The sequence below is a fragment of the Actibacterium sp. XHP0104 genome, from assembly GCF_025751515.1.
GTDB lineage: Bacteria > Pseudomonadota > Alphaproteobacteria > Rhodobacterales > Rhodobacteraceae > Actibacterium_D.
In genome coordinates this window covers 1-55695 of the sequence record NZ_JAOWLE010000002.1, presented here as the reverse complement: position 1 = coordinate 55695, position 55695 = coordinate 1, and the positions used below count along the sequence as shown (strand labels likewise).

The 55695-nt window shown below is 64.4% G+C and carries 57 protein-coding genes and 1 tRNA gene (1 of these 58 only partly in view); 20 read left to right on the top strand and 38 right to left on the bottom strand.

What is annotated here, in order from left to right; genetic code table 11:
• Positions 1–883, top strand: partial view of a methionine--tRNA ligase gene (metG, locus tag OE856_RS04665; protein ID WP_263714893.1) — the 3' portion only. Its footprint begins 836 nt before the window's first position; 883 of the gene's 1719 nt are visible here — the last part of the coding sequence; the start codon falls outside the window, past its left edge; the stop codon is at positions 881–883.
• Positions 884–946: 63 nt separating this feature from the next.
• On the opposite strand, the gene OE856_RS04660 is transcribed toward metG, so the two are convergent.
• The 13 genes from OE856_RS04660 to OE856_RS04600 all read right to left on the bottom strand — a co-directional run bounded on the left by OE856_RS04660 (position 947) and on the right by OE856_RS04600 (position 13553).
• Positions 947–1543 (bottom strand): helix-turn-helix transcriptional regulator, encoded by a 597-nt coding sequence (locus OE856_RS04660; protein ID WP_263714892.1) that lies wholly within the window; start codon positions 1541–1543, stop codon positions 947–949.
• A 97-nt stretch (positions 1544–1640) separates the two neighbouring features.
• Positions 1641–2819 carry a hypothetical protein gene (locus OE856_RS04655; RefSeq protein ID WP_263714891.1) on the bottom strand — a complete coding sequence of 393 codons (1179 nt, stop codon included), beginning with the start codon at positions 2817–2819 and terminating at the stop codon, positions 1641–1643.
• The gene (locus tag OE856_RS04650; RefSeq protein ID WP_263714890.1) at positions 2816–3622 is read right to left on the bottom strand and encodes an outer membrane lipoprotein-sorting protein; all 807 of its coding nucleotides are present in this window, start codon (positions 3620–3622) and stop codon (positions 2816–2818) included. The genes OE856_RS04655 and OE856_RS04650 overlap by 4 nt, the downstream gene beginning before the upstream one ends.
• Complete coding sequence (locus tag OE856_RS04645; RefSeq protein ID WP_263714889.1) at positions 3622–5970, bottom strand: efflux RND transporter permease subunit; 2349 nt, start codon at positions 5968–5970, stop codon at positions 3622–3624. Before OE856_RS04645 ends, OE856_RS04650 begins: the two co-directional genes overlap by 1 nt.
• Positions 5963–7096 (bottom strand): flavin-containing monooxygenase, encoded by a 1134-nt coding sequence (locus OE856_RS04640; protein WP_263714888.1) that lies wholly within the window; start codon positions 7094–7096, stop codon positions 5963–5965. Before OE856_RS04640 ends, OE856_RS04645 begins: the two co-directional genes overlap by 8 nt.
• A gap of 1 nt (position 7097) precedes the next feature.
• A complete protein-coding gene (locus OE856_RS04635; protein ID WP_263714887.1) occupies positions 7098–7373 on the bottom strand; it encodes an acyl carrier protein in 276 nt (91 codons plus the stop codon).
• Entirely contained in the window at positions 7366–9036 is a 1671-nt protein-coding gene (locus OE856_RS04630; RefSeq protein WP_263714886.1) for a fatty acyl-AMP ligase, read from the bottom strand. The genes OE856_RS04635 and OE856_RS04630 overlap by 8 nt, the downstream gene beginning before the upstream one ends.
• Positions 9036–10202, bottom strand: a complete 1167-nt coding sequence (locus OE856_RS04625; protein ID WP_263714885.1) for a cysteine desulfurase family protein — start codon at positions 10200–10202, stop codon at positions 9036–9038. The genes OE856_RS04630 and OE856_RS04625 overlap by 1 nt, the downstream gene beginning before the upstream one ends.
• Positions 10199–10561: an iron-sulfur cluster assembly scaffold protein gene (locus OE856_RS04620; RefSeq protein WP_263714884.1), complete on the bottom strand. Its 363-nt coding sequence runs from the start codon at positions 10559–10561 to the stop codon at positions 10199–10201. Before OE856_RS04620 ends, OE856_RS04625 begins: the two co-directional genes overlap by 4 nt.
• 1 nt (position 10562) lies before the next feature.
• The gene (locus tag OE856_RS04615) at positions 10563–11705 is read right to left on the bottom strand and encodes a hypothetical protein (RefSeq protein ID WP_263714883.1); all 1143 of its coding nucleotides are present in this window, start codon (positions 11703–11705) and stop codon (positions 10563–10565) included.
• 230 nt (positions 11706–11935) lie between these two features.
• Positions 11936–12694, bottom strand: a complete 759-nt coding sequence (locus tag OE856_RS04610) for a transglutaminase-like domain-containing protein (protein WP_263714882.1) — start codon at positions 12692–12694, stop codon at positions 11936–11938.
• 163 nt (positions 12695–12857) lie between these two features.
• Positions 12858–12943: transfer RNA gene (locus OE856_RS04605), tRNA-Leu, on the bottom strand.
• A 49-nt stretch (positions 12944–12992) separates the two neighbouring features.
• Positions 12993–13553 (bottom strand): tetratricopeptide repeat protein, encoded by a 561-nt coding sequence (locus tag OE856_RS04600; RefSeq protein ID WP_263714881.1) that lies wholly within the window; start codon positions 13551–13553, stop codon positions 12993–12995.
• 99 nt (positions 13554–13652) lie between these two features.
• Between OE856_RS04600 and OE856_RS04595 the strand changes: the two genes are divergently transcribed.
• Positions 13653–14393, top strand: a complete 741-nt coding sequence (locus OE856_RS04595) for a rhomboid family intramembrane serine protease (protein WP_263715169.1) — start codon at positions 13653–13655, stop codon at positions 14391–14393.
• A gap of 18 nt (positions 14394–14411) precedes the next feature.
• Here the strand turns inward: OE856_RS04595 and OE856_RS04590 are convergent, their stop codons facing one another.
• Positions 14412–15200: an inositol monophosphatase family protein gene (locus OE856_RS04590; protein ID WP_263714880.1), complete on the bottom strand. Its 789-nt coding sequence runs from the start codon at positions 15198–15200 to the stop codon at positions 14412–14414.
• 142 nt (positions 15201–15342) lie between these two features.
• Here OE856_RS04590 and OE856_RS04585 point away from each other — a divergent pair, with 142 nt between their 5' ends.
• Positions 15343–16152 carry a hypothetical protein gene (locus OE856_RS04585; protein ID WP_263714879.1) on the top strand — a complete coding sequence of 270 codons (810 nt, stop codon included), beginning with the start codon at positions 15343–15345 and terminating at the stop codon, positions 16150–16152.
• A gap of 2 nt (positions 16153–16154) precedes the next feature.
• Here the strand turns inward: OE856_RS04585 and OE856_RS04580 are convergent, their stop codons facing one another.
• Positions 16155–17060 (bottom strand): LysR family transcriptional regulator, encoded by a 906-nt coding sequence (locus OE856_RS04580; RefSeq protein ID WP_263714878.1) that lies wholly within the window; start codon positions 17058–17060, stop codon positions 16155–16157.
• Positions 17061–17168: 108 nt separating this feature from the next.
• Here OE856_RS04580 and metF point away from each other — a divergent pair, with 108 nt between their 5' ends.
• On the top strand, positions 17169–18035 hold the full coding sequence (gene metF / locus OE856_RS04575; protein WP_263715168.1) for a methylenetetrahydrofolate reductase [NAD(P)H]: 867 nt from the start codon (positions 17169–17171) through the stop codon (positions 18033–18035).
• Here the strand turns inward: metF and OE856_RS04570 are convergent.
• Both OE856_RS04570 and OE856_RS04565 read right to left on the bottom strand, forming a co-directional pair.
• Positions 17987–19093 carry a DUF2235 domain-containing protein gene (locus tag OE856_RS04570; RefSeq protein ID WP_263714877.1) on the bottom strand — a complete coding sequence of 369 codons (1107 nt, stop codon included), beginning with the start codon at positions 19091–19093 and terminating at the stop codon, positions 17987–17989. The two genes, metF and OE856_RS04570, sit on opposite strands and share 49 nt — an antisense overlap.
• Before the next feature lie 106 nt (positions 19094–19199).
• Entirely contained in the window at positions 19200–20342 is a 1143-nt protein-coding gene (locus OE856_RS04565; RefSeq protein WP_263714876.1) for a type III PLP-dependent enzyme, read from the bottom strand.
• A gap of 125 nt (positions 20343–20467) precedes the next feature.
• Here OE856_RS04565 and OE856_RS04560 point away from each other — a divergent pair, with 125 nt between their 5' ends.
• From OE856_RS04560 to OE856_RS04530, 7 genes are all read left to right on the top strand, one after another.
• Complete coding sequence (locus OE856_RS04560) at positions 20468–20899, top strand: Lrp/AsnC family transcriptional regulator (RefSeq protein WP_263715167.1); 432 nt, start codon at positions 20468–20470, stop codon at positions 20897–20899.
• 110 nt (positions 20900–21009) lie between these two features.
• Positions 21010–23916, top strand: a complete 2907-nt coding sequence (locus OE856_RS04555; protein ID WP_263714875.1) for a valine--tRNA ligase — start codon at positions 21010–21012, stop codon at positions 23914–23916.
• A 382-nt stretch (positions 23917–24298) separates the two neighbouring features.
• Positions 24299–26245, top strand: coding sequence for a threonine--tRNA ligase (gene thrS / locus OE856_RS04550; protein WP_263714874.1), 1947 nt, complete (start codon positions 24299–24301; stop codon positions 26243–26245).
• 192 nt (positions 26246–26437) lie between these two features.
• Complete coding sequence (locus OE856_RS04545) at positions 26438–26734, top strand: DUF2282 domain-containing protein (protein ID WP_263714873.1); 297 nt, start codon at positions 26438–26440, stop codon at positions 26732–26734.
• Positions 26735–26784: 50 nt separating this feature from the next.
• The gene (locus OE856_RS04540; RefSeq protein WP_263714872.1) at positions 26785–27642 is read left to right on the top strand and encodes a DUF692 domain-containing protein; all 858 of its coding nucleotides are present in this window, start codon (positions 26785–26787) and stop codon (positions 27640–27642) included.
• The gene (locus OE856_RS04535; RefSeq protein ID WP_263714871.1) at positions 27639–28397 is read left to right on the top strand and encodes a DUF2063 domain-containing protein; all 759 of its coding nucleotides are present in this window, start codon (positions 27639–27641) and stop codon (positions 28395–28397) included. Before OE856_RS04540 ends, OE856_RS04535 begins: the two co-directional genes overlap by 4 nt.
• Complete coding sequence (locus OE856_RS04530; RefSeq protein ID WP_263714870.1) at positions 28394–28933, top strand: DoxX family membrane protein; 540 nt, start codon at positions 28394–28396, stop codon at positions 28931–28933. The genes OE856_RS04535 and OE856_RS04530 overlap by 4 nt, the downstream gene beginning before the upstream one ends.
• Here the strand turns inward: OE856_RS04530 and OE856_RS04525 are convergent.
• Both OE856_RS04525 and OE856_RS04520 read right to left on the bottom strand, forming a co-directional pair.
• Positions 28927–29283, bottom strand: coding sequence for a hypothetical protein (locus OE856_RS04525; protein WP_263714869.1), 357 nt, complete (start codon positions 29281–29283; stop codon positions 28927–28929). The two genes, OE856_RS04530 and OE856_RS04525, sit on opposite strands and share 7 nt — an antisense overlap.
• Positions 29284–29328: 45 nt before the next feature.
• Positions 29329–29655, bottom strand: a complete 327-nt coding sequence (locus OE856_RS04520; protein WP_263714868.1) for an arsenate reductase family protein — start codon at positions 29653–29655, stop codon at positions 29329–29331.
• Between the two features lie 218 nt (positions 29656–29873).
• Here OE856_RS04520 and OE856_RS04515 point away from each other — a divergent pair, with 218 nt between their 5' ends.
• A complete protein-coding gene (locus OE856_RS04515) occupies positions 29874–30080 on the top strand; it encodes a cold-shock protein (RefSeq protein WP_263714867.1) in 207 nt (68 codons plus the stop codon).
• Positions 30081–30122: 42 nt separating this feature from the next.
• Here the strand turns inward: OE856_RS04515 and OE856_RS04510 are convergent, their stop codons facing one another.
• The 5 genes from OE856_RS04510 to OE856_RS04490 form a co-directional block, all read right to left on the bottom strand.
• Positions 30123–30452: a hypothetical protein gene (locus tag OE856_RS04510; RefSeq protein ID WP_263714866.1), complete on the bottom strand. Its 330-nt coding sequence runs from the start codon at positions 30450–30452 to the stop codon at positions 30123–30125.
• Positions 30453–30658: 206 nt separating this feature from the next.
• The gene (gene thyX, locus OE856_RS04505; RefSeq protein ID WP_263714865.1) at positions 30659–31573 is read right to left on the bottom strand and encodes an FAD-dependent thymidylate synthase; all 915 of its coding nucleotides are present in this window, start codon (positions 31571–31573) and stop codon (positions 30659–30661) included.
• 123 nt (positions 31574–31696) lie between these two features.
• Complete coding sequence (locus OE856_RS04500; RefSeq protein WP_263714864.1) at positions 31697–32194, bottom strand: MarR family winged helix-turn-helix transcriptional regulator; 498 nt, start codon at positions 32192–32194, stop codon at positions 31697–31699.
• A gap of 89 nt (positions 32195–32283) precedes the next feature.
• Entirely contained in the window at positions 32284–32544 is a 261-nt protein-coding gene (locus OE856_RS04495) for a succinate dehydrogenase assembly factor 2 (protein WP_263714863.1), read from the bottom strand.
• Positions 32541–32951 (bottom strand): helix-turn-helix domain-containing protein, encoded by a 411-nt coding sequence (locus tag OE856_RS04490; RefSeq protein WP_263714862.1) that lies wholly within the window; start codon positions 32949–32951, stop codon positions 32541–32543. The genes OE856_RS04495 and OE856_RS04490 overlap by 4 nt, the downstream gene beginning before the upstream one ends.
• Positions 32952–33038: 87 nt before the next feature.
• Here OE856_RS04490 and OE856_RS04485 point away from each other — a divergent pair, with 87 nt between their 5' ends.
• Together OE856_RS04485 and OE856_RS04480 are read left to right on the top strand one after the other, a co-directional pair.
• Complete coding sequence (locus OE856_RS04485; RefSeq protein ID WP_263714861.1) at positions 33039–34241, top strand: pyridoxal phosphate-dependent aminotransferase; 1203 nt, start codon at positions 33039–33041, stop codon at positions 34239–34241.
• A gap of 9 nt (positions 34242–34250) precedes the next feature.
• The gene (locus tag OE856_RS04480; RefSeq protein ID WP_263714860.1) at positions 34251–34661 is read left to right on the top strand and encodes a hypothetical protein; all 411 of its coding nucleotides are present in this window, start codon (positions 34251–34253) and stop codon (positions 34659–34661) included.
• On the opposite strand, the gene OE856_RS04475 is transcribed toward OE856_RS04480, so the two are convergent.
• The 3 genes from OE856_RS04475 to ppk2 all read right to left on the bottom strand — a co-directional run bounded on the left by OE856_RS04475 (position 34658) and on the right by ppk2 (position 37798).
• The gene (locus OE856_RS04475; RefSeq protein ID WP_263714859.1) at positions 34658–36022 is read right to left on the bottom strand and encodes an MATE family efflux transporter; all 1365 of its coding nucleotides are present in this window, start codon (positions 36020–36022) and stop codon (positions 34658–34660) included. The genes OE856_RS04480 and OE856_RS04475 overlap by 4 nt on opposite strands.
• A gap of 51 nt (positions 36023–36073) precedes the next feature.
• Positions 36074–36667 carry an SAM-dependent methyltransferase gene (locus tag OE856_RS04470; protein WP_263714858.1) on the bottom strand — a complete coding sequence of 198 codons (594 nt, stop codon included), beginning with the start codon at positions 36665–36667 and terminating at the stop codon, positions 36074–36076.
• 87 nt (positions 36668–36754) lie between these two features.
• Positions 36755–37798: a polyphosphate kinase 2 gene (gene ppk2 / locus OE856_RS04465; protein ID WP_263714857.1), complete on the bottom strand. Its 1044-nt coding sequence runs from the start codon at positions 37796–37798 to the stop codon at positions 36755–36757.
• A gap of 201 nt (positions 37799–37999) precedes the next feature.
• On the opposite strand from ppk2, the gene OE856_RS04460 reads away from it, so the two are divergent.
• Both OE856_RS04460 and parE read left to right on the top strand, forming a co-directional pair.
• Positions 38000–38254 carry a hypothetical protein gene (locus OE856_RS04460; RefSeq protein ID WP_263714856.1) on the top strand — a complete coding sequence of 85 codons (255 nt, stop codon included), beginning with the start codon at positions 38000–38002 and terminating at the stop codon, positions 38252–38254.
• Between the two features lie 77 nt (positions 38255–38331).
• Positions 38332–40290 carry a DNA topoisomerase IV subunit B gene (gene parE / locus OE856_RS04455; protein ID WP_412174855.1) on the top strand — a complete coding sequence of 653 codons (1959 nt, stop codon included), beginning with the start codon at positions 38332–38334 and terminating at the stop codon, positions 40288–40290.
• On the opposite strand, the gene OE856_RS04450 is transcribed toward parE, so the two are convergent.
• Entirely contained in the window at positions 40287–41048 is a 762-nt protein-coding gene (locus tag OE856_RS04450; protein ID WP_263714855.1) for a reverse transcriptase domain-containing protein, read from the bottom strand. The two genes, parE and OE856_RS04450, sit on opposite strands and share 4 nt — an antisense overlap.
• 498 nt (positions 41049–41546) lie before the next feature.
• Here OE856_RS04450 and OE856_RS04445 point away from each other — a divergent pair, with 498 nt between their 5' ends.
• Both OE856_RS04445 and OE856_RS04440 read left to right on the top strand, forming a co-directional pair.
• Complete coding sequence (locus OE856_RS04445; protein ID WP_263714854.1) at positions 41547–41993, top strand: DMT family transporter; 447 nt, start codon at positions 41547–41549, stop codon at positions 41991–41993.
• Between the two features lie 80 nt (positions 41994–42073).
• Positions 42074–42772: a Crp/Fnr family transcriptional regulator gene (locus OE856_RS04440; RefSeq protein ID WP_263714853.1), complete on the top strand. Its 699-nt coding sequence runs from the start codon at positions 42074–42076 to the stop codon at positions 42770–42772.
• Here the strand turns inward: OE856_RS04440 and OE856_RS04435 are convergent.
• From OE856_RS04435 to OE856_RS04390, 10 genes are all read right to left on the bottom strand, one after another.
• A complete protein-coding gene (locus OE856_RS04435) occupies positions 42769–43962 on the bottom strand; it encodes an NnrS family protein (protein WP_263714852.1) in 1194 nt (397 codons plus the stop codon). The two genes, OE856_RS04440 and OE856_RS04435, sit on opposite strands and share 4 nt — an antisense overlap.
• A gap of 145 nt (positions 43963–44107) precedes the next feature.
• Positions 44108–44518: a c-type cytochrome gene (locus tag OE856_RS04430; protein ID WP_263714851.1), complete on the bottom strand. Its 411-nt coding sequence runs from the start codon at positions 44516–44518 to the stop codon at positions 44108–44110.
• 17 nt (positions 44519–44535) lie between these two features.
• Positions 44536–45456, bottom strand: coding sequence for an FAD:protein FMN transferase (locus OE856_RS04425; protein WP_263714850.1), 921 nt, complete (start codon positions 45454–45456; stop codon positions 44536–44538).
• A 1-nt stretch (position 45457) separates the two neighbouring features.
• Positions 45458–46024 (bottom strand): nitrous oxide reductase accessory protein NosL, encoded by a 567-nt coding sequence (locus tag OE856_RS04420; RefSeq protein ID WP_263714849.1) that lies wholly within the window; start codon positions 46022–46024, stop codon positions 45458–45460.
• Positions 46021–46848, bottom strand: coding sequence for an ABC transporter permease (locus OE856_RS04415; protein ID WP_263714848.1), 828 nt, complete (start codon positions 46846–46848; stop codon positions 46021–46023). The genes OE856_RS04420 and OE856_RS04415 overlap by 4 nt, the downstream gene beginning before the upstream one ends.
• Positions 46848–47738, bottom strand: a complete 891-nt coding sequence (locus tag OE856_RS04410; protein ID WP_263714847.1) for an ABC transporter ATP-binding protein — start codon at positions 47736–47738, stop codon at positions 46848–46850. The genes OE856_RS04415 and OE856_RS04410 overlap by 1 nt, the downstream gene beginning before the upstream one ends.
• Positions 47707–49038, bottom strand: coding sequence for a nitrous oxide reductase family maturation protein NosD (locus tag OE856_RS04405; RefSeq protein WP_263714846.1), 1332 nt, complete (start codon positions 49036–49038; stop codon positions 47707–47709). Before OE856_RS04405 ends, OE856_RS04410 begins: the two co-directional genes overlap by 32 nt.
• Entirely contained in the window at positions 49038–50981 is a 1944-nt protein-coding gene (nosZ, locus tag OE856_RS04400) for a TAT-dependent nitrous-oxide reductase (protein WP_263714845.1), read from the bottom strand. Before nosZ ends, OE856_RS04405 begins: the two co-directional genes overlap by 1 nt.
• Positions 50982–50996: 15 nt before the next feature.
• Positions 50997–53195: a NosR/NirI family protein gene (locus tag OE856_RS04395; RefSeq protein ID WP_263714844.1), complete on the bottom strand. Its 2199-nt coding sequence runs from the start codon at positions 53193–53195 to the stop codon at positions 50997–50999.
• Positions 53196–53199: 4 nt separating this feature from the next.
• Positions 53200–53580, bottom strand: a complete 381-nt coding sequence (locus tag OE856_RS04390) for a DUF2946 family protein (protein WP_263714843.1) — start codon at positions 53578–53580, stop codon at positions 53200–53202.
• A gap of 340 nt (positions 53581–53920) precedes the next feature.
• Here OE856_RS04390 and OE856_RS04385 point away from each other — a divergent pair, with 340 nt between their 5' ends.
• Positions 53921–55174, top strand: coding sequence for a DEAD/DEAH box helicase (locus tag OE856_RS04385; protein WP_263715166.1), 1254 nt, complete (start codon positions 53921–53923; stop codon positions 55172–55174).
• A 388-nt stretch (positions 55175–55562) separates the two neighbouring features.
• On the top strand, positions 55563–55695 hold a 133-nt coding region (locus OE856_RS04380), incomplete at its 3' end, for an SDR family NAD(P)-dependent oxidoreductase (protein WP_263715165.1).

The following is a 55695-nucleotide window of genomic DNA, read 5'->3' as shown; positions in this document are numbered from 1 at the left end:
CGGCAAGTCGGATGCCGACTGGGAACGCTGGTGGCGCACCGACAAGGGCGCGGATGACGTGCGTTATGTGCAGTTCATGGGCAAGGACAACGTGCCCTTCCACACCCTGTCTTTCCCGGCCACGATCATGGGCTCGCGCGAGCCTTGGAAACTGGTCGATTACATCAAGTCGTTCAACTATCTGAACTATGATGGCGGCCAGTTCTCGACCAGCCAGGGCCGCGGCGTGTTCATGGATCAGGCCCTGTCGATCCTGCCCAGCGATTACTGGCGCTGGTGGCTGCTGAGCCACGCGCCCGAAAGCGGTGACAGCGAATTCACATGGGAGAACTTCCAGCAATCGGTCAACAAGGACCTGGCCGATGTGCTGGGCAATTTCGTCAGCCGCATCACCAAGTTCTGCCGCTCGAAATTCACCGAGGCCGTGCCCGAGGGCGGCGCGTTCGGCGAACAGGAAGAGGCGCTGATCGCCGATCTGACCACCCGCATCCGCGCCTACGAGGGTCACATGGAGGCGATGGAGGTGCGCAAGGCCGCGTCCGAGCTGCGCGCGATCTGGGTGGCGGGCAACGAATACCTGCAATCCGCCGCGCCCTGGTCGACCTTCAAGGAAGACCCCGAAAAAGCCGCCGCGCAGGTGCGCCTGGGCCTGAACCTGATCCGCCTTTACGCGGTGCTGTCGCAGCCTTTCATCCCCGACGCATCCGCCGCGATGCTGGCGGCGATGCAGACCGAAAACGACGCCTGGCCCGAAGACGTGGCCGCCGCGCTAAGCGCCCTGCCCGCCGGCCACGTCTTTAGCGTGCCCGACGTTCTGTTCCGCAAGATCAGCGACGAGGAACGCGAAGACTGGCAGGCCCGGTTCGCGGGCGTGCGCAGCTAAGCAACACCGGCTGATGCCGATCCACGCGCGCCGGGTGTCCTCACCCGGCGTTTGCGCGTCTGGCTAGTGGCAGGGCCCGCCATCGCGGTGGTCATGCGAGCAGACGCACAGATCGTCGGTGCAGCCGTCGGCGCCCAGTTCTAGGATGACATCCAGACACTGGGCCAGCAGCTCGGGCCGCGACGAGACCCCCGCCTTGCGGAATATGGCGTTCAGCTGCGCCTTGACCGTGCCTTCGCGCGTTTGCCGGAATTCCGCGATCTGCGAGATCTTCAGCCCCTTGAGCGACAACAGCGCCACGTCACGTTCGGCCGCGCTGAGGTTCCAGCGGTCGAACTCGACATCGAGATGGCCGCGCACGATCCGCTTCATGTCGCGCTGCTGGCGCAGGCTTTCGCTGAGGTCCTGCGAGATCTGCTCGGCGTTGCGGTTGATGCCGCGAACCCAGACCACATAGACCATCATCACCAGCACGATGCTCATCCAGTGCAGATATTCGGCGATCCGCACCATCGGCCCGCTTTGCGGCGGCATGATCAGCAGGAACAGTTCCAGCGCGATGAACATGAACATCGGCACCAGCATCGTCTTGCACAGGATGCTGCAGGCCCTGGGGCCTTGCAGCAGGCTGACGTCGGCATAAAGCGAGCGCATACTCATCGAGACCCATTCCATTCACTAAAACTGACGCCACGTCATGTCTAAGCGGAGTCGCATGGCCATACCAGCGGAAAGCAACCCAGGGATGTATTATGGGCTAAAAATCGCGCATGATGGTAATCTGCAGGTGACTGTCCTTGCGCAGGTCGCGCACCAGATCGGCGGGATCGGATTCAAGCCAGTGCAGCACGGACAGATCGGCCGTCAGCCCGTCGGCCAGCCGATGTTCCAGCCGCAGGCGCAGCGCGCGAGTGTCATAGTCGAGATCAAGCTGCAGCCCCGCCGACAGGCGGGTGTTGGCGATGGTGTTGGCCGACCAGCGGGCACCCAGCACAAGGTCATCCTGCCAGATCTGCCAGGCGTCCCGCCCGCGCTGGTCCCAGGCGTATTCCGCGAACAGCATCATGTCGCCATCGCTGCCCGCGACACCAAAGAACGTGTATTCCGCGCCCAGGGCCGCGGCCCATCCATCCTGGCGGCCACCCGCGCGCGTCGGCTGGTTGGTGGTGTGGCGCAGCTCGAGCTTGCCGATCAGCGCGCCGGTGGTCACCTGCATATCCAGCCCCGCCTGCGCGACCCACGGATAATACGGGGCCACGCCCGACGGCACGGGCACCAGCGCGGCCTCGTAGGACGGCCCCCGGCGCAGGTAAACCCCCAGATCGACCGCGTCGAAACTGTTCTCGTATCGCAGTGCAAGGCCGGGCGTTGCGCGGGGACGTTCCCAGACCGTGCCGCCGATCAGGTCCGGCGACGGGCGCAGCCGCTGTTCCGGCTGGCGATAGGCATTGCCCGACGCCCAGCCGGTCGCGATGACGTCGATGGTGCCCGTGCCGGCCAAGGTGCTCCATTGCAGCATCGGCGTTCCGATCAGGGTGTCGCCTTCGTAATCGGCCCGGAAATCACGAGGGTTCAGCACGTTCGACAAGCGCGCGAACTCGGTGCGCGCCCAGGGGTGCTGATCGGCGCCCAGCCGCAGACTGCCGGTGCCATAGTCGTAGCGCAGCGTGGCCTCGTCGATCCGCGCAAAGCTGTGCTCGCCAAGGGTCAGGTTGGCATCGAACCGGAACTGAAGCCCCGGCGCCAGATCCACATTGCCCCAAAGGTCGGCCAGCACGCGCATCTCATGCGCCGACTGCCCGGCAAAGGCGGGATCATCGCTGAACGCATAGGCCTGCATCCCGACCGAGGTGTTCAGCTCGGCCGCCTGACCGCCGCCAGCCCCCGCCAGCATCGCGGCGGCCAGCAGCCCCGTTCGGGCGATCCGTCGCATCATTGCAGGCCCTGAGGCGACATCACCGCCGCCCCGACATCGACCCCAAAGCGGAAATCCGACCATTCCAGCATGGTGCGTTTGCCGGTCTGCAGGTTCGACATCTCCAGCCGGGCCGGGCGCCAGTGACCGCCGTAATTCTTGTAACCCGAATAGGTCAGACGCTTTTCCAGTTTGCCACGGCGGTTGTAGAAATCGGTCTGGAACGGCCGGTATTCCTGTGTGTCGATCCAGACGATGCGCTGCGAATAGCCCGATTTCGGGTTGCGCGGCACCGAGGCCACCACGTTGCAGGTCAGGCCCTGATTTCCCGGACAGGCCTCTTGCCGCAGCCATTCATAGGTGTTGTCGGGCACTTCCGACCCGCCCATGTCCTCGAAGGAAAATTCCGAGGACAGGAACTTGCCCGACCGGTTGGCCGACGAGATCCGGCGCACGCGGCGGTCGGCGGGCAGGAACAGCCACTGGTTGTCGTCAGCGGGTTCGATCTTGCCATGGGTCAGCAGGACCGTGCCCTTCACGTCGGCGGGCGAGGCAAAGGACATGCGCGACAGGTCGCCGTCACCGCTGTTGGCGCGTTCGACCCGAACCAGGTCGAAACTGCGCGACACCTGCCGGCCGGCCTTGTCGATGAGGATCATCGTGCCGGCCACTTTGACCGTCTTCCAGCCGGCATCGCGACGGTCCTGCTCGACCATGACCTCAAGACCACGCTCGGCATTCTGCGCCAGGCCCGGCAGGGGCGACCATGTCACGACGGCCAGGGCCAGGGCGCCCGAAAGGTGGCGAAACATGCGAAGGATCATCAGACGGGCTCCATTTCAGGGTTTTCTTGCAGCTCTGCCCGGCGGTGGAACCGCGGCAGGGCCAGCGACAGGATGACCGGCAGCAGGAACAGATCGGCGGCCAGCGCGATGGCGACGGTCACGCCGGTCAGGCGCGCCATGTCGCTGTTCAGCGCAAAGCCCGACAGGGACATCACCCCGAACCCCGCGATCAGCCCGACCGAGGTCACGACCATCGGCCGGCCCACCCGCGCGATCGCGCCGCGAATGGCGCGGTCGCGCTCGACGCCGCTGCGGTACAGGCGGTTGAAGGCCAGCAGCATATGGATCGTGTCATCGACCACGATGCCAAAGGTCATGGCCGACACGACCGAGATCGCCAGCGTGACCTGACCGCTGAGCATGCCCCACAGGCCAAAGGCCATGGCCGCGGGCAGCAGGTTGGGCACCAGGCTGATCATCCCCAGCCGCGCGCTGCGCACGGTGAACACCATCGCCGCCGAGACCAGGACCAACGCCGCGAACGTGCCCAGCACCATGGCCTTGGCATCGCGAAAGGCGATCAGCGTAAAGACATGGGCGATGCCCGTGGGCTGGGCCCGCAGCAGGGGCGCGTTGGCCCCTATCCATTGCGCGGCCTCGGCTTCGAAGGCGCGGGTGTCGGCGGTGGTCACGTTGCGCAAGACCACCGTGACCCGCAGCGCGCTTTTGTCCAGCGACACCCGGTCGGCCAGGTCCATGCCATAGCCCAGCGACATCTCGTAAAGCAGCATGTACTGGGCCGCGCTTTGGGCATCCTCGGGCAGCCGATAGGCAGAGGGATCGTCGCCATTCATGTTCATCGACAGCTGCTGCAGCGTGTCGGTTGCACTTTGGACCGCCACAACCTTGTGATGGCCCTGCGCCCAGGACACGAAGGCGGCGGTCTGCGCCAGAAAGGCGGGGTCATAGGCACCGTCGGGACGGCCCGACTGGAACGGGTATTCCAGCGTGCGCAGGCCGGTCAGCCTGTCCTCGATCGCATCGGTATCGCGGCGAAAGGCAAAGCTGTCATCGAAATAGGCGACGAAATCGTCCTCGAACACCAGCTTCGCAATCCCCGATGAGGCACCGGCAACCAGCAGCGCGGACAGAACCAGCACCGGTACCCGGCGCGACAGCACGAAACCCGTCATCCGCTCAAGCGCCGCCGAGCTGGCCCTGGCCGGTTGCAGACGCGGCGGCCAGACCACGCAGAGCGCGGGAACAAAGACCAGCATCAGCACCAGGCTGACCAGCAGGCCCGAGGCAACCGCATTGCCAAGCTGGCGGAACGGCGGGGAGATCGAGAAGTTGAGCGCGAGAAAGCCCAGGATCGTGGTGATCAGCGACATGGTGACGGCGGGGGCGACGTGCTCCAGCGCCGCGCGCACGCGGTCCTGCCGCGTGGTCAGGGGCAAATCGCGGCCATAGCCGCGCTCGCGCCCGATGGCCGACAGCACATGGGTCACCCCCGCGATCGACAGCGTCAGCACGATCAGCGGCGACATCACCGTCGCGGTGTTCAGCGCCACTCCGGCCCAGCACAGCGCCGAGATCCCCGCCAGCGCCGAGACCAGCGCCGTTGCCAGCGCGATGGCGGCCGCGCGGCCGGATCGCAGGCTGAGACCCAGCACCGCCACGGTGACGATCACCATCAGCGGCAGCAGGGTCTTGAGGTCTTGTCGGGCCGCCAGGGTAAAGCTGGCATTCATCGCCACCGTGCCCGACACCAGCACATCCACGCCGGGATGGGCGGCCTCGATGTCCTCTTCGAGCGCGCGCATGGCCAGATAGGCCTCGGGGGCCTCGTTGCGCAGATCAATACCGGGCAACGAGAACAGCACCCGCACCTGCGTCGCGCTGGCCTGCGGGTCCAGCAGGCTGCCGACGATCTCGGGGCGCGCAAGGGCGCGTTGTTGCAGCGCCTGCAAGGTGGCAGTGTCAAGCGCGAGGTCGGGCGGGATCAGATCGGCAACGATGACCGCATCGCCCTCGGCGCGGGAATCCTGAAAGGTCGTCAGCGCATCGACCCGGCGCACATAGGGCAGATACCAGGCCCGGTCGACCGTATCGGCCAGCGCCCGCAGCGTTTCGGGGGTAAAGACCTGCCCCGAATTCGGCACCAGCGCCAGGATGCCGCTATCCTCGCGGACGAACTGATCCTCAAAGCTGTCCAGCGCGATCTTGTCGGGGTTTGTGTCGTCGAAGAACACGCGCAGGTCGGGGCTCATCGAGATGAAGCTGAGCCCGACAAGCACCAGCGCCAGAAAGCCCAGAACCGCGGCCAGGATCGTGCGCGGGCGTGTGACGACGACCTGCGACAGGCAAAGGGTTTCGCGCTCAGGCATGGGTTTCTCCGGTCAGAGGCAACGGGGCCCGTTCGGCCCCCTGCCGGGCGCCCCGCACATGCTGTTGAGCCGCCAGGATCACTCGCTTGGCATCGGCCTCGGCCCCCAGCACCAGCTCGGATGCCCGGCAGCTGAGCCAGACCCGGCCCACCACATAAAGGCCCGGCACCTCGGTTTGGCCGCGCCCCTGGGTATACCAGCGCTCGTCCTTGCCGGCGGCAAAGCTGTTGAAGGGGCTGTTCTCGCGATAGCCGACGGCCCAGATCACCTGGTCGAAATCGGCATGGCTGTCATCGGCGAAATCGGCCTGCAGGCAGGCAGGCGCGGCACTGCGCATCGCTACGGTTTCGGGCACGATCTCGACCCCGGCCTTGCGCAACACCTTGTCAGCCAGGGAAAACTTGGCCGGCACCGGGTTCAGCCGCGCCACAAGCCGCGCGCGCAGGGTGGATTTGTCGGCCCGCAACAGGCCCAGCCGCATCAGCCAGAAGAACAGGTTGCGGCCCAGGATTTCCTCGGGCGCCAGGCGCCGGTTGCGGCCGGACAAATGCACCCTACAGCCCCGCTCGGCCAGCTCGCGCGCCACCTGACGGCCGCTTGCGCCATCACCAACCACCAGAACGCGGGCATCGGCGGGCGGCATGTCGCGCCAGTAATCGCGCGCATCCGATTGGGCGATGCGCGCGTCCAGCCCGGCGGCCAGCTCTGCCGGAACATGCGGCATCTGGTTCGATCCGTTGGCCAGAATGACCGTGCGCGCGCGCAGGATCTCGCCGTCGCGCAACGCCACCTCAAAGAGATCGCCCCGCCGGCTCAGCCCGGTGACATCGGCGCCGGTGCGCACCGGCAGGTCGAAATGCCGGGCATAGCCGGCAAAGTAGCGCGCCATCTCGGCGCAGTCGGGATAGCCGTCTTGCGGCCCTTCGCTCAGCTCAAGCCCGCGCAGCGCCGAGATGCGCCGGGTGGTGAACAGCCGCAGCCCGGGCGGGCGGGCGGCCCATTCGGCGCCCGCCTGCGCGCCTTTTTCCAGGATCACGCAGGACAGGCCGTATTTCTCGGCCAGCCGCGCGGAAATCAGCCCGGCCTGGCCGGCGCCGATGATGATGCAATCGAGAATGCCCGACATGTCAGGCCTCGACCGTGGCCGGCTGGGCCGACAGGTGGCGGGCCAGCGCATTGATGGTCGGATAGTTGAAGGCCAGCTCTGGCTCGAGCTCGCGATCCAGCTGTTCCTCAAGCGCCGAGACCAGCTCGACCATGGCCATCGAATCCAGCCCGAACGAGGTCAGCGACGCGTCGGGATCGATGGTCTCGGCCGGGGTGCCAGAGGTTTTGCGGGCAGCCTGGGCGACCAGCGCGGACAGGATGTCGACAAGCGCGTCGAACGAAATGCTATCAGGCAAGACAGGGGCCTTTCTCGAACAGGGTTGGGTTGAAATGATCACGCAGGCTGTGGTCCAGCAGCGCCTGCCGCGCCGCCGAGCGCGCGACCTTGCCGCTGGTGGTGCGGGGCAGTGCATTGCTGCGCACCAGGATGACGGTGTCGGGCAGCAGGTCGATCTCGTCACAGATCGACTGGGCAATCGCGCGGCGCAGCGCGTCGGGGTCGGCCTGGCCCAGCTGGCTGGCCGAGAGTTCCTGAACGACGACAAAGCTTTCGCGCGCCTCGGCGCCGGTCAACCCGATCGCAGCGGCCGAATTGGCGCCCGCTCCGGGCGTCGCGGCCTGGCTGATGGCCTCGATATCGGTCGGGTACAGGTTGCGCCCGCGGATCACGATCAGGTCCTTGATCCGGCCGGTGATGTAGACCTGGCCGTCCATGACAAAGCCCAGATCCCCGGTGGCGAACCCGGCCTTGCGCGGCCTGCGCCCCCAGTAGCCGGGGCTGACATTCGGGCCGTCGATGACGATCTCGCCCACGCCGCCGGGTGCCGGGGCGGCGATTTGCAGGGTCATGTCGTCGGCCAGCTGGCCACAGCCCATCACCCGCCGCCGGTCGCGGTCGGAACCGGGCGCGACGACCTGATCGCGCTCTAGCCCGGCCAGCGAGACATCCTGCACCGACGGCTCAAGGCCGGGGCGCAGGGCCGACACCAGCAACGTGGCCTCGGCCAGCCCATAGCTGGGCGCCAGGGCGCTGGCGCGCAGGCCCGTCGGCGCGAAGGTGGACAGGAACCTGTCCATCACGCTGACGCTGATAGGCTCAGAGCCCGACATCAGGATGCCCAACGACGACAGATCCAGCCCCTCGGCCTCGCCCTCTTTCATCCGCTCGAGCACGTAGGAAAAGCCGAAATTCGGGGCAACGGCCCCGTGGGCGCGGGTTTCGGTGATGACTTGCAACCAGCGCATCGGCCGCTGCACAAATTCCATGGGCGAGAAATAGGTGCATTCCCAGCCGGCATAGATCGGGGTCAGAACCGTGCCGATCAGGCCCATGTCGTGGAATTGCGGCAGCCAGCTGACGATCCGGGTCAGATCCGCGGGCACCACGCTGGCAATCTGGTGCAGATTGGTCGCCAGGCTGCGATGCGTGACGATCACCCCCTTGGGGTCACCGGTCGAGCCGCTGGTATATTGCAGGAACGCGATATCGTCGGGGTCGATGGGCCGGGGCGTGTAGACGCCTCCCGCCAGCCGGTCATGCGCCAGCGGGCGACAGCCGCCGGGCAGCTGGGCCGAGGCCACGGCCGGGGCGGCCGGATCGGGGCACAGCAGCAGCGCCGCGTCACAGTCTTGCGCAACCGTGCGGATGCGGCCTGCGCTGCGGGCATCCTTGCCCAGGTTGACAGGCACCGGGATACGACGCGCCAGCAGGCACCCCAGAAAGGCCAGGATAAAGTCATTCCCGGTCGGATAGGCCAGCACGACCCGATCGCCCTCGACGGTGCCCTCGGCATCAAGCGCGGCGGCAATGCGCTGCGCGCCCTGATGCAGGTCAGAAAAGGTCAGCATCTCGTCGGGCTTGTTGCGAAACCCCTTGCGCCGAAAGACCAGCTGTTCGGGCGCGCGGGCGGCATGGGCCTGCAATGCCCGGGCCAAGGTATCGAAGGGCAAGCGGATCATCACGCGGCTCCGGACAACTGTCTGAGATGCGCCACGCCATCGGCAAGCGCCCGCACCAGAGCGTCGATATCGGCTTGGCTTGTGTAGCGGCCGAAACTGATGCGCAGCGCCGAGACCAACCGTGCCTCGGGCAGGCCCATGGCGACCAGCACATGCGAATGGCGGCGGTCCTTGTTGGTGCTGCAGGCACTGCCCAGCGACACCGCGATGCCCTGAAGATGCGCCAGGCGCATGGCCAGCGCCTCGGCGCGCAGCCCGTCAAACGACAGGTTCAGCGTGTTGGGCAGAATCCGGGCATCATCCGCCGGCCCGTTGATCGAAAAGGCGACGCCCTGCCGGCGCAGCCCGTCCAGTATCCGCTTGCGGTTCTCGCGGTTGCGGGCGGCGTTGGGGTCCATGAGGGCGCGGGCCTCGGCGGCGGCTGCGCTGAGACCGGCGATGCCGATCAGGTTCTCGGTGCCGGGGCGCAGGCCGCGTTCCTGGCCGCCCCCGATCATCATCGGGGCAAAGGTGCCGGGGTCGCGGACATACATGGCCCCTACCCCCTTGGGCCCGTGAAACTTGTGCCCCGAAAGCGACAGGCAATCGCATCCCAGCGCACGCACCGAAACCGGCATCTTGCCGACCGCCTGCACCGCATCGACATGCAAGGGCACCGCGCGGTCGCGGGCGATCTCGGCGATCTCGGCCACGGGCTGGATGGCGCCGGTTTCGTTGTTGGCCAGCATCACTGAATAGACCGCGACCGGACCCGCAGAGGCGCGCGCGACGGCATCGGCGCGGACGATCCCGTCGGATTGCGGCAGGGCGACATGAACCGGCCGGCCCTGAGACTGGCCCAATGCGCGCGCCGCCGCCAGCGTGGCGTCATGCTCGATTGCCGTGGTCACGATCGCCGCCTCGCCCGGCGCGCCCGCACAGCTGGCCTGAAGGGCCCAGTTGTTGCCCTCGGTGCCGCACGAGGTGAAAAAGATCTGTTCGGGCGCGGCGTCGATCAGATCGGCCACGTTCTGCCGCGCCTGGGCCAGCAGCGCACGCGCAGGCCCCGCCGCCGGGTAGGCGGCCGAGGGGTTGGCGAAAACCTCCATCGCGTGGCGCATCTCTGCCTTGACGGCGTCGCTCAGCGGCGTCGTGGCGTTGTAGTCGAAATAGCCCTTCAGCGTCATGGCCAGGCCTCCTGCGCGGCCAGTTGCCGGACCAGGTTCTGGGCGATGTGCTGACAGTGCCGCTGTTCGGGGCTGAGCTGCCCGAGCAGCGCCGAGATCTCTTCGGCGCTGGCCTCGGCACAGTCCTGCACGCCCCGCCCTTCCAGCCATTTGCACAGGATATTTGCCGTCGCCATCGAGGTGGCGCAGCCCCAGGCCCGGAACCGGGCAGAGGTGATCTGCCCGTTCTCGACCGCCAGCCCGATGCGGATCTGGTCGCCGCACACGGGGTCCTTGTTCTCGAGCACCAGCACAGGGGCGTCGATCTCTCCGGCATGGGTCGGAGAGGTGAAGTTATCCACAATCAGGTCACTGAACATCTCAGGCGGGCTCGCTGTCCATTTTCTTTTCCAGGTTGACCGCGCAGCAGCCAAACTCGGACGAGGTGGGGGCGCGCATGAGGTATTTCATGCGCTGGCCGGCGCGGGGGTCGCCCTCGCGGCGCGGTTCCAGGGTGACGATGTCCTCGGTCAGCAGAAAGCCGGGCACGGTAAAGTTCGTGGGGTCGTAGATCGCCAACTGGCCGGGTTTGCCCATCGGCACTTCCTGGCCCAGGTTCTCGGGGTCGCGCACCGAGATGCGGGCCGTCGGCGTCACGTGCTTGATGCCGTGCTCGTCTTCGATCGCAACGATATTGGATTCGACCAGCGCATAGATGTCGCGGATGTTGCGGGGCTCGACCCCCAGCCATTCGCGGCATTCCTGGTTGAACTCGACCCGCGAGATCATCGCCCCGGTAAAGCGTTTCCAGCCGCCCAGGGTGATGATCTGGCTGCCCGGATCCAGCTGGATCCGGGTGTTGGTGGCCTTGAGGTAGGAGATGAAACGGTGAATCAGGAAGGGCGGGCCGATGATGTGGCGGGTAAAGCTGTCCCAGTCGCGCAGCTGCGCCACCGCATCTTCGGGCACCATCTGTTCGTTGCGCACCATGAACCGGTGCGTGTCCAGCAGGCCGGCCAACATGTTCAGGGCCTTGATCATGCCCATTTCCGGGATTTCCTCGGTCGAGGGGCACAGATACAGGCCCGCCCCTTTCGAGATACCCAGGAATTCACGATACATGCCAAAGACGCTGAGCACGCCCCCGTCGACCGTGTCGCGACAGCGGCGGGCGACACTGGGCACGCCCGAGGTTCCGGTCGAGCGCATCTCGTGCTCGACCTCGGTCAGGGGAACGGTCAGCAGGCGGTGACTGTCGGCGCCCTTGTAAGCCGAGACCGGGATCAGCGGCAGGCGCAGCAGGTCCGCCTCGGTGTTCAGCTGATCCGGGGTGAAATCGGCACAGCGGGCCACGTCTTGGTAGAATTCGTTATTGTCGAAATGATAGCGAAAGCTGCGCTTGATCATCTCGAATTGCAGCGCGGCCAGGTCTTCGGGCGGCAGCTGAAAGAGTTTGGAGACAGCGCCATTCGCCATCTTGATCAGGCCCAGCCCGGTCTGCAGGTCACTCAGGTTATCAGTCATCAATCATCCACTCGACACGTTAAGGTTGAAATTCGTGGTTAATGCGGGGGTAGCACGTTCAACCAGACTGTGGAGAGCCAATGATCACGTTTCTGTAACGGATCGAGGCAGGGTATGCCTTTCGTTTATGCCGCTATTTCAAAGGATATAAGCTTTTCTGCCCAGAAACCGGGCTGTTTCCGGCTTGGCGCGGCGTGGGGCGCACGCCGGGTGACGCAATACGCCAGCGCCTAACCGTTGCCGGGGGCCGTGCCGTGTGCATGTGTCGCCCCGGCGCGCGCTTGCAACCTACCCGTGCGCAGCGCCCGGACCCGTGCATTCATCCAGTGCCGGATGACCGAGCGGTACAACCAGTCGCGCAGTTGTCCGACCTGCTGCGAATGCTCCGCGTAAAAGGCATCGGGGCTGTCGAACACACCCAGATCCCGCGTGATCCCGGTTTTCTGGATGTAGGTATCGCCCCCCTGCCACGCGACCGGGGGCGCGCTCAGGCAATCGGTTCCGGCCCCGTATCCGCACAGGCTGTCCTGCCCGGCAAAGCTGTGTTGCAGCACCTTCAGGAACGGCGCGTCCAGAATGAATCCCTCGAGGCTGATCCAGGCGCCATCATGGTCAACCTCGACCCAGGAATGCAGGATCTCGGCGGGAACCAGCGGATAGATCAGTTCGGGCACCACACCGCGTTGCAAGGCCTTGTGGATCGTGAACCCGTGCAACCGACACCGGATACCCGCGGCCCGAAACAGCGCCATCAGCAACGTGCCCTTGGTGTTGCATTGCCCATAGCCATCGGCCAGCACCGCCGAAGCCGGAATGTTATCGGCGCGGTTATAGCCGAACGCGATCTCGTCCCTCACAAAATCATAGATCGCGCCGATCCGGTCCGCGCGCGGCAGATCGCGCCAGCCGCGTGCGACAACAAGATCGGCGACCGAGCCCGCCTCGAAATCAAGCAGGGGTGTCGGCGCGCGAAACGGATCGTCGGTCAATGTGGAACTCCTTGAAATCACTGGAAACACGGCTGGGCCGGGGCGACCGCGGCCTCCATCAGATATGTGTATCCGGCCCGGGAAAAGCATCGGGCAGATCAAAGAAAATCGTTTCGAATTAAGGGGTTTGTGGGTGGATGCTGTTCTTGAGGGAACAAGGTCGTGGTACCCGCGGCCGGGCTCGAACCGGCACGGCCTTGCGGCCTGGAGATTTTAAGTCTCCTGTGTCTACCATTCCACCACGCGGGCCCGTTGTGGTGGGGCGACAATAGGCAATCAGAGGGCGGTGTAAAGCGGGCTAAAGATCCTTGCCCGATTGCGGCTGCATCTCGGGTGGCAGCATGTGGCGTTCGGGCAGCCAGGGGTTCATGTCCAGCGCCCGGCGCAGCACCGTAAAGGCTGTAGGCTGATCGCCCAGCACGTAAAGGGCCATCGCCTTCCCGGTCAGGGCGGCATAGTGGTCGGGCGACAGTTCCAGCGCGCGCTCGAGATCGTCGAGAGAGGTCTGGTAATCCTGGCGGATGAAATTGACGAAGGCGCGCTGGTTATAGCCCTCGGCATAGTCGGGGCAGTAGTCGATCAGCGCGTCAAAAGCGTTGACCGCGCCTTCGAAATCATAGGCCGCGCGGCGTTCGATCCCGGTATCCAGCCATTCCTGCGCGGTGGCGTCTGGGGCGGTTGTCCATAGCTCCCACATCTCGTTGGTCAGCAGGCGCGCGTCCAGTTCGGTTTCGGCGGCGCGCACGGCGGCCAGCAGTTCGGATTTGCGCGGTTCAAGGTCCGGCGCCGGCGGGCAGGTTTCGGCAAGCGCGGGCGCGGCAAGGGCCAGCAGCGCGGGGATGATCGCAAGACAACGCATATTTCTAGGGTGCCACACCCCGCGCATGGGTCAACTCACAATCGTGCCAGCAAGGCGTGCGTGCTTGACGCCGGACGCGCACGAGGTAGCGTGAAGCTCATGTTTCCGTTTCGCGATCACAACCCCTCGAACCGCCGCCCCTATGTCACCTGGGCGCTGATCGCGATGAATATCGTGGTGTTCGCCTCATACTGGCCGCTGTTCGAGAACGAGCGCGCCTTGCAGGCGTTTTTCTACGACTGGGCGCTGATCCCGGCGGCAGTGTCACAGGGCGATATGCTGCACGGGTTCATGACCTCGATGTTCCTGCATGGCGGGCTGATGCATCTGGGCGGCAACATGCTGTTCCTGTGGATCTTCGGCGACAACCTCGAGGATGTGCTGGGCCATGTCCGCTATCTGCTGTTCTACCTGGCGGGCGGAATCGCGGCGGGGCTGGCGCAATACATGGCCGACCCGTCGTCGATCATTCCGATGGTGGGGGCCTCGGGTGCCATTGCCGGGGTGATGGGGGGTTATCTGTTGATGTTCCCGCGGGCCAAGGTCGATATCCTGTTCATATTCATCATCTTTTTCAGGGTATTCACCGTGCCCGCCTGGGTGATGCTGGGGCTGTGGTTCGGCATGCAGGTGGTCAGCGGTGCCGCCACCCCCGCGGATATGGGCGGGGTGGCCTATTGGGCACATGCGGGCGGGTTCGTGGCGGGGCTGGCGCTGATGCTGCCGGTCTGGCTGCGGCGCGGCGGCGCAGGATATTGGAACCGCACGCATGGCCTGCCGCCCCATCCCGAGGCGAAATATCAGCGCAGCAAGATTCCGGTGGTGCGCAGGCGCAAATAGTGCGCCGCCGACCCGCGATTAAACGTTACGCACGACCTTGGCAAAGGCGTCAAAGATCGGCTCGTTCGCGGCGATGACCTCGCCGTCGTCCAGGATGTCACCAGCCTTGTTGATCGGCTCGACCAGGCCACCGGCCTCGCGCACCAGCAGCAGGCCCGCGGCCAGATCCCAGGCATTGAGCGAGCGTTCCCAGAAACCGTCGTAGCGGCCGGCGGCCACATAGGCCAGATCCAGCGACGCGGCGCCCCAGCGGCGCACACCGGCGCATTGCGGCATCAGGCGGGCCAGATCCTGCAAGGTGGCGGGCAGATCACGGCGGGTGCCGAAGGGCACGCCGGTGGCGAACAGCGCCTCGACCATGCGGTTGCGGCCCGACACGCGCAGGCGAGTGTCGTTCATCCAGGCGCCCGCGCCTTTTTCGGCCCAGAACATCTCGTCCTTGGCGGCGTCGAACACCACGGCCGAGACGATCTCGCCCTTATGTTCCAGCGCGATGGACACGGCCCAATGCGGCAGGCCGTGCAGGAAGTTGGTGGTGCCATCCAGCGGATCGACGATCCAGCGGCGGGTCGGGTCGGCGCCCGCGACCTCGGCGCTTTCCTCGCCCAGCCAGCCATAGTTGGGGCGGGCCTCGGTCAGTTCGTCGCGGATGATCTTTTCCGCAGCAATATCAGCGCGGCTGACGAAATCGCCCGCCCCCTTCATCGACACCTGAAGGTTTTCAACTTCGCGAAAGTCCTTGACCAGGCTGCGACCGGCCTTGCGTGCCGCCTTGATCATGATGTTGAGATTTGCGCTGCCTTGCATCGGGGGCTCCTTTGTCAGGCCGCGCGTATACGCCGATGTGGGCCGCTTGCCAAGCCTTGGCGCACGCAGGCCGGATATGCGCGAAACCGGCGCAAATGTGCTACGATATCCGCATCAGCCAGCCGCAACCGGGGGGATAGCGATGAAAATCACCAAGCAGGACATCATTCAAGAGAACCTGAACCTGTTCAAGAAGATCGTGCCCGACATTCGCGACGGCGACACGATCGACCTGGTGACGGGCCGCGTCGGCAGCCGCTTGACAGTGGTGCCGGAAAACCGTGACGCCAAAGAGATCACCGTGACCATCACGCTGGACGCGGTCATCGCCGTGTCGCAGGGCGCCACCCTGGGCCAGGTGATCGACCTGCTGGTCGAGCATGTCCCGGCCGGTATCGCGGCCCTGGGCACCAATCTGGGCGGGCAGATGGCGGCGGCGGCCAGTATCGGCCAGGCTTCGGCGGATATTCTCAAGAAGATCATGGAAAAGTCGAACAGCCAGGGCAACGCCCAGATCAAGATCCCGGTCACCAACCTGAAAACCACCGATATCGACAAGGCCCGGATCGAGAAGGAAACCCGCGACGAGGCCGAGCGCGTGCGGCGCGAACAGGGCGACGCGGATGCGCAGGTCAGCGTCAAGCTGACGGTCGACATGAACGGCTGGACGGTCACGACCGACACCAACCCCGATGAGGAAAAGGCCAATGTCTGGTATCAGGGCAAGCTGCCCGATCAGCAGACCGATGTGATGGAGACCAAGAACGAGGGCCTTGAGGCACAGCTGAAGATCGACCACCCGCCCGCCGATTGCACCGACACCCTGCGATCAGACGCGTTTCTGGCGCTGATGGATATCGGCTGGAACCTGACCACCAACAGCGCCGGCACCCATGACACGGTCAGCATCGTGCAGATCCACGATGTGACGATCGTGCTGAAAGAGGGATAACCCTAGCCGCGTTGCAGCTTGACCGGCTGGGTGCGGGCCTGGCGGATGAAATGCGCCATAAAGGGCTTGGCGGTATCCTCGTCGCGCACGGCGGCATACATGCGGCGCGTCACGCCCGTTTCGGTCAGCGGCAGAGCGACCAGGTCTTCGCCCGCGCCCTCTTGCCGGACCACCCAGTCGGGCAGCACCGCCACCCCCCTGCCCGACGCCACCAGCATCAGGATCACGGCGGTCAGTTCGACCTGGCGCACCGCGCGCGGCTCGACCCGGGCGGGGGTCAGCAGTTCCTTGAACACGTCCAGCCGCGAACGATCCATCGGATAGGTAAACAGCAGCTGGTCGCGCAGGTCCTCGGCCTCGATGAACGGCTTTTGCGCCAGAGGGTGCGATTTCGCGGCGATAAACGCGGGGGCGTAGTCAAAGAGCGGCAGGAAGGTCACCCCGTCGATATCCTCGGGGTCGGACGAGATCACCAGGTCGACCTCTTCGCGCACCAACGCGGGCAGCGCCCCAAAGGACAGCCCGGCCCGGATATCCACGTCAATCTCGGGCCATGTCTTGCGGAAATCGCGCAGCACCGGCAGCAGCCAGTCGAAACAGGCGTGGCATTCCATCGCGATATGCAGCCGGCCCGACTTGCCCTCGTGCAGGGCGCGGAACTCTTCTTCGGTGGCGGCGATCTCGGGCAGGACACGCTCGGCCAGGCGCAGCAGTTTCATCCCCGCCGCCGACAGTTTCAGCGGCTTTGAGCGCCTCACGAACAGCTCCATCCCGACCTGTTCCTCCAGGCCCTTGACCTGATGCGACAGGGCCGATTGCGTCATGTTCAACAGGTCCGCCGCGCGGGCCAGGCCGCCGGCCTCGTGGATGGCGCGGATGGTGCGGAGGTGGCGAAGTTCGAGATGCATCTTGTGCCAGATTCATATTGATCTTGAGAATTATGAATTTGTTTCACACCGGACCTTATGCGACAAGAGCCAAAATCAGACAGCCCGCAAGAGAATCCCATGACCAGCATCAGCGCCCCCCGCGTTTCCTTCGAATTCTTCCCGCCGCAGTCGCTGGAGGCTTCGTTCCGCCTGTGGGACACCGTGCGCACCCTGGCGCCGCTGCACCCCGGCTTTGTCTCGGTGACCTATGGCGCGGGCGGCACCACCCGCAAGCTGACCCATGACGCCGTGACCACGATCCACAAGAATTACGGCCTGAACGTCGCCGCGCACCTGACCTGTGTCGACGCCTCGCGCGAGGAAACGATGGAGATCGTCAACGCCTATGCCGAGGCCGGCGTGACCGAAATCGTCGCCCTGCGCGGCGATCCGCCCAAGGGCCAGGGCCATTTCACCGCCCATCCCAACGGGTTTGCCAACTCGGTCGAGCTGATCGAGGCGCTGGCCGATACCGGCAAGTTCAAGATCCGCGTCGGCGCCTACCCCGACCCGCATCCCGAGGCCGCCAGCGGCGATGCCGATGTGGCCTGGCTGAAACGCAAGATCGACGCCGGTGCGACCTCGGCGATCACCCAGTTCTTTTTCGAGGCCGAAACCTTTTTCCGGTTCCGCGACAAATGCGAAAAGGCTGGTATCGATGCGCCGATCATTCCGGGCATCCTGCCGATCGAGAACTGGAACGGCGTCAAGAAATTCGCCGCGCGCTGCGGCACCCCGGTTCCGGCCTGGCTGGACGAGGCCTTTGAGGCCGCCAAGCGTGACGGGCGCGAAGAGCTGTTGTCGACCTCGCTGGCGACCGAGCTGTGCAGCGAGCTGATCGACGGCGGTGTCGAGGACATTCATTTCTACACGCTGAACAAGCCGCATCTGACGCGCGACATCTGTCACGCGCTGGGTGTGACCTCGGATCCGTCGCTGGAACAGGTGGCGTAACCGGGCTCGTATATCGGCAGGCTGGCCGGGTGCGGCCGGCTAAGCGCGGTGGGGTGGATCGATTCAGACGGGTCCCGCCCCACGATCCGCTTGTGACGGATCAGGAACAGCTTGCCCCAGCCGCGCAGACTGCCGACCGAGGGCGCGTTCGCATCGCAGGGAAAACGTGACAGCCAGTCGGGCGGCAGTGCCACGTCGCAGCTTTCCAGCCGCCGCAGCATCCAGACCAGCGGAATGTTCGACAGGGGCCGCGCCTCTTCAAAGCCGCTGAGCTGTCCGCCCACATCGCCGTGGCAGCCGCGGAACCAGACCTGTTCGACCCGGCGGCCCATGGCATGGCCCTCGGGGCAGCGCCACAGGATCGGGTGAAACACCTCGCGCGTTTCATCCAGTGCCAGCGCCTGAAAGCCGTGGCGCACAACCTTGCCCAGCTCGTGGTTGTGAAAGGCATAGCGCGGCTCTGTCAGACGCCACAAAAGCGGCAGTCGCAGGCCCAGCGCCTTGACCGTATCCCAGACGCCGACCATCTCGACCTCGATCCGTTCGTGGCAAAAGGCGCGCTGAAATGCGCGCGCGGCCTCGGTCGCGGCGCCGGATTCGTAATGGCGATAGGCCTGCTGCACGTTGCGTTCGGTCGCGTGCGTGGCCTGTAGCAGGCCCACCCGGTCAAGCACCCCTGCCAGCGAGCGCACCGCAAACGCGCCGCGCGAATAGCCCATGAGGATGATCCGGTCACCCTCGTGATAGCGCGAGGCCAGATAGCCATAGGCGCGGCGGATCTGCCGGTTGATGCCGCGCCCCAGCAACACGTCCATGCTGTCGCGCCATTCATCCCACTGGATGCCGGCTTCGTAATACAGCGACAGGTGCGAATTGGCCGCTTCGCGCAGCAGTTTGTAGGTGATGCCGGCATTGGTTTCGTCGCCTGGTTCAAGCGAGGACAGCGTGCCATCCAGAATGACCACATGCGTCACCGCGCGGCGGCCCGTGACGGGGCTGTGGGCCTCGTGGGTCTCTCGCCGGCGCAACCAGTGCAGAACACGGTCGAATACGCGCATTGGCCTCCTCCTCGGGGCGGTCGCACCTCGGCCGCCTCGTGAAATGTGCCGCCGCGACGCCCGTCCTTGACCTCAAGGTAATGGCTGCGGGTTGCAAGTCCAGCCCTTAGCCGCGCTGGGTCATCACAACCTCTTGTTTCAGCGCACCATAGCCGTTGAAACGGGTCGCCGTTGCGGTGGAATAGGCCCCCAGCCCATGAAACAGAACGTAATCGCCTTCCTCCAGATCCTGCGGCAGGGCCAGCCCGTCGGCCAGCCGGTCAAGGCTGTCGCAGGTCGGGCCGAAGACCGGGCGCGGCACGGGCGCGCCCAGGCGCACGCGGCCGCGCGGGTCCAGCACGGTGATCCGGTCGGTCAGGCCCATCACCGGCACCTCGGCCAGCCCGCCATAGATGCCGTCATTGAGGAACACGTCGCGGCCATCGCGGATCGCCTTGACGCGGGCCGCAAGGGTAAAGCCCTCGGCCACAAGCGCCCGGCCCGGCTCGCACAAGAGGCGCGGCGCGTTCTGGCCAAAGGCGGCGTTGGTGGCGTCAGAGATGGCCTGGAAAATCTCGGTCAGGCGCGGCGGCTCGGTCGCCAGGCGGTGCGAGGGAAAGCCCCCGCCCACATTGAGCCGCGCCAATGGCAGGCCCGCCTCGCGCGCGATGCGGGCGGCGGCATGGATATAGGTTGCCCAGGCGCCGGGGTCGGTGCATTGCGTGCCGGGGTGAAAGGTCATCGCCAGCCGGAACCCCGCCTGCGACGCCCGGCGCAACAGGGCCGCGGCGCGGCTGGGCGGCAAGCCAAATTTCGACCCGAAATCATAGGCCGCGCCCGCGACCGGCAGCTTGAACCGCACCGAGACCTCGGCGCCGGCGGGCACCAGGTCGATCAGCTTGTCCAGCTCGCTGTCGGAATCGACCGCGTAGGAGGTCACGCCCATGGTCACGGCCTGCACGATCTCGGCGTTCGAGCGCACGGGGTTGTTGTAATGCATGGCCGAGCCCGGCGCGATGCCGCGCACCAGCGCCATCTCGGATGGCGAGGCCACGTCGAACGCGGCGATGCCTGCGGCGGCCAGGTTCGCCAGGACGATCTCGGCCGGGTTGGCCTTGACCGCATAGGTCACTTGGCCCGGAAAACCGTCGATGAATTGCCGCGCCGCCGCCTGCAACCGCGCGGGGGCGACATAAACGACCGGGTGATCGGGCCGCGTGCGGGTTAGATGCTCGGCGGGACAGGTCCAGATATGTTGCGCACGTCCCATGCTGCTGCCTCTGTTTTGACGTTGCTTTCTATCAGCGTGACCCAGAAATGTGGCGAAATCATTAGTCAAATGTGTTATATCGTCGCAGAGACATGGCATTTCGACGAAACAACCGGCATTTCGACATGGATGAGATCGACAGAAATATTTTGGCCCTTTTGGCCTCGGATGCGCGCATGTCCGTGGCCACCATGGCCCGGCGGATCAAACTGGCGCGGTCAACCGTGCAGGCGCGGCTGGAGCGGCTGGAAAGCACCGGCGTGATTGCTGGCTACACGCTGAAACTGGGTGATGCGATCACCCGCGGCCGGATCCGTGCAACCGTGCTGTTGGTGATCGAGCCGCGCGCCCAGGCGGCGATCATGGCGCGCCTCAATGCCCTGCCCGCGATCGAGGTCGCCCATACCACCAGCGGGCGCTTTGACCTGCTGCTGGAGGTGAGCACCGACAACACCGCCGCGCTGGATGCGGTGCTGGACAAGGTCGGGCAGATCCCGGGTATCAAGTCGTCGGAAAGCCTGATCCACCTCAAAACCAAGATCGACCGGTCTGTGTAAGCCCGCAAATCACCGCAAACAGGCCCCTTGGCCGCCCTTGAGGGGTTGGCCTTGCCGCGCCCACGCGGTAGATCGGGCAAAACCGAATTCAGACGTGGGACACCCCCAAGATGCCGATGGAAACAACATTCGACGCCGCCTCTGCCGAAAGCCGCCTGTATGACGCCTGGGAAAAGGCCGGGTGCTTTAGCGCGGGCAAGCATGTGGCCAATGCCGAAACCGGCACCTTCTGCATCATGATCCCGCCGCCGAACGTCACCGGCAGCCTGCATATGGGCCACGCGTTCAACAACACGTTGCAGGACATCCTGGTGCGCTGGCACCGGATGCGCGGGTTCGACACGCTGTGGCAGCCCGGCCAGGACCACGCCGGCATTGCCACCCAGATGGTGGTCGAGCGCGAGCTGGCCAAGGATAAGTCGAACGCCACCCGCCGCGAGATGGGTCGCGAGAAGTTCCTGGAGAAGGTCTGGGACTGGAAGGCCCAGTCGGGCGGCACCATCATCAATCAGCTCAAACGGCTGGGCGCCTCGTGCGACTGGTCGCGCAACGCCTTTACCATGTCGGGGGCCGAGGGCGCGCCGGCGGGCGAAGAGGGCAACTTCCACGATGCCGTGATCAAGGTGTTCGTGGACATGTATAACAAGGGCCTGATCTATCGCGGCAAGCGGCTGGTCAACTGGGACCCGCATTTCGAAACCGCGATTTCCGACCTCGAGGTCGAGAATATCGAGGTCGCGGGCCATATGTGGCATTTCAAATACCCGCTGGCCGGGGGCGCGACCTATACCTATGTCGAAAAGGACGAGGACGGGAACGTTCTGTTCAGCGAAGAGCGCGACTATATCTCGATCGCCACCACCCGCCCCGAAACCATGCTGGGCGACGGCGCGGTTGCGGTGCATCCGTCGGACGAACGTTATGCGCCGATCGTGGGCAAGCTGTGCGAAATTCCGGTCGGCCCCAAGGAACACCGCCGCCTGATCCCGATCATCACCGATGACTACCCCGATCCGACCTTTGGTTCGGGCGCGGTGAAAATCACCGGCGCGCATGATTTCAACGACTACCAGGTCGCCAAACGCGGCGGCATTCCGATGTATCGCCTGATGGATACGCGCGGCCAGATGCGCGACGACGGCGCCCCCTATGCCGAGGCCGCCCAGATCGCCATGGCCGTCGCCAAGGGCGAACGCAGCCTGACCGAGGCCGAGACCGACGCCATCAACCTGGTGCCTGACGATCTGCGCGGGCTGGACCGGTTCGAGGCACGCAAACGCGTGGTTGAACAGATCACCAGCGAAGGGCTGGCTGTGATGATCAGCGAACCCGACGACAGCGACGGCCGGGTCTGCTTTGCCACCGATCCGGTGCCCTATGTCGAAAACAAGATGATCATGCAGCCCTTTGGCGACCGGTCCAAGGTCGTCATCGAGCCGATGCTGACCGACCAGTGGTTCGTCGACACCGCCAAGATCGTCGGCCCCGCGCTGGACGCGGTGCGCGGCGGCAAGGTCCGCATCATGCCCGAGAGCGGCGAAAAGACCTATTACCACTGGCTCGACAATATCGAGCCCTGGTGCATCTCGCGCCAGCTGTGGTGGGGCCACCAGATCCCGGTTTGGTATGACGACGAAGGCAACCAGTATTGCGCCGCTTCCGAGGCCGAGGCCGTTCAGATGGCCGGCGACAAGGCGCTGACCCGTGACGAGGATGTGCTGGACACCTGGTTCTCGTCCGGCCTCTGGCCGATCGGCACGCTGGGCTGGCCCGAAAAGACGCCCGAGCTGGAAAAATACTTCCCCACCTCGGTGCTGGTCACGGGGCAGGACATCCTGTTCTTCTGGGTGGCGCGGATGATGATGATGCAGCTGGCCGTGGTCGATGAAATTCCGTTCCACGATGTCTACCTGCACGGCCTGGTGCGCGACGCCAAGGGCAAGAAGATGTCGAAAAGCCTTGGCAACGTCGTCGACCCGCTGGAGATCATCGACGAATACGGCGCCGATGCGCTGCGGTTTACCAATGCGGCCATGGCCAGCCTGGGCGGCGTGCTGAAACTGGATATGCAGCGCATCGCCGGCTATCGCAACTTCGGCACCAAGCTGTGGAACGCCTCGCGCTTTGCCGAGATGAACGGCGTGTTCGAGGGCTATGCCCCCACCGGCGCCATCCCTGCCCCCACCGCCACGGTGAACAAGTGGATCATCGGTGAAACCGCCCGCGTGCGCGAGGTGGTCGACGAGGCGCTGGTCAACTATCGGTTCAACGACGCGGCGCATGCGCTTTATGCCTTCGTCTGGGGCAAGGTCTGTGACTGGTATGTCGAGTTCTCGAAGCCGCTGCTTCTGGATGGCGACGCCGACACCAAGGCCGAAACCGCTGCGACCATGGCCTGGGTCATCGACCAGTGCCTGATCCTGCTGCACCCGATCATGCCCTATATCACCGAAGAGCTGTGGGGCACGCTGGGTCAGCGCGGCACGATGCTGATGCAGACCGAATGGCCCGCCTATGGCAACGATCTGGTTGACGCGGATGCCGACCGTGAAATGAACTGGGTGATCTCGCTGATCGAGGGCATCCGGTCGGTTCGCGCGCAGATGCATGTGCCCGCGGGGCTGCACCTGCCGATGCTGCAATTGCAGCTGGACGCCGCCGGTCAGGCCGCCTGGGCGCGCAACGAAACGCTGATCAAGCGCCTCGCGCGCATTGACAGCCTGACCCCGGTCGAGGCGCTGCCCAAGGGCTGTGTCACCATCGCGGTCGAGGGCGGCACCTTTGGCCTGCCGCTGGCCGATGTGATCGACGTGGCCGAGGAACAGGCGCGGCTGGAAAAGACGCTGCAAAAGCTGGCCAAGGATCTGGGCGGGCTTGAGGGCCGCCTGAAGAACCCGAAGTTCTTGGAAAGCGCCCCCGACGAGGTGGTCGAGGAAACCCGCGAGCTGGTGGCGCAAAAGATCGAGGAACGCGGCAAGCTGACCGCCGCGCTGGATCGTCTGGCCGAACTGGCCTGATACAAAGATTGGCGACCTGCCCTTTGGGGTGGGTCGCGACATTTCGCGGCGTTGATAAGCCGCCCGGTTTCCCCCATCCTATGATGATCGCGCCGCGAAAGACGGCCCGCCTTTTGCCGCGTCGTCAGGCCTGCCCGGTCGCGGCCTGACCTGAACACAGACAGGGCCCGTGGCACTGATCAATTGGCTGATCCAGCCGCGTGGCCTTAGTGGGCCCGGTTGCGCCGGGAAACCCGACGGCGCGTATACAGGTGGCTCGTCACACTCCGCCCCTGCCGCCCCCCGCTTATTGACATCCCCCCACCCATTGGCCAAAAGGGCCGCGAACCATACCCGCAACCGGGCGTTCCGTGGGCGCCAAACTGACGAGGAGGCCGAACATATGGCCCAGATTTCCCTCACCTTCCCCGATGGCAATTCGCGCGATTTCGCGGCAGGCATCACCCCTGCCGAAGTGGCGGCCGATATCTCTACCTCGTTGGGAAAAAAGGCAATTTCCGCAACCGTGAACGGCGCGCATTACGATCTGCAATGGCCGATCAACGCGGATGCCACCATCGCCATTCACACCCTGCAAGACGATGACCAGGCGCTGGAGCTGATCCGCCACGATCTGGCCCACGTCATGGCCCGCGCTGTGCAGGACATCTGGCCCGACACCAAGGTCACCATCGGCCCCGTCCGCGATCAGGGCTGGTTCTATGATTTCGACCGCGAGGAGCCCTTTACCCCCGAGGATCTGGGCCAGATCGAGGCGCGGATGAAGGAAATCATCAACGCCCGCGATGCCGTGCGCACCGAGGTCTGGGACCGCGCCCGAGCGATCAAGCATTACGAGGACGCGAACGAGCCCTTCAAGGTCGAGTTGATCGCCCGCATCCCCGAGGGCGAAGACCTGCGGATGTACTGGCATGGCGAGTGGCAGGATCTGTGCCGCGGCCCGCACCTGCAAAACACCGGGCAACTGCCCGCCGACGCCTTCAAGCTGACCCATGTGGCCGGCGCCTATTGGCTGGGCGATCACACCCGCCCGATGCTGCAACGCATCTACGGCGTGGCCTTCAAGAACCGCAAGGATCTGAAGGCCTGGGAAATCATGATGGAAGAGGCCGCCAAGCGCGACCACCGCAAGCTGGGCCGCGAGATGGACCTGTTCCACATGCAGGAAGAGGCCCCCGGCCAGGTGTTCTGGCACCCCAATGGCTGGCGCATCTACACCACGCTGCAAGACTACATGCGCCGCCGCCAGGATGCGGGCGGCTATGTCGAGGTGAACACCCCGCAGGTCGTCGACCGCAAGCTGTGGGAGGCCTCGGGCCACTGGGAGAAATACCAGGAAAACATGTTCATCGTCGAAGTGGACGAGGACCATGCCCGCGAAAAGGCGATCAACGCGCTGAAGCCGATGAACTGCCCCTGCCATGTGCAGATCTTCAACCAGGGCCTGAAATCCTATCGCGACCTGCCGCTGCGCATGGCCGAGTTCGGGTCGTGCAACCGGTATGAACCCTCGGGCGCGCTGCATGGCATCATGCGGGTGCGCGGGTTCACGCAGGATGACGCGCATATCTTCTGCGCCGAGGATCAGATTGAATCTGAAACCAAGCTGTTCATCGAATTCCTGTCGGCGATCTACAAGGATCTGGGCTTCGAGAAATTCGCGGTGAAATTCTCGGATCGTCCCGACACCCGCGCCGGCAGCGACGAGGTCTGGGACAAGGCCGAGGCGGCGCTGAAATCGGCGACCGAGGCGGCGGGTTATGACTTTGACCTGAACCCCGGCGAAGGCGCCTTCTATGGGCCGAAACTGGAATTCGTTCTGACCGACGCCATCGGCCGTGACTGGCAGTGCGGCACCTTGCAGGTGGATTTCGTTCTGCCCGAGCGGCTGGACGCCACCTATATCGGCGCCGACGGGGCCAAGCATCGCCCGGTCATGCTGCACCGTGCGGTTCTGGGGTCGTTCGAACGGTTCATCGGCATCCTGATCGAAAGCCATGCGGGCAAGCTGCCCTTCTGGCTGGCGCCGCGCCAGGTGGTTGTGGCCTCGATCGTGTCGGGCGCCGACGGGTTCGTGAACGAGGTTGTCGCCGCCCTGCGCGCCGCCGGTGTGCGGGCCGAGGCCGATACCCGCAACGAAAAGATCAACTACAAGGTCCGCGAGCACAGCCTGGGCAAGGTGCCGGTGATCTTGGCCATTGGCATGAAAGAGGTCGAGGAACGCTCGGTCACCGTGCGGCGGCTGGGTGAAAAGCAGACCGCGGTTGTAACACTTGACGAGATCGTGGCCCAATTGACCCAAGAGGCCAAGGCCCCCGATCAGGCCTGAAAAATTCAACCAACCAATTGAAAAGGCGCCGGTTTTCGGCGCCTTTTTCATTTCATATTCAACCCGGCGAATTGTTTCAGACCATAACAGCGCCGTGCAACACACCCCTGTGAGTAGCAGTTGATCGCCGACATGGCCTAGCTCTGTCCTTGTCGCAAGGGCGACGAACAGTTTTACAAGGGAGTATTCCGAATGTCGATCCACATGAAATCTCTGGCCGTTGCTGGTGCCGTTGCTGCCGCTCTGAGCGCCCATGCCGCCAGCGCCGACGAGATGAAGAAAGACGCAATGGAGAAATGCTTTGGCGTTTCGCTGGCCGGTCAGAACGATTGCGCCGCTGGCCCCGGCACCACCTGCGCCGGCACCTCGAAGGTCGATTTCCAGGGCAACGCTTGGAAGCTGGTCCCCGCCGGCACCTGCGAAACCATGGAAGCGCCCGAAGGCCGCATGGGTTCGCTGACCGCGCTGGACCGTGACCTGCCCGCATAAGACCAACCGCCCCCGGCTCCGCGCCGGGGGCGCACCATCTGGAGGATACCATGCTGGACGCCGCCCCCCGCTTTCCCGATCTGCCGAACCTGCCCGGCGTGGGTTACAAGCCCCAGCATTTCGCGGCGCTGGTCGATGATCCCGGCGCGGTGGCCTGGCTGGAGATCCATGCCGAGAATTACATGGGCGACGGTGGCCGCCCTCTGGCGCAGCTGCGGCACCTGGCAGAGCGGTTTCCGATCTCGGTGCATGGCGTGGGCCTGTCGATCGGCGGCGAAGACCCGCTGGATGCCGACCACCTGGCGCGGCTCAAACATCTTGTCGGTTGGCTGTCCCCCGCCCGGTTTTCCGAACACCTGGCCTGGTCGACCCATGACAGCGCCTTTCTGAACGACCTACTGCCCCTGCCCTATACCGCCGATACGCTGGCGCGCGTGTGCGATCACATCGATCAGGTGCAGGACGTGCTTGGCCGACAGATGCTGCTGGAGAACCCGTCCACCTACCTGGCCTTTGACGAAACCACCTGGGCCGAGGTCGATTTCCTGGCCGAGATCGCGCGGCGCACCGGCTGCGGGCTGTTGCTGGATGTGAACAATGTGTTTGTGTCAGCCACCAACCAGCAGACCGACCCCTATGCCTATATCGACGCCTTTCCGCTGGCCCATGTGGGCGAGATCCACCTGGGCGGCCATGACGATGATACCGACGATACCGGCGCACCGCTGCTGATCGACAGCCACGGCAAGCCGGTGGTCGATCCGGTCTGGGCGCTGTATGCCCATACGCTGGCCCGCGCAGGTGCGCGGCCCACGCTGATCGAATGGGACAATGACGTGCCCGACTGGCCCGTGCTGGAACACGAGGCCGCCCAAGCCGGCGCGCTGCTGGAACAGGTGTCGGCATGATGCGCCAGGCCGATTTCACCCAGGCCATGCTGGATGCCGAGCGGGCCGTGCCTGCCGGCCTATCGGCCCCCGGCGGTCGGCCCGCGGGCCGGCGTTTTGACGTCTATCGCAACAATGTCGCCGTCGGCCTGACCGAGGCGCTGGAAACCGCCTTTCCGGTGCTGCGGATGCTGGTGGGCGATGAATTCTTTGCAGCGATGGCGGGCGTGTTCCTGCGCGCGCATCCGCCTGAAACCCCGGTGCTGATGCTTTATGGCGCGCAGATGCCCGCGTTTCTGGCGGGCTTTCCGCCGGTCGCGCATCTGCCCTACCTGCCCGATGTGGCGCGGCTGGAATACGCGCTGCGGGTGGCCTATCACGCCGCCGACGCGGCCCCGTTCTCACCCGAAGCGCTAAATTCGCTGGAGCCGGTGGCACTGATGCAGCTGCGGTTTCGGCTGGCCCCGGCGGTGCAGGTCATCCGCTCGGAGTATCCGGTGGCCTCGATCTGGCAGGCGCATCAGGTCTCGCCCGTCAAACTGCCCGCCGCGCAGCCCGAAGATGCGCTGATCACCCGGCCCGAGTTCGACCCGCATGTTCACCTGCTGCCCCCGGGCGGCGCAGCCTTCATCGAGGCCCTGGGCCGGGGCGAAACGCTGGAAATCGCGCATCTGACCGCGTCTGATCAGTGTCACAATTTCGACATTATGCCCGTTTTTGGCCTGTTGCTGTCCGAGGGTGCGATATCGATTCAGGAAGGGGATGCAATCAAATGAAAACACTCATAAATATCCACAACTCGGCATTCGGAATGATGGAAAACCGGCTGGCGCCCGCGCTTATTCCGACATTATTGCGTTTCACTTTTGCCGCAATCTTGCTGTTTTACTTTTGGAATTCGGCAAACACCAAACTCGACGGGCTATTCACCCCAACGCTAGGCGCCTATGCGCAGATTTTCCCGCGCGTGTTTGAATCGGTGGGCTATGACATCAACCAGATGACGGTGTTTCACCGCCTTGTGGTGCTGGCCGGGGCCTATGCGGAATATCTGCTGCCGCTGTTGCTGCTGCTGGGGCTGTTCACCCGGCTGGCGGCGCTGGGGATGATCGGCTTTGTCGCGGTTCAGACGCTGACCGACCTGTTTGGCCACGGCGCCATTTCACAGCCCGCGACGCTGGGCGCCTGGTTCGATGGCGCACCCGACAGTCTGATCATGGATCAGCGCCTGTTCTGGATCGTGCTGTTGATCGGGCTGGTTCTACGTGGCGGCGGCCCGCTGTCGCTGGACCGCCTGCTGAAACTTCAGTGAGCGTCAGGCTGGCGCGCCAACAGCGCCAGCAGACCGCCCAGCCCGGCCATGGCGATCGGGAACATGGTGAAAACACCAAAGCCAAAGGCCCACATCATGCCGGCAGCCGAGGCCAGCAACAGCACCCCCGCTGCGATGTTCTGCGACCGTGCCATGGCGCCGCCGGCGATCGCCAGAATGGGCGAGAGCAGCGCCGCGCCGCGGACCAGCGCGATGTTGTCAACCTGATGGGCAATATCCCCCACCTCGCCGAATTCCTCGATGAAGACGGTATAGCCATAGCTGAAAAACCCCACGATCAGCCCGATCACTCCGGCGATCACACCCAGGGTAAGGGCGGCATTGCGCATCTGCTCTCTCCTTTAGTTCGTGCCGATATAGGGGACGGCGACCGGTTATCCAATAACCTGGGCCTGTACGTCCGGGCCCCAGCCCAGGAACAGCCCGTCGCCAGTGTCGATCACCGGGCGTTTCATCAGCGCCGGGTGCTCTGCCAAGAGCTCCAGCGCCGGGCGGGCACGCGCGGCCTCATCCAACCCGCGCCAGGTCGTTGACCGGCGATTGACCAGATCTTCGCCGAAAGCGGCATGAAACCGCGCCAGATCGGCCGCGGCCAGCGGTGTTTCACGCACATCCACCATCTGCACATCGCGCCCGGTGGCGGCGATGGCCTTGGTTGCCTTCCTGCATGTATCGCAGGCTTTCAGCCCAAATAGTCGCATCCGACCTCCTCAATTTTCCGGCAGTATACCGCCCGCCGGTGAAAGCAAAAGAGATGTCACTTGCCTTTGAGGCGATTCGCCCCACATGATTTTGCACGTCAAAACAAGGTTTCTACGACGTCCGCTCCTCACTTGGGGCAGCCGGAAGACTTGGAAGACCTGGCTGCGACCCGCCCGCGCAATCCCGCAGCGGGCAACACGACTAAAGGAGAAGCGGAATGCCCACCGGCACCGTCAAATGGTTCAACACCACCAAAGGCTATGGTTTCATCGCCCCTGATGAGGGCGGCAAGGATGTGTTCGTGCACATCTCGGCGGTCGAACGTGCAGGTCTCAAGGGCCTGAACGACAACCAGAAAGTGGCATATGAGCTGCTTGAAGGCCGCGATGGCCGCCAGATGGCCGGAGACATCAAGGCGCTGTGACGCCTGCCGTTCGGGGCCGCCCCGCCATGGGGCGGCTTTGAATCACCAGCCCAGATCCTGGTAGCCCGACCCGTTCAGAGGGTGCACTCGAAAGACGCGGCCCTGATACCCGTCGGGCACCTCGGACACTTGGACGAACTGCCCGCGCGGCATGCCCGCGCAGTATTGACCGGTCGTGCCCGTCGCGCTGGACGTGCCTTCGGGGCACTGGTTGCTGGCGCGGGTCGCGGCATTGGGCAGCGAGGCATCGGGATTGTGCGGAGCGGTGTAGTTCCATTGCCGGGTCAGCGCGTCAGTCGCCGGATTGGCCAGCGCCGCGCCTCCCGAAATAGCAAGCAGCCCCACCGCCACGGCGGCGTTACGTAGAAACATGGTCTTACCCCCAGATAATACGGCTGCTCGGAATTGATTGATTAACAGCAGGTTAACAGCTGTGCGAATTGTGTCAATTTCGTGGCGCGGGTCGGCGGGGATAAAGCTGGATTTCCGCTTAAACGGCAAACAGTTAAGGGCAATCAGCGCCATTAGCCCCGAAATGGAACCAATGGCGCGGATGGTAGAAATAGTGATTCTGTGACTTAGGCCTGATCGGCCAGCAGGGTTTGGAACTCGCGCCATTCGCCCTTGCTCATGCCCGAGGTCTCTTGCTCGACCTGCTCACCCTTGAGCATCCGGCGCAGGCAGTCCATGGCCCGCCCCGACAGGTTCGCGCCCCCCATGCGGTAGTCTTCGAAGGCGGAATAGGCGAAGGGCACCCAATCGGCCACGACCTTGCAGATTTCTTCGGCATAGACGCGGATTTCGTATTGGGCGTGGGCATCGGCGCGCAGGCGCAGGAAGTGGAACAGGTTGTGCAGGTCAACCTTCCAGTACCATTGCGTATAGATGTTGGCGGGCAGGTTCATGCGGGCCAGTTCGCGGGCCAGACCCTGTTGGCCGTCCTGGCTGATCATCTCTTCGTAGTGGTCATAGCAGCGCGCGGCGTCGGTTTTCAGATATTCCAGAACGCGCGCGGCCTCGTCGCCCGACAGGGCCTCGCCCCGGCCCTGGTTGTTCACCACCGACTGGGCGGCGATATGTTCGGGCGCGGGGATGTAGAACTCGCGGTCCATGATCGAATAGCGGGCCGAGTATTCATTGACGTTGGCGGTGCGGTGGCGAATCCACTGGCGGGCGACAAAGACCGGCAATTTGACGTGCAGCTTGATTTCGCACATCTCGAACGGGGTCGAGTGCCAGTGGCGCATCAGATAGCGGATCAGGCCTTCGTCATTGCTGACCGACTTAGTGCCCTTGCCGTAAGAGACGCGCGCCGCCTGACAGATCGCGGAATCGTCGCCCATATAGTCGATGACGCGCACGAACCCATGATCAAGAACCGGGATCGCTTTGTAGAGATGGGCCTCCATGCCCTCGGACACGGCGCGCAGGGTCGGGCGCGGGGTGGCGCGCAGCTCTTCGATCTCGGCCAGTTGTTCGGGGCTCAGCGGCATGGGGGCGATCCTTCTTGTGTGCGTGAGTCGTTTTCGCACTATATATATGGCGCACGCTTACGTGAACCGCCATATCGGGTATGGATCGCGTTTTTGAAGGATCGGCCGGATTGGCGCCGGTCGTCAGTAGATATAGCGGATCTGGTCTGACCAGTAACGTTCCATCCGTTTCAGCGCGCCGGTGATATCCTCAAGCCCCTCGGGGCCGATGACGCCCTTGGACAGGATGCCCTCGGCATGTCGGGCGAACAGGCCCTCGACCACGTCGCGCACCGCGCGGCCCTTGGCCGTCAACCGCACGCGGACGGACCGGCGGTCGATCTCGCAACGCTGATGATGCATATAGCCCAGCTCGACCAGTTTCTTGAGGTTATAGGACACGTTCGAGCCCTGGTAATAACCGCGCGATTTCAGCTCTCCGGCGGTGACCTCATTGTCGCCCACATTGAACAGCAGCAGCGCCTGCACCGGGTTGATTTCCAGTATGCCGACGCGTTCGAACTCGTCCTTGATCACATCCAGCAATAGCCGGTGCAGCCGTTCGACCAGCGCCAACGCCTCTAGATACCCCGTGAAAAACCCGTTGCGCGAAGGTGCCGTGAAAGGGACCTGAATGCTCATGCCATGCTCCGTCCGTCGTCTTGAGCCGACAGTCGCGGGCAGAGCCGAAGATTCGGTTAAAACGAGAACAAAACTAGATCAAATTCGATCTATCGCGCCCCGGCATGTTGGGCGATGCGTTCGATCAGGGCCGCGAACCGGTCCGGGGCGGCCATCTGGCCCGACACCCACTGGTAGAGATCCTGGTCGTTTTCCTCCATCAGCGCGTCCAGTTGATCCAACTGCGCCGGCTCCATGACCGACAGGTTGGCGCGGGCATAGTTGCCAAGGATGATGTCCATTTCCTTGATGCCGCGATGGGTGGCGCGCATCAGCATGCGCTTGAGACGGTGCTCGTGGGTTTCGGTCATCGGGTGCCCTCTTCGGTGATGGCTGCGCGCAGGCGCCGTTCCAGCATGTCGATGCGGCCGGCCAGTGCCTGCAGCCCGGCCTGCGCCTCGCGCAGTTCGGACAACAGCGCCGCCGCCTCGGCAGGGATCTGCCCGGCCTGATCGGGCGCGTCAAGCCCGTCGCCCTGCCCGGTCAGCAGCCACATGATCGAAACGTTCAGCACCCCGGCCAGGATTTGCAGCTTGTTGGCGCGCGGCTCCGAGAGGTCTTCCTCCCAGCCGCGCAGGGTTTTCAGCCGCACCCCCAGCCGCGCCGCCAGATCGCCCTGGCCAAGCCCCATCGCCTGGCGCGCCGCGGCCAGCCGATCGCCGAACGTGGCCTGTTCGTCCGAGTACCATCCGTCGGATTGGTCGATTTCCTGTGGCATATGCTCGCTTTCCTTCGATCTGGCTTGAACGGCCTTTGGCCGCACCCTATGAGAGACGGGACAAAACTTCAAACCGGAGGCCTTGAAATGTCGTTCCTCTCCGAAACGCTAGCCCGTGTGAAACCCTCTCCCACCATTGCCGTGACCAACCTTGCTGCTGAACTGCGCGCAGCGGGCAAGGACGTGATCGGCCTGGGCGCCGGTGAGCCTGACTTTGACACGCCCGAGAACATCAAGGCCGCCGCGAAAGCGGCAATCGACGCGGGAAAAACGAAATATACCGCCGTTGACGGCATCCCCGAGCTGAAAAAGGCGATCTGCGCCAAGTTCAAGCGCGACAACGGGCTGGACTATGAGCCCGCCCAAGTGACCGTCGGCACCGGCGGCAAGCAGGTTCTCTATAACGCGCTGATGGCCACGCTGAACCCCGGCGACGAGGTGGTGATCCCCGCACCCTATTGGGTGTCGTATCCCGACATGGTGCTGCTGGCCGGCGGCACTCCGGTGGCGGTCGAGGCGACGCTGGAAAACAATTTCAAGCTGTCGCCCGAACAGCTTGAGGCCGCGATTACCCCCAAGACCAAGTGGTTCATCTTCAACTCGCCCTCGAACCCGACCGGTGCGGGCTATACCTGGGACGAGCTGAAGGCCCTGACCGATGTTCTGATGCGCCACCCGCATGTGTGGGTGATGTCGGACGACATGTATGAACACCTGGTCTACGACGATTTCAAATTCTGCACCCCCGCCGAGGTCGAGCCGGGCCTTTATGACCGCACGCTGACCTGCAACGGCGTGTCCAAGGCCTATGCCATGACCGGCTGGCGCATCGGCTATGCCGCTGGCCCCAAAGAGGTGATCAACGCGATCCGCAAGATCCAGTCGCAATCGACCTCGAACCCCTGTTCGGTCAGCCAGTGGGCAGCCGTCGAGGCGCTGAACGGCACCCAGGATTACATCGCCACCAACAACGAGATGTTCAAACGTCGCCGTGACCTGGTGCTGGAGATGCTGAACGCCGCCGAGGGGCTGACCTGCCCCAAACCCGAGGGCGCATTCTATGTCTACCCGTCGATCGCCGGCTGCCTGGGCAAGACCACGCCCGCAGGCGTCAAGATCACCGATGACGAGACTTTCGCCAAAGCCCTGCTGGAAGAGCGCGGCGTGGCGGTGGTGTTCGGCTCGGCATTCGGGCTTTCGCCGAATTTCCGCGTCAGCTACGCTACGTCGGACGAAAACCTCAAAGAGGCCTGCACCCGCATCCAGGAATTCTGCGCCTCGCTGACCTAAGGGGACTGCATGTCCGGCGATCTGCCTGAATATTACTTCCGGGTCCGTGAAAACGGGGCGCTGGTGTTTCGTATCGACACCGAGAACCGCCAGCGCCGGATCGAGATGGATCAGATCGCTATCGCCAACGTCAAGAATGGCGAGATCAAGCCCCATGGCGGGCGCGAGCTGTCGGATGACGACATGGTGGTGATCCGCGGCTGGATCGAGGATCGCCGTGCCGTTCTGGCCGAACGTGACGTGGATGACATTCTGCGCACGGTCGATCACCTGAACCTGACCACGCAATGGGCCCAATCCCGCGCCGAGGATGATCAGCTGGAACGCGTCACCGACGCGCTATTGCTGGCCATGCATGACCTGCGTGGTGTGTTGGTGCGCAAAAAGGCCGAGCGGATCATGAAGGAACAGAAAGGCTAGGCCGCCTCTGCCGCGGCCTGCCGGATCGACCACAGCCAGAACCGCGACATCATCGCCACCGCCGCCACGGCCAGGCCGGTCGCCAGCCCCAGCCACACGCCTACCCCGCCCATGTCCAGCGTGAACCCCAGCAGATAGGCCACCGGCATGCCGATCAGCCAATAGCTGATCGCCGCCAGGATCATCGGAACGCGCGTGTCCTGCACCCCGCGCAGCAGGCCCAGCGCGATCACCTGCATCGCATCGACGATCTGAAACAGCGCCGCCGCCGCCAGCAGCGACACGCCCAGCGCCAGCACAGCCGGGCGCGCGGGGTCGTCGGGCGACAGGAACAGCCCGACCAGCGGCTCGGGCATGGTCAGCAGCACCACCACCGTCACCAGCGCCATACACAGCGACAGGCCCGTCACCACGATCGCCGCCCGGCGCAGGCCGGTCGCATCGCCCCGCCCTATGGCCCGGCCCGCGCGCACGGTTCCGGCGGCGCTGATGCCAAGGTGGATCATGAACACCACCGATGCGATTTGCAGCGCAATCCCGTGGGCCGCCAGCGGCACCGCGCCCAGCCAGCCCATCATCAGCGACGAGGCGCCGAACAGGCCGACCTCGGCCAGGGTGGTCAGGCCGATGGGCCAGCCCAGGCGAAAGACCTCGGCCAGGGCCTCGAAATCGGGGCGCCAGAACCGTTTGAACAGCGCGTGTTCGGGCGTGGCCCAGATCGCATAGGCCGCCATGCCCAGCGCCGAGGCCAGATGCACCGACACCGAGGCCACCGCCGCCCCGGCGATTCCCATCTCGGGCGCGCCCCAGTTGCCGAAAATCAGCGCATAGTTCACCGCCGCGTTCAGCCCGACCGCGCTAAGCGTCACCCACAGCACGATGCGGGTATGTTCCAGCGCGGACAGATAGCTTTTCAGCACCATCACCGTCAGCGCCGGCAGGATGGCCGGACCGCAGATGCGCAGATAGGTCTGGGCCATGTCGGCGATCTGGGGCTCTTGCCCCGCCATCCGCAAGATCGGGCCCGACCACCAGAATACCGGCAGCGTCAGCAGGCCAAAGCCCAGCGAGATCCACAGCCCCATCCGGGTGACGCGGCGCACCTGCCGGTCATTTCCGGCGCCAGCCGCGTTGGCCACCATCGGCATCACCGCAAAGGCAAAGCCCGACCCCATCAGGAACAGCACGAAAAACAGCGTGCCCGCGATCACCTGCGCGGCCAGCACCTGCACGTCATACCAGCCCAGCATCACCGCATCGGTCAGCGTGACGGCATATTGCGCCAGGTGGCTGCCGACCAGCGGCAGGCCCAGGCCAAGGGTGGCGGCCAGATGCTGGCGGTATGTCTGGGTGGTGCTCATGGCCCCGCATATCGCCGCGCGCCGCCCCGGTCCAGCCGTGACGGTGCGGCGTCAGGGCTTGCGCGCGATCAGGTCAACCAGCCCCGACAGGCCCTTGTGGCCGTGGCCCTCGTCGATCTCGGCGTCGTAATCGTCCAGCCGCAGGATCTCGAACCCGTCGAAGGCCTGGCGCAAAAGGTCGGTGGTATACATGTTTTCCTCGACCCCCGGACCGCCGGTGCCATAGCCCACCTGGCGCGGCGCATAGCCGTGCAACAGCAACAGCCCGCCGGGTTTCAGCGCCTGCTTCAGCCCCTGAAACACCTGTTCGCGCGGGCCCGGCCCCATGAACTGGATAAAGATCGCGGCCACCACGTCATATTGCGTGCCGGCCCAGTCCCATTTGAAAATGTCGGACTGGCGGAAATCGACCGTGACCCCGCGCGCCTTTGCCAGCGCGCGCCCCTTGTCCAGCCCGTTGGGCGCGAAATCAAAGGCGGTGACCTCCAGCCCCTGTTCGGCCAGCCAGACCGAGTTGCGCCCCTCGCCATCGGCCACGGCCAGCGCGGACTGGCCGGGTGCCAGCAATGGTGCGGCACGTTTCAGAAAGGCGGCCGGTTCGGTGCCAAAGACGTAATCCTTGGTGCTGAAACGTTCATTCCACATGGGAGACTCCTGATCTGATGCGCCCAGAATAGAAACGGGCGGCCGGTTTTCCAACCGCCGCCCGCCTCTGATCATCGCGTATCGTCTTTACTTGGCCGCGTCGGCCGCGCTGGCAGCCTCGGCCTCGGCCTTGGCTTCTTCGCGCGCCTTGCGCATCTCGGGATGCAGCGAGGTGCCCAGGATGTGATCGGCGCGGTGGATCACATGACTGGCACCGCCCACGATCAACGGATCGGGGCCGTGGATCAGCCTGTGATCCTTGCCGGGGTAGTCGATCGTGCTGAGGAAGTGGCGCATGGTTTCCAGGCGCGCGCGCTTCTTGTCGTTCGACTTGATGATGGTCCAGGGCGCATCGGCGGTGTCGGTGTAGAAGAACATCGCCTCTTTGGCCTCGGTATAGTCATCCCACTTGTCGAGCGAGGCCTTGTCGATCGGCGACAGCTTCCAGCGCTTCAGCGGGTCGGTGGCGCGCGATTCAAACCGGCGGCGCTGTTCGTCCTGGGTGACCGAGAACCAGTATTTGTAAAGACGGATGCCCGAGCGCACCAGCATCTGTTCAAACAGCGGGGTCTGGCGCATGAATTCCAGGTATTCGTTGGGCGAGCAAAAGCCCATCACGCGCTCGACGCCGGCGCGGTTGTACCAAGAGCGGTCGTAGAACACCATCTCGCCATCGGTCGGCAGGTGCGAGACATAGCGCTGAAAGAACCACTGGCCCTTTTCCTCGTCGGTGGGCTTGTTCAGCGCCACGATGCGGGCCTCGCGCGGGTTCAGGTGCTCCATGAACCGTTTGATCGTGCCGCCCTTGCCGGCCGCGTCACGGCCTTCGAACAACAGCACGAATTTCTGTCCGGTCTCCTGCCCCCACAGCTGAACCTTCAGCAGCTCGGCCTGCAGCTTGGCCTTTTGCGTCTCGTATGTGCGGCGCGACATCTTGGTCGCATAGGGGTATTCGCCGGTTTCGAACGCATGGGCGATGGCTGCCGCCGAGGGCTTGGCCGGCCGGGGTTTCGGCGCGGGTTTCGGCGTGGTTTTTTCCGCCGGCTCTGCGACTGCCGAAACGGCAGGCTTGGCGCTGGCGTCGGCGGCGGGTTTGGACGAATTGGCACTGGTGATCGCTGTTTCGGGCATTATGGCTCTTCTCTTGTTGGGGTTCCCTGCCCTGTTACCAAAAAGTTACAAAACCCGCTTTGACCGATATCAAAAAATTGAACACTGCCTGAGATTGACCGTAACGGCATCCCCCCCGTACACTTTCCACCTGTGCCGAGTAGATTGGAACGAGTGCCCCGGGGACTCACGGCCTGCGCCGTTTAGAGGGCGGATTATCCAATGGCGGACACGCGGTTCTGCACTGCGGGCAGGAACCAGGATGGTGCCTGGTTCATCGCCTGCAAGATTGACGGGTCCGGCAGCCAAGCCCTGCTGGACGCGAATGGATACCGGCTGGACCAGTCGCAGCCCCCCGACAGCCCTTATGACAATGCCGCGCGCCATATCCGCGACCAGGGCGGGCTGTTCTGGACGACGAACGCCCCCGGCGAATATGTGACCATCGCGGGCGTGCCTGATACCGACCGCCAATAGGGCGCAAACGCCATTGCCCCCTGCCCCTGCCAGTGGTCTAATGCACGGCCAAACAAACACCAAGAAAGAGCAGGGATATGGCCGACGATCTGCTGGCGGCAGCCTCCGACGATCAATATGACGCCTCGTCTATCGAGGTTCTCGAAGGGCTGGAGCCGGTGCGCCAGCGCCCCGGCATGTATATCGGCGGTACGGATGAGCGCGCCCTGCATCACATGGTGGCCGAGATCCTCGACAACTCGATGGACGAGGCCGTCGCTGGCCATGCCAACCGGATCGAGGTCGAACTGCACGACGACTATTCCGTCACCATCCGCGACAACGGCCGCGGCATCCCGATCGACCCGCATCCCAAGTTCCCCGACAAATCCGCGCTAGAGGTGATCCTGTGCACGCTGCACGCGGGCGGCAAGTTCTCGGGCAAGGCCTATCAGACCTCGGGCGGTTTGCACGGGGTGGGCTCGTCCGTGGTGAACGCGCTGTCGGATTCCATGGTGGTGCAAGTGGCCCGCAACCGCGAGCTCTACGAACAGCGCTTTTCGCGCGGTCTGCCCCTTGGCCCGGCGCAAAAGATCGGCCCCGCCCCCAACCGGCGCGGCACGACTGTGACCTTCCACGCTGACGAACAGATCTTTGGCCATCACCGCTTCAAACCCGCACGCCTGTTCAAGATGGTGCGCTCCAAGGCCTATCTGTTCTCGGGCGTCGAAATCCGCTGGAAAACGGCGATCAGCGACGGCGAAACCCTGCAAGAGGCCACGTTCCACTTTCCCGGCGGCCTTTCCGATTACCTCAAGGAAACGCTGGGCAAATCGGCCACCTATGCCGACACCCCCTTTGCCGGCCGGGTCGAGTTCCGCGAGAAATTCAACGAGGCGGGCAGCGTGGAATGGGCGATCAACTGGACGCCCTCGCGCGACGGGTTCATTCAGTCTTACTGTAACACCGTGCCCACCCCCGAGGGCGGCACCCATGTCGCCGGGTTCTGGAACGCGGTGCTCAAGGGTATCCGCGCTTACGGCGAGCTGGTGAACAACAAGAAGGCCGCGCAAATCACCCGCGAAGACCTGATGAACGGCGGCTGCGCGCTGGTCAGCTGTTTCATCGCCGACCCGTCCTTTGTCGGCCAGACCAAGGACCGCCTGTCGACCGAGGCCGCGCAAAAGATGGTCGAGGGCGCGGTGCGCGACCATTTCGACAACTGGCTGGCCTCCGACACCAAGGCCGCGGGCGCGATCCTTGATTACCTTGTGCTGCGGGCCGAGGAACGCCTGCGCCGCCGCCAGGAAAAGGAAACCCAGCGCAAATCGGCCACCAAGCGCCTGCGCCTGCCCGGCAAGCTGGTCGATTGCTCGGCCACCAACCGCGACGGCACCGAGCTGTTCATCGTCGAGGGCGACAGCGCGGGCGGCAGCGCCAAGATGGCGCGCGACCGCAAGACCCAGGCCCTGTTGCCCCTGCGCGGCAAGATCCTGAACGTGCTGGGCGCGGCCAGTTCCAAACTGGGCACCAACGCCGAGATCAGCGACCTGACCCAAGCCCTGGGCGTGGGGCTGGGCAGCAAGTTCAACATCGACGACCTGCGCTATGACAAGATCATCATCATGACCGACGCCGATGTCGACGGCGCGCATATCGCGTCGCTGTTGATGACGTTCTTCTTTACGCAGATGCGCCCGCTGATCGACCAGGGCCACCTCTACCTGGCCTGCCCGCCCCTTTATCGTCTGACACAGGGCGCGAAACGGGTCTATTGCCTGGACCAGGCCGAGCGCGACGCCTGGCTGGCCAAGGGTCTGGGCGGCAAGGGCAAGATCGACGTTTCGCGTTTTAAAGGCCTGGGTGAAATGGACGCGAAAGACCTGAAAGACACCACCATGAACGTCGAAACCCGCAAGCTGATCCGGGTCACGATCGACGAGGACGAGCCGGGCGAAACCGGCGATCTGGTCGAACGCCTTATGGGGAAAAAGCCCGAACTGCGGTTCCAGTATATTCAGGAAAACGCCAAGTTCGTGGAGGAGTTGGATGTTTAAAAGAAGATTGAATTCAGAAACTTACGCTGTTCTTCATTTAAAACACCCACATACCTAAGAATTGCGTCCTTGGTAGCATCTCCTGAGTTCAAGCCATCGTCCGCAAATTTCCCCATTCGTGCATCCAGTACACGTATTTCACCATTTGACAGCTCACAGTTGAATGCGCGGACGGATGTGTCAGGTGGGGACAACTTGCCCTCAGAAACGGCAAAACCCGACTCTGTCGCTGCAAGAACAATTTCGTCGTACTGTTTCTTGACAGTGTTAAAGTCTTCACCAGATACAAGGATATCGTCTACGTACATGGTAACGATCCCACCACTTGCGCGGATCTCCGATATCTTCTGCCCCAGCAAACTCTTTTCAACGACTAGCGTGGCGAGCGCCATTGATTGAATGAAACCATATGGAAGGAACTTTCGCCCTTCAAATTCGACGCACGATTCAGACGCTACGTCTAGGGCGTAGCGGTTGGCGTAGCCGATGGACTTTAATGATCTGTGAACTTTTGTCCTCGTGACAGAAGGAAAAAAGTTGGTTAAGTCTACGCTGGACTTGAATTGCTGATCGACGTGAGGTCGTAAAGCGGCAACATGCCCGCCGCGCTTTTGAAAGTGGTAGAAAAATTCACGCGGCATCCAGTTTTTCGTAAGCGTGGAAACTATTGATTGTCCACGCTTCATTCCCTCACGGGTTGGAATGAAAACGTGCTTTCCCGGCTTTAGCTCAAAACGGTATTCGTAGCTCTTTTCCATCGGTAGTTGGTGGCTTCGCTCAGCGTTTCAAGGACAAAACGCACAATGCGGTATGCAAAGTACGCCTTGGGCCAATGGCGCCGAACGAAGCGAAGGTAAATCTTCAGTTTCTTCATTTTGAAACCTCCTATTTAACATCCAGCTTCCTTTCGCCTTCACGACAATTCCAACCAAACCGATAATCCTGAACATAACTACTCAGTTTCTCGAGCCATGTAGCACTCATACAAGCACAACTTATGGCTTATAGGCCATGCTACCGCCGGATGCCCATTTAATATGTGGTGGCAGACCAAGCCTTTCAATACTCTGATGCAACAAGGCCCGCTTTCTTCACCCCTCGGCCCGCCCATGGGGCGGGTCGGGCGCTGCCCGGGCTGACGCCCGGGCGGTTCAGCCTCCAAAGGCGCCCCCATCCCCGCACCCCCGCTTTGCACAATTGCACGGTGACAGCCGCCCCAAGCCGCTCTAACCTGCGCGCATCAGGGAGGGTCGGTCATGGACGTCACCACAATGAAATACGCGCTTGTCATGTTGGCGGCGGGCATCGGCATTCCGGTGCTGGCGGCGCTCAATGCCGGGCTTGGCGTGCGGCTGGGCAGCCCTGTGGCGGCTGCAGCGGTGCTGTTCGTCGTGGCCTTTGTGACCGCCTTCATCGCGCTGATGATTGCCGGCCCCGCGCCCTTGCGGCACCTGCCCGGAACGCCCATTCACCTGTTCGGCGGCGGGTTGTTCGTGGCCTTTTACGTGCTGACCATCACCTGGGCCGCGCCAAAATTCGGGGTCGGGAACGCGGTGTTCTTTGTGCTGCTGGGGCAGCTGATCAGCGCCGCGCTGATCGACCATTTCGGCCTGTTCGGGGCCAAGGTCTCGCCCCTTGGGCTGATGCGCGCCCTGGGTATCGGGGTGATGGCCTTTGGCGTGTTCCTGACGCAGAAAGCCTAGGCCGCGCCACGGCGGGCGATTGCCTTTGCCCGGCCCAATAGTTAACGCTGGGGTCTCGACCAACAGAAAGCGGGGCAGTCATGCGCAAGGATTTCGAACAGATCGCGCGGCAGTCGATGCTGCTGTCGAATGCGCCAGAGCCGCTGGTCGACTCGTTGCTCGAGCATGCCCATGTCACGCATCACGCGCGGGGCGAGACGATTTTCCTGCAAGAGGAACTGGCCGACGCGATCTATATTGTCGCCGATGGCTGGGTGAAGCTTTACCGCATGGCCCCCAGCGGCACCGAGGCCGTGGTCGGCACTTTTACCCGCGGCCACAGCTTTGGCGAGGCGGTCGCCCTGCGGGCGGCGCGCTATCCGGTCTCGGCCGAGGCGGTCACCGAATGCGAGCTGATCCGCCTCGACGCCGCGCTGTTCTTGCGGCTGCTGCAGGAAAACCCGTCGATCGCCGTGTCGATGCTGACTGCAACCTATGCCCATCTGCGCAACCTGGTCGAGCAGGTTGAACAGCTGAAATCACAGACCGGCCCGCAGCGCGTGGCCGAGTTCCTGCTGGACCTGGCGCCGTCGAAAACCGGGCGCTGCGAGGTCACGCTGCCCTATGACAAGGTGCTGATCGCGGGGCGTCTGGGGATGAAGCCCGAAAGCCTGTCGCGCGCCTTTGGCAAGCTCAAGTCCAAGGGCGTGGCGATCCGCCAGAACGCGGCCGTGATCGAGGATGTCGAGGCGCTGCGCGCCTATACCGAGGACGATCCCGCCGCCGCCTGGACCCGCTAACCGCGGGCCGGGCGCGGGGTCCAGAGTGACCGCCAAAAGCTGACCACGAACAGCGCGAAGACCAGGCACCAGATCGCGCCTGCCGCCAGAACCGTGGGGAAATAGGCGCCCCCCGACAGCGCCGAGCCGACCGCGCGCAACACCGCCGCCACCGGCAGCAGCGCAAAGCCCAGCGCCACGCCCCATGGCGCGATCAGCGGCCGGCCGGTATGGCCCAGTGTGGCGCGCGACATCACCGACAGGATCATCCCGCCCAGCCCGCCGATTGCCAGCAGGTGCAACGCCGCGACCTCGGATACCAGGCCGATCTGCGCCCCCGCCATCAGCACCAGCCCCAGCCCCGCCAGGCCGTAGCTGACATGCAGCGTCCACAGGATGGGTTCGCGCCACTGAAAGCGCGTGTGCCACAGGCCTACCCGCGCGATCATGACCAGCCCTCCGGCCGCCATGACCAGCGCCGCCAGCCCGGTGTCGGGCAGCCCCAGCGCCACCAGCGGCAGCAGCGCCGCCAGCGCGATCGACAGGGGTGTAAAGATGGCCGGGTCGCGCGGCAGACCGGTCTCGATCCCGGCGCGATGCATGGCGTTGCGGGTAAAGGCCGGGGTGATCCGCCCGCCCAGCACCATCACCATGCCCAAAAGCGCCAGCATCCCGGCCCGCACGCCGCGCTCGGCCATGCCGCTGACCAGACCCATCCAGTCAAGGTGAACCACAAGGTTGCCGACCCAGAACAGCAGCACGAACAGCAGAAAGACCATGTTCTGCGGTTTCGGGCGGCGCAAAAGCTGCGCCGCGATCTTGGCGGCCAGGAAGGGCGCAAAAGCCAGGTCGATTGCCGCCACCAGCCCCGGCGCGATACCCGCCGAGCCACCGACCGCCAGCCGCCCCAACAGCCACACCCCGGCGGCCACCGCGATGTAATGCCGGCGCGCCGCGCCCGCGCCCGTCCAGTTCGGCACCGCGGTCAGCAGGAACCCCGCCATCGCCGCCGCGCCAAAGCCAAAGACCAGCTCGTGCGCGTGCCACATATGCGTTGTCATCGCAAAGGGCATCTCGGCCATGGCCCCTCCGGCGGCCTGGACGGCCAGGTGGATTTCCCACAGCAGCATCGCGCCCAGCCCGAACAGCCCGGCCATCAGAAAGAATACCCGAAAGCCTTCGCCAAGAAGCGTGTTGAATGCCTGCCGCATGGAGTCCTCGTTTACCCGTGTCTAACTGTAAACCTTGCGGCGCGGGTCGCGCCCGCGCCTTAACAAAAATCAAACCGGACTCGGCAATCCGCCCACAAAAAAGGCGCCCCCGAATGGGAGCGCCTGATCATCGACTGGCAATCGCTTACTGGTTCAGAGAGGCCAGGTAGGCGGCCATATCCTCGGCACCCGAACGGTGCTTGTAGGTCATCTTGGTCTTGGCGCCGGCGTCACCGGTCACCTCGGCCAGCCAGGCCTTGGGGTCGGTGATATAGGCGGCCAGGTTGGCCTCGTCCCAGACAGTGCCGTCAGCACCGGCCGCGACCAGCGAGTCGCCATAGTTGAAATCCGGGGCGGCGCCGATCTGGCGGCCGATCACGCCAAAAAGGTTCGGCCCGGTCTTGCCGCCCTTCACGATCGCAGTGCCGTCATCGGCCACGATGGCGTGGCAGGCCTTGCATTTCTTGAAGTCGCCTTCGCCCACGGCGGGATCGCCGGCCCAGGCGGTCCCGGCCAGCAGCGGCAGGACAACGAGCGGCAGTGCAATTTTCTTCATGAGTTTCTCCTTGGTCATCAGAATCGTGATTCCGGGATATAGCTTTCCAGTCGCGCGCCCTTGACCTTACTCAAGACCGCCTGAGCCTGCCACCGCTCATTTGTCGCACTTAGCGCGGTTGACAGGGCGTCAGCCAGGGCGGCGCTGTCGGCACTGACCGACACCTGCCGCACCCTTGCGGGGCCCGGGGTTTCGGCGCGCGGATCAAGGATATGGCCCTGCCCGCTTTGCGGGTCCAGCATCATGCCCTTGGGCGACGAGGTCGCCAGCGCGCGGCCGCTCAGCAGCCGCTCACGCGGGTCGCCCTTGATGCGCACCGGCCAGCCGGCCTGGCCCGGGGCGGTGCCCAGGGCCACGATCTCGCCGGTATCGACCAGCACGTCGCGCACCCCGGCGCGGCGCAACAGCGCGGTGACACGGTCGGCGATATAGCCCTGCGCGATGCCGTTCAGCGTCAGCGCCTGCCCCTGCCCCAGCGTCACCTGCCCGGAGTCGATGTCGACAGTGTCAAAACCCAGCCGCGCCCGCGCCTTGGCGATGTCGGCGGCATCGGGCGCACGCCCGGCCTGACGCGCCTCGGCCAGCACGGTCCAAAGCGGCTGCACCGTCGGATCGAACGCCCCGTCCGAGGCCCGGTGCACCAGCCGCGCGGTGGTCAGGCATTCCAACAGCTCGAACGACGGCGCCTCAAGCGCGCCCTGCGCGTTCAACCGTGCAATCTGCGAGGCCGGGCGGTAGAGGCTGAAGATATCCTCAAGCCGGTCGATCTCGGCCATGGCCTGTTGGGCCAGGCGCGGCGCATCGGGATGGTCCAGCACGATCTGAGCCTTGGCCCCAAGGGCGGTGCCGGTCCAGTGATAGGCTTGCCCCGCGCGGGCCGGAGACACCAGGCACGCGGCAGAGGCAATGGTCAGAAAACGGCGTCTTGTCAGGGACATATCAGTTGTTCCTTGCGCTTTGGCTAAGGGCGCGCAGGCGCCCGGAAATTGTGTCATCGGCCTCGGCCGGGGCGGCAGGTTCGCGGGCTTCCAGCGCCTCTTGGGCGGTGATCTGGTCAAAGGCGCGGATCTCTCCGCCATGGCTGTCGGCAAAGGCACGAGCGGCTTGAGGGTCAGAGAAGGGCACGAATTCCGCCGCCCCCATCCCGCCCATCCGGTCAGAGCCCAGCACGAAGGTGGCGCGGCCGATCTCGATCCATTCGCCGGGGGCATCCCAGCTGGCGCCGGTCATGTCCTGCACATAGGCGACGGTCACGGCGTGGCTTTGCTCTGGCATGTGCAGGTAGGCCACCGCATCGCGCACCTGGCTGAAGAACAGCGCGCCCGGCATGCCTTCGAGATGCACCTGCGCCTTGGGGCCGTCATGTTCCAGCAGGCCCATCTGGCAGTAATGGCCCACGGCCTCGGCAGTCAGCGCCAGCGGCTGGGGCAGCGCGGCCTCTTCGGTCTTGCAACCCGCCAGCGCCAGCAGCGCCAGCGCGCCCAGGGTGATGCGCGCGCGGGTCATGGCTGGACCCTCTGAAAGGCGGCGCGCGCCAGCAGCGCGGCCAGAACCGGCCACAGCACCAGCGACAGCAGGGGTTTCCACTGGGCGATGGTATTGGCCGCGCCCGACAGGCCCGACGCCGCCCCCACCGCGCCCGAGGCCGCGAGGTTGAAGATACGGAAGGCATCGGCCGGGTTCGCGACCAGCAGCCAGGGGAAGATGCGGGTGGTGAAGGCGCCGCCGTCATCGGCCACGATCGCCGCCAGCAGGCCCAGATCATACAGCACGATCGCCACCAGCCACAGGCCGATCGCCATGCCCGCCGCCCCCGAGGGACGTCGCGCCATGCAAGACATCAGGTGCCCCAGCGACAGGAACACCGCGCCCAACAGCACCGAGGTCCAGATCAGCCGCACCAGCGCGGGCAGGCCGGCCAGTTCTTGCAGACCGCCGCCCCAGACCGCGACCACAGCCGCCACCGCATAGCCCAAGAGCACCGCCAGCGCGACCACGGCCAGCTGGGCCAAGAGCTTGCCGAACAGCAGCTCGCCCCGCCCCAGCGGATAGGTCAGATGCAGCGGCAGCGTGCCGCGCTCGGCCTCGCCGGCGATGGCGTCGAACGAAATCAGCAGCGCGATCAGCGGCACCAGGTAGACCGACAGGCTGGTCAGGCTGGCCACCGTCACCGACAGCCGGTCGATGCCCAGATCGCCCGACGGCGCAGAACCCGCGACCGACAGCACCAGCGAAAACATCATCATCATCGCCACCGAGATCGCCACCCAGCGGTTGCGCACCGCGATGGCGAACTCAATCCGGGCGGTGGACAGGATACGGCCAAACATCACGCGGCCCTCCGGCTGATATGGGAATAGATGTCGTCCAGGCTGGGCGGCAGCACCTCGAAATCGTCGATCTGCGGCGCCAGGCCCGAGATCCGCCCCATCACCGCCAGCTTGTCGGTGGCAGGGCAGGAAAAGCTGAGAACGCCATTGGCCATGCTGGCCTCGGGGAAGGCGCTGGCCAGTTGGTCGGCCTGCCCGTCGCGCGGGCGCAGATGCACGGTCAGCGGCAGCGCGGCGCGGATGCGCAGCTCGGGCAGGCTGCCTTCGGCCACCAGCCGCCCGTCCGACAGGATGGCGATGCGATCGGTGCGGGCCTCGACCTCGGACAGGGCGTGCGATGACAGCAAGATCGCCGTGCCCGCCGCCGACAGCTCATCGAGCAGCGAATAGAATTCGCGGCGCGACACCGGATCAAGCCCCGATGTGGGTTCGTCCAGGATCATCAGGCGCGGCGCCCCGATCAGGGCCTGAGCCAGGCCGATGCGCTGGCGCATGCCCTTGGAATAGGTGCCGATCCGGCGCCGGCCCGCATCGCCCAGCCCGACGCGTTCCAGCAGCCCGTCGGCTTTGGCCGGATCGTCGCCGCGCAGCCGCAGGTAATGGCGGATCTGCTCGCGCCCGGTCAGGGCCGGATGAAAGGCGGCGTTCTCGGGCAGATAGGCGGTCAGCGCGCGCGCCACGGAGGAACCGGGCGCGTGGCCCGCGACCGAGACCTTGCCGGCATCGACCGGGATCAGCCCCAGCACCAGCTTCATCAGCGTCGATTTCCCGGCGCCGTTATGGCCCAACAGCGCCACACGTTCGCCGGCGGCCAGGGTCAGGTCGACCCCGTCCAGCGCGGTCTGCGCGCCATAGCGTTTAGTGAGCCCGGAGAGGGTCAGTATCGTCATCGGTTGCTCCTGCCGCCCAGAGCGGCTGAGATTGGGCCAGTTGCCGCAGCGGCGCGGGGATCTCGCGCGCGGGCATCTTGACCAGGGGGTGACTGTCGACCACGCCACCAGCGCGGGTGGCGGGAAATTGCGATTGCGACCAACGCACCAGCTGCACCGCGGGCGCGCCCAGCAACAGCTTGGCGGCGGGCTGCGACCACAGGATGTGATCCATCAGGTCATTGGGGCGATAGGCGCTGTCGGCGCGGGCATCGCCATCAAGGTCAAAGGCGGGATGATCGGACCAGTAGTTGCCGGTGCCGTCATGGCTCCACTCGACATGGCGGGTGCCAACATATTTGACCTGCGTGCGGTTGCCGATAAAGGCATTGGCGGTGACGGTGTTGCGCTCGGACCCGGCGGTGAAATGAATGCCGATCTCGCAGCCGTCAAAGGTGTTTTCGGCCAGCAGGTTGCGGTGCGAATTGTAGACAAAGGCGCATTTGTTGGTGCCGCCCGTTACCAGGTTGGCAAAGATATCCGACTGGTTGGTATAGTTCAGCATGACCCCGTGATCGCGGTCATTGATCGAGATGTTGTCCCGCGCGACGATCCGGTCGGAATACATCATCGCAAAGCCCAGATGGTTGCCGATCGAGACATTGCCCTCGACGGTGCTGTCATTGGTATACATGTAGTGCACGGCGAACCGCAGGTCGCGCATCAGGTTGCCGCGATAGATGTTGTCGCGGGATGTGTTAGAGAAAATTCCGTCACGTCCGTATCTTATGCTATTTTCTTCAACCACTGCACCAGGAGAGTTCCAGACATAGATACCGTTGCCGCGATCATTCATGCGGCGCAGGCGCAGGCCTTCGATATCGTTGTCGCGCACCAGCGCGTCGCGGGCGCCGTGAATGTCGACCCCGACAAGGTTGCCCTGAATGTCATTGCCGATCACCCGCGCGCCGGTGGCCTTCTTGGTCAGCTTGATGCCGGAATCGATCTCTTCATGCGACCGGCCCGAGCCGGTCAGCGACAGCCCCTGCACGGTCACGCGCGCGGCATCAACCGTCACCACGCTGCCGGTTCCGGCGGCGTCGATCACCGCGCCCGGCTGTCCGGTCAGGGTCAGCCCGGCAAGGGTCAGATGCACCGGGCCGGCATAGCGGCCCGGTGCAAGGATGATCTCGTCCCCCGGCTGGGCCCGGTGCAGCGCCGCGGCCAGCGCGCCGGCGCCGGGTTCCACGGTGATCTGCCCTGCCGCCGCGGGTGCGGCCAGCAGGATCAGGGACAGCAGATGGGGAACGAGATGTTTCATCAGGCTTTGGGCTCCACGAACATGCGGCCACGCATCTCCATGTGCAGCGCGTGGCAGAACCACTGGCAATAGTACCAGTAGACGCCGGGTTTGGCTGCGGTGAAGGTGATCGAGGCGGTGGCTTGCGGGCCGACTTCCATGGCGACGCCATGGTTGTTCAGGCAGAAGCCGTGGGTCAGGTCGTCGATGTCATCAAGGTTGGTGACATAAACGGTAACCTCGTTGCCTTCCTGCACGGTGAACTGCTCGATCGAGAATTGCGGCGCCTGGCTGGTCATGTAGACTCGCACCTTGTTGCCGTCGCGGATGATCTGATCCTGATAGTCATCCAGGTTCACCCCGTCGGCCTCGGCCTGGGCGCGGGCATCGGCCCACATCGGGTCGTTGCGATCCCAGACGTTGGTCGGGTTCACCACCGAGCGGTGGACCAGGATGCTGTCATGCGGCTCGGCAAAGGTCGGGCCGTCATGCACCAGCTCAAGATCGTTGTCACCCAGCGCGAACAGCTGTTCGTTCTCGGGCTTGAGCGGACCCACGTTCAGGAAGCGGTCTTTCGAGAACTTGTTCATCGTGAGATACCACTTGCCGTCGGCCTCGAGGGTTTCGCCCATCGTGGTCGAGTTGTGGCCCGGCTGGTAATGCACGTCCTTCTTGGTGATGATCGGATCGACATCTTCACCCGCATAGGCGCGCACGGCCTTGTCGAGGTTCCACATCACCACCTGGCTGTCCAGGAACAGCGTGGTCAGGCAGTTGCCCTTGCCGTCAAAGCAGGTGTGAAGCGGCCCGAGGCCCAGTTCGGGTTCGGCCACCACAACCGAGCGGGGCTCGGCATTGTTGTAGAACACATCAGCCAGCTTGCGCACGTCGATCACCGACACCGTGGGCGACAGTTTGCCGTTGATGCACAGGTGGATCTTGTCGGGCGCCATGTTACAGCCGTGCGGGCTGTTGGGGATCGGGATGTAGCGGGTGTAGTTCTTGTTCTTACCCTTGCGGCCGTCGATCACCTTGACGCCGTTCAGCTCGATGAAATCGCCGGCCGCGAGGCCTTTTTCGATCTCTTCGATGTTGAAGACCACGACGTGGTCCATCTCGGCTTCCATCATCTCGGCCAGGTTCACACCCATTTCCGAGTTGTACGAGGTCGAGAACGCGTATTTGCCTTCGTAATCGGCGTCACAGTTGTCCAGGTTGCCCGTCACCATCACCTGCCATGCGACGCTCATCTCGTCGGCATTCACGGCGGTGAAGAAGTTGACGTATTGCGACGGATCATCCAGCACCTTGCCGTCATTGACCATCGGCACCTCATCCTCGCCATTGGCAAAGACATAGTTGGTGCGCGGCCATTTCTGCGGGCGCAGGCCGTGGATGGCCTTGGCGTTCGGGATCTCGAGGATCTTGTCGCATTTCATCACGTCGCAGCGCACACGGGCGACGCGGGTGTTGGCCTTGTCGTTCATGAACAGGAAGCGGCCGTCATACTTGCCCTCGGTAAAGGACATGTGGACGTGGTGAAGGTCGCCGTTGTCATGCACCTTCTTGCCCTGCGCGGCCAGAAACGCCTTGGTTTCGGGCAGCATGTTCTCGGTCAAGACCTTGAGGCTTTCATTGGTCTGACCCCAGCCGGTGGCCGAGCAGCGGTTGAAGACCGGAACGCGCATCAGTTCGCGCATCGAGGGGATGCCCAAGATGCGCATCTCGCCGGTCTGGCCCGACGACCAGAAGCCGTAATACTCGTCCAGCTCGCCCGGCCCGGGCATCGCGTGATCGCCGCTGCCGCCGCTGGCGCTGGCTTTGCCGGCAGTGGCCGCGGTCAGGGCAGCGGTGCCGCCCAGCAGGCCAAGCCGACCGCCGACGCCGCCCATCAGGGCCGCACCGGTGGCCGTCGCGCCCATAAAGCCTCGACGGCTCAGGCCATGTTTCTCTTTCTCAGACATGGTGTCTTCCTTTCCCTATTTCCCGACATTCGGGTGGTTTGCGACCGCCTCTTTATTCGCCCGAGGCAGATCGGGGCTTGTGACCGCCGCGCGCCGCTTTAGCTGGCGGATCACGACGGGGCATTTCTGGTCAGACTGGTAGAGAACCTGGCAGTGCATGCAGTTCAGGCACTCATTGGGGTTGATCTCACCAGTCGGGTGGATCGCCTGGACCATGCATTCATTGGCGCAGGTCTGGCACGGGCTGCCGCATTCCTTGTAGCGCTTCAGCCAGTCGAACATCCGCAGCCGCGCCGGAATGGCCAGCGCCGCGCCCAGCGGGCACAGGTAGCGGCAGTAAAAGCGTTCGACGAACAGGCCGGCCATCAGCAGCGCGGCGGCATAGGCCACGAAGGGCCAGGCGCGCATGAACTTCAGCACGATCGCGGTCTTGAACGGCTCGACCTCGGCCAGGTGTTCGGCCTGTTCGATCGAGTAGAGCGAGATGCCGAACAGCCCGAGGAAAATCATGTATTTCAGCGCCCAGAGCCGTTCGTGCAGCCCCCAGGGCAGCGTGATCTGCGGCACGCCCAGTTTGCGCGCGATGCGGTTGCTCAGCTCTTGCAGGGCGCCGAACGGGCACAGCCAGCCGCAATAGGCCCCCCGCCCCCAGAACAGCAGCGCCGCCGCGACCGAGAACCACAGGATGAAGGTCAGCGGGTCCAGCAGGAAGGCCTGCCAGCTAAAGCCCGAGACCAGCGCCCCGAACAGCGCCATCAGGTTGACCACCGACAGCTGCGCATTGGCATACCAGCCGAGGAAAACCAGCGTCACCGTCAGGAACGACATGCGGAACCAGAAGGTGGCCTTTTCCGAGCGGGTCAGGAAGTTCTGGAAGAAGAACGCCAGCGACAGCACCGCCAGCATGGCCGACAGGATGATGACCTCGACGGTCTTGTCCTGCCAGATGCGCTTCCACAGGGCCGACTGGGCCGCGGCTTCGCTTTGGGCATCGTCGGCGGACGCGGCGGCCGCGGGGGCGGCGTTGACCGGCGTCAGGTATTGCTGGGGCAGCTGATAGCCCAGATCAAAGGTGGTAAAGACCTTTTCAATCGCCGCCACGTCGCGCTGCACCAGCAGCTGCAGGCGGAAGGGCCGCGTCGGGTCAAAGCCGACATCGGCGGGGATCTTGAAGATGTCGCGTTCGACGAATTCGGGGGCGTCCGAGGCCTCGATCACGCCCATACGGCGATGCATCCGGTCACGAAAGCGCACCGACACGTCATCCTGGATCAGCACGATCCGGTCAAAGATACCGCCGCGCACATAGCCCGAGCCCTTGAAGGAATACATCCCCCGGCCCACCACGGCGACGGCGTGCTCGTCCGGCGCCAGCCAGTCGCGCAGGTTGCGGTGCTCGGCCTCGCCCAGAATGGCGGCACCGATGCCCGGCACGCTGACCAGCGCGGCCTGCATGTCGATAAAGGTGGTTTCGGGCGCTTCGGTCAGGGCGCGCTTGGCGGCGCGCGGGTCGTCGACCGCCTCGAAGGCCGTGTTGATCTGGCCCACATCCAGCGATAGGCGGCGCACGGTGCCGTCGCCTTCCATTTCCATCCAGCTGTCGGGGGCGGTGGTGTCGGCGTTGACCTGGAATTTCGGTCCGGTGTCGATATCGGCGCTCAGCCCGCCCAGCCCCAGCATCCGCGAGACCTTGATGCCCGCGCGCACGATGCTGTCGTCGATGACCATCACGGTCACGGTGGCGCCCGAGATGATGTTCAGATCATGGCCCGACCCGCCGGCCGCGGCCTCGGCTACAAGGTCCATGCCCTTGTAGTCTTCGACCATCTTGATGATTTTGCTGTCGGGAATGCCGATCAGAACGATCGGCTCGGAATGCTTGACCAACTGCACGCCCAGAATGCGTGCCTCCATGTCGACGGCGACCATGGTGTGGATCGGCTTGCCCGAATAACCGGTGGTGCCCACGAAATCGGACGTCACAAAGACGTAGCCGATTTCCTTGCCCGCTTTCAGGATCGGCGCCGCGGCGACATCGCTGCGCAGGCTGCCATATCCGTCAGCGCCTTCGGCCATGTCAGCGGGTGCGACCTTGGCCAGATATTCCGCCAGAACCGGCGCTGAGGTTTGTGCCCAGCCCGCGCTCAGCGCGGCGACCAGCAGCACCAGGCTGGTCAAAAGGGAACGGCACAGGGTTTGGGCAAAGCGTTTCATGCAATCAGACCTTGGAATGGCTTGGAGGACCGCGGGACGGATGTTCGACCCGCTGCGCCCATTTCAGCAGCACGGGGGCCACGACCTGCGGCAGGGCGCGGGCCGTGGCGGGCACGGCGCCGGCCGTGACGGCGGGCAGAGCGGCAAGGGGAACCAGCGAGCAATCGGCGCAATGGTCGCACTCGCCCGCGGGGGCCGGCGTGACCGGGTTGCCGTTACGGTCGAGGGTTATTTCCTCGACACCGTTATTGCCGCAGATGATGATCGACATCTGACCGGCCTGGCTCAGCGCGTGCGCAGTTCTCAGAGAGCCGCCCGCCGCAGCTGCCATCATCAGGCAGAGCGCCAGCAGAAGACTCAGGAAAGAGGTCGCAACGCGTGTCATGCGGGCTGGATGACGCAGTGCGGCGTCGCGCACCTTGACAATAATCAAGACTTTTCAGGACCGCGCGCGAAACAGCCCCCGAACGCAATGCTTGACAGCGGCGCGACAATACTGCACTGCGGCACCAACGCTGCGCTGCCGCGTGAGCAAGCCGTGCCCCTTTGCGGGCCATCAGCGTTGAAACTCTCCAGTTCCCCATCACGCAGGGTTCCTGACACGTCGGCCGGACAGAACGGGATGCGCCCGTATGTGCCACGGTCACGTGAACCCACGTGCGCCGCGCGAATGTGCGGCCTGATACATGCGTCGTGCCATGTCGGTGCGGCCCGAAAGGAAATACGTGTTCGATTTCGATATGCTCGGCCTTGCGCCGGCACTGAACGAGGCGCTGAAACGCAGCGGCTTTACCCAACCGACCCCGATCCAGAACCAGGCGATCCCGCTGTTGCTGGACGGGCATGACCTGCTGGGCCTGGCCCAGACCGGCACCGGCAAGACGCTGGCCTTTGGCCTGCCGCTGATCGACCGGCTGCTGGCGCAGCCCGGCAAGCCCGAGCCCAAGACCGTCAAGGCGCTGATCCTGGCCCCCACGCGCGAGCTGGTGAACCAGATCGCCGACAGCCTGCGCGGCCTGACCGAAAAGACCAAGGTCCGCGTCAACACCGTGGTCGGCGGCCAGTCGATCGGCCGTCAGATCAGCGTACTGTCGCGCGGCACCGATATTCTGGTGGCCACCCCCGGCCGCCTGATCGACCTGATGGATCGCGGCGCGGTCGATCTGGGCTCGGTCCGGTTTCTGGTGCTGGACGAGGCCGACCAGATGCTGGACCTGGGCTTTATCCATGCGCTGCGCAAGATCGCGCCGCGCCTGGGCACCCCGCGCCAGACCATGCTGTTCTCGGCCACCATGCCCAAACAGATGGAAGAGCTGAGCAGCGCCTACCTGAGCAACCCGCGCAAGGTGCAGGTTTCGCCCCCGGGCAAGGCCGCCGACAAGATCGAGCAATCGGTCGAGTTCCTCGATAAGCCGCGCAAGCCCGCCCGCCTGCGCGAGATCCTGTCGCGCGATCCCGAGGCGCTGACGCTGGTGTTTTCGCGCACCAAGCACGGCGCCGAGAAGCTGATGAAGGGGCTGGTGGCCGACGGGTTCAACGCGGCATCGATCCATGGCAACAAAAGCCAGGGCCAGCGTGACCGCGCCATCAAGGGGTTCCGCGATGGCACGACCACCGTGCTGGTCGCCACCGACGTGGCCGCGCGCGGCATCGACATTCCGGGCGTCGCCTATGTGATCAACTATGACCTGCCCGAAGTGCCCGACAACTATGTGCACCGGATCGGCCGCACCGCCCGCGCCGGGCGCGAGGGTCAGGCCATCGCCTTTTGCACCCCCGAGGATACCGACCTGCTGCGCCAGATCGAGAAACTGATGAAGATCGAGGTGCCCACCGGTGCCGGCACCCGGCCGGACGATCTGGATCGCGGCAAGGCCGCGCCGCGCCCGCGCAGGGGCGGCGGTCGCCCCGATGGCGGGGCCGCACAGGCCAAACCGCGCGCCAAACGCCGGCGTCCGCGCCACAAACGCGCGGCCTGAACCGGGCCGCAACACGCCTCTCGCCGACTCGACGCGTGCGACATACCGCACGCCCCGGCCCTGATCCGTGCGGAAACCTGCACACACCGCCGCCCCTCACCGGGCGGCGGTTTTTTTTGATTGCGCCCAACCGATTGATATTACCTGACTATTTTCAATCTTTGACGTGGCGTCATTTTCCCTTTGGAGAAGCCCCGCCCCTGCTGGCTTAATTGCGCGCGGGGGAAGGACAGTTTGCATGCAAATCAGGTGACAACAAATTGGTTTAACGTTAAACCATATCAGAATTGCATAACGCCATTGCATCTGCGGCCCTGCCAGAATGGCGAAAAATAGTTTAGAGGTCGCACAGGTCAGCCAAGCTGACCTTTGATAAAGGAGGAGATCAATGAAGAGAGTTGCACTCGTCACCGGCGGATCGCGTGGCATCGGCGAAGCGATTTCGAAAGCGCTGAAGGCCGCGGGCTATGAGGTTGCCGCGACCTATGCGGGCAATGACGAAAAGGCCGCCGCGTTCACCG

Excerpts from the sequence above, each read along its gene's own strand:
- OE856_RS04660 (WP_263714892.1), bottom strand. The coding sequence starts at position 1,543 with ATGAGTATGCGCTCGCTTTATGCCGACGTCAGCCTGCTGCAAGGCCCC.
- OE856_RS04655 (WP_263714891.1), bottom strand. The coding sequence starts at position 2,819 with ATGATGCGACGGATCGCCCGAACGGGGCTGCTGGCCGCCGCGATGCTG.
- OE856_RS04650 (WP_263714890.1), bottom strand. The coding sequence starts at position 3,622 with ATGATCCTTCGCATGTTTCGCCACCTTTCGGGCGCCCTGGCCCTGGCC.
- OE856_RS04645 (WP_263714889.1), bottom strand. The coding sequence starts at position 5,970 with ATGCCTGAGCGCGAAACCCTTTGCCTGTCGCAGGTCGTCGTCACACGC.
- OE856_RS04640 (WP_263714888.1), bottom strand. The coding sequence starts at position 7,096 with ATGTCGGGCATTCTCGATTGCATCATCATCGGCGCCGGCCAGGCCGGG.
- OE856_RS04630 (WP_263714886.1), bottom strand. The coding sequence starts at position 9,036 with ATGATCCGCTTGCCCTTCGATACCTTGGCCCGGGCATTGCAGGCCCAT.
- OE856_RS04625 (WP_263714885.1), bottom strand. The coding sequence starts at position 10,202 with ATGACGCTGAAGGGCTATTTCGACTACAACGCCACGACGCCGCTGAGC.
- OE856_RS04620 (WP_263714884.1), bottom strand. The coding sequence starts at position 10,561 with ATGTTCAGTGACCTGATTGTGGATAACTTCACCTCTCCGACCCATGCC.
- OE856_RS04615 (WP_263714883.1), bottom strand. The coding sequence starts at position 11,705 with ATGACTGATAACCTGAGTGACCTGCAGACCGGGCTGGGCCTGATCAAG.
- OE856_RS04600 (WP_263714881.1), bottom strand. The coding sequence starts at position 13,553 with ATGCGTTGTCTTGCGATCATCCCCGCGCTGCTGGCCCTTGCCGCGCCC.
- OE856_RS04595 (WP_263715169.1), top strand. The coding sequence starts at position 13,653 with ATGTTTCCGTTTCGCGATCACAACCCCTCGAACCGCCGCCCCTATGTC.
- OE856_RS04590 (WP_263714880.1), bottom strand. The coding sequence starts at position 15,200 with ATGCAAGGCAGCGCAAATCTCAACATCATGATCAAGGCGGCACGCAAG.
- OE856_RS04585 (WP_263714879.1), top strand. The coding sequence starts at position 15,343 with ATGAAAATCACCAAGCAGGACATCATTCAAGAGAACCTGAACCTGTTC.
- OE856_RS04580 (WP_263714878.1), bottom strand. The coding sequence starts at position 17,060 with ATGCATCTCGAACTTCGCCACCTCCGCACCATCCGCGCCATCCACGAG.
- OE856_RS04570 (WP_263714877.1), bottom strand. The coding sequence starts at position 19,093 with ATGCGCGTATTCGACCGTGTTCTGCACTGGTTGCGCCGGCGAGAGACC.
- OE856_RS04565 (WP_263714876.1), bottom strand. The coding sequence starts at position 20,342 with ATGGGACGTGCGCAACATATCTGGACCTGTCCCGCCGAGCATCTAACC.
- OE856_RS04560 (WP_263715167.1), top strand. The coding sequence starts at position 20,468 with ATGGATGAGATCGACAGAAATATTTTGGCCCTTTTGGCCTCGGATGCG.
- OE856_RS04555 (WP_263714875.1), top strand. The coding sequence starts at position 21,010 with ATGCCGATGGAAACAACATTCGACGCCGCCTCTGCCGAAAGCCGCCTG.
- thrS (WP_263714874.1), top strand. The coding sequence starts at position 24,299 with ATGGCCCAGATTTCCCTCACCTTCCCCGATGGCAATTCGCGCGATTTC.
- OE856_RS04545 (WP_263714873.1), top strand. The coding sequence starts at position 26,438 with ATGTCGATCCACATGAAATCTCTGGCCGTTGCTGGTGCCGTTGCTGCC.
- OE856_RS04540 (WP_263714872.1), top strand. The coding sequence starts at position 26,785 with ATGCTGGACGCCGCCCCCCGCTTTCCCGATCTGCCGAACCTGCCCGGC.
- OE856_RS04535 (WP_263714871.1), top strand. The coding sequence starts at position 27,639 with ATGATGCGCCAGGCCGATTTCACCCAGGCCATGCTGGATGCCGAGCGG.
- OE856_RS04530 (WP_263714870.1), top strand. The coding sequence starts at position 28,394 with ATGAAAACACTCATAAATATCCACAACTCGGCATTCGGAATGATGGAA.
- OE856_RS04525 (WP_263714869.1), bottom strand. The coding sequence starts at position 29,283 with ATGCGCAATGCCGCCCTTACCCTGGGTGTGATCGCCGGAGTGATCGGG.
- OE856_RS04520 (WP_263714868.1), bottom strand. The coding sequence starts at position 29,655 with ATGCGACTATTTGGGCTGAAAGCCTGCGATACATGCAGGAAGGCAACC.
- OE856_RS04515 (WP_263714867.1), top strand. The coding sequence starts at position 29,874 with ATGCCCACCGGCACCGTCAAATGGTTCAACACCACCAAAGGCTATGGT.
- OE856_RS04510 (WP_263714866.1), bottom strand. The coding sequence starts at position 30,452 with ATGTTTCTACGTAACGCCGCCGTGGCGGTGGGGCTGCTTGCTATTTCG.
- thyX (WP_263714865.1), bottom strand. The coding sequence starts at position 31,573 with ATGCCGCTGAGCCCCGAACAACTGGCCGAGATCGAAGAGCTGCGCGCC.
- OE856_RS04500 (WP_263714864.1), bottom strand. The coding sequence starts at position 32,194 with ATGAGCATTCAGGTCCCTTTCACGGCACCTTCGCGCAACGGGTTTTTC.
- OE856_RS04495 (WP_263714863.1), bottom strand. The coding sequence starts at position 32,544 with ATGACCGAAACCCACGAGCACCGTCTCAAGCGCATGCTGATGCGCGCC.
- OE856_RS04490 (WP_263714862.1), bottom strand. The coding sequence starts at position 32,951 with ATGCCACAGGAAATCGACCAATCCGACGGATGGTACTCGGACGAACAG.
- OE856_RS04485 (WP_263714861.1), top strand. The coding sequence starts at position 33,039 with ATGTCGTTCCTCTCCGAAACGCTAGCCCGTGTGAAACCCTCTCCCACC.
- OE856_RS04480 (WP_263714860.1), top strand. The coding sequence starts at position 34,251 with ATGTCCGGCGATCTGCCTGAATATTACTTCCGGGTCCGTGAAAACGGG.
- OE856_RS04475 (WP_263714859.1), bottom strand. The coding sequence starts at position 36,022 with ATGAGCACCACCCAGACATACCGCCAGCATCTGGCCGCCACCCTTGGC.
- OE856_RS04470 (WP_263714858.1), bottom strand. The coding sequence starts at position 36,667 with ATGTGGAATGAACGTTTCAGCACCAAGGATTACGTCTTTGGCACCGAA.
- ppk2 (WP_263714857.1), bottom strand. The coding sequence starts at position 37,798 with ATGCCCGAAACAGCGATCACCAGTGCCAATTCGTCCAAACCCGCCGCC.
- OE856_RS04460 (WP_263714856.1), top strand. The coding sequence starts at position 38,000 with ATGGCGGACACGCGGTTCTGCACTGCGGGCAGGAACCAGGATGGTGCC.
- parE (WP_412174855.1), top strand. The coding sequence starts at position 38,332 with ATGGCCGACGATCTGCTGGCGGCAGCCTCCGACGATCAATATGACGCC.
- OE856_RS04450 (WP_263714855.1), bottom strand. The coding sequence starts at position 41,048 with ATGGAAAAGAGCTACGAATACCGTTTTGAGCTAAAGCCGGGAAAGCAC.
- OE856_RS04445 (WP_263714854.1), top strand. The coding sequence starts at position 41,547 with ATGGACGTCACCACAATGAAATACGCGCTTGTCATGTTGGCGGCGGGC.
- OE856_RS04440 (WP_263714853.1), top strand. The coding sequence starts at position 42,074 with ATGCGCAAGGATTTCGAACAGATCGCGCGGCAGTCGATGCTGCTGTCG.
- OE856_RS04435 (WP_263714852.1), bottom strand. The coding sequence starts at position 43,962 with ATGCGGCAGGCATTCAACACGCTTCTTGGCGAAGGCTTTCGGGTATTC.
- OE856_RS04430 (WP_263714851.1), bottom strand. The coding sequence starts at position 44,518 with ATGAAGAAAATTGCACTGCCGCTCGTTGTCCTGCCGCTGCTGGCCGGG.
- OE856_RS04425 (WP_263714850.1), bottom strand. The coding sequence starts at position 45,456 with ATGTCCCTGACAAGACGCCGTTTTCTGACCATTGCCTCTGCCGCGTGC.
- OE856_RS04420 (WP_263714849.1), bottom strand. The coding sequence starts at position 46,024 with ATGACCCGCGCGCGCATCACCCTGGGCGCGCTGGCGCTGCTGGCGCTG.
- OE856_RS04415 (WP_263714848.1), bottom strand. The coding sequence starts at position 46,848 with ATGTTTGGCCGTATCCTGTCCACCGCCCGGATTGAGTTCGCCATCGCG.
- OE856_RS04410 (WP_263714847.1), bottom strand. The coding sequence starts at position 47,738 with ATGACGATACTGACCCTCTCCGGGCTCACTAAACGCTATGGCGCGCAG.
- OE856_RS04405 (WP_263714846.1), bottom strand. The coding sequence starts at position 49,038 with ATGAAACATCTCGTTCCCCATCTGCTGTCCCTGATCCTGCTGGCCGCA.
- nosZ (WP_263714845.1), bottom strand. The coding sequence starts at position 50,981 with ATGTCTGAGAAAGAGAAACATGGCCTGAGCCGTCGAGGCTTTATGGGC.
- OE856_RS04395 (WP_263714844.1), bottom strand. The coding sequence starts at position 53,195 with ATGAAACGCTTTGCCCAAACCCTGTGCCGTTCCCTTTTGACCAGCCTG.
- OE856_RS04390 (WP_263714843.1), bottom strand. The coding sequence starts at position 53,580 with ATGACACGCGTTGCGACCTCTTTCCTGAGTCTTCTGCTGGCGCTCTGC.